Source organism: Cupriavidus sp. FW305-F7, from assembly GCF_058782875.1.
The window spans coordinates 1-45,579 of the sequence record NZ_JBYSYC010000056.1 but is presented as its reverse complement, the minus strand read 5'-3'; the positions used below and the strand labels follow the sequence as shown (position 1 = coordinate 45,579).

Genomic DNA, 45,579 nt, shown 5'->3' with positions numbered 1-45,579 from the left:
TGAGCAACAACAGACGCCGCATTAGCCGCCGAAAGGACGCCGACGGCGTCCGCGCTATCCTTCCCCGGCCTAAAGGCTGCCTAAAGGCCGAGGCTTGCCGCGCACCTGGTCAATGTGTCGCGCGGCAGCGTGATCGACGAGGCGGCAATGGTCGCGGCGCTGGTTGACGGGCGCCTGGGCGGCGCCGGCCTGGATGCGTTCCTGGCTGACGGCAGGGTACTGACGCCAGTGCTGTAGAAGGCTACCCGCGTGCCTATACTGGATGCACCGGCCCCAGCCCACTCTGCGGGCCGGCGTCAGGAGGCATCATGGCACGCAAGTTTATCGATTGCCGCGAGTTCCCGAGCGACACCCACTGCACGGTGGCAATGAGCGCCGACAGCGAAGACGAACTGCTCGAAGCCGCGGTCCAGCACGCGGTAGCGGTGCACCAGCATCAGGACACCCCTGAGTTGCGCACCCAGTTGAAGTCATTGTTCAAGGAAGGCATGCCGCCGGCGTGAAACGGCACGGCTGGCGCCCGGGGGCGCCGGCCCCCACCCCTGGGGCTCATTCGCAGTCCCTGATACAGCACTTATACCACTTCGAATACCCATGACGGCCGTCATGGCACATCATTGACGCAGCGCTATATACAGACGTATATTGCGCCTGACAGCCCACCCGCACAGGCCTTGCCGCACACGCCGGCTGGCCGAATCCCGAGGATTCCGATGTCTGCCCTCCGTTCCTGCCGCCGCGGGTTCCTGCTGGCCGCCTCCGTCGCCACGCTGGCGCTGGCCGCGCCGCCCGCCTTTGCCGCCGACCTGGTGGTGTCCGCGGCATCCAGCCTGACCAACGCCTTCAAGTCGCTGGCCGAGTCGTTCGAGCGCGCCCATCCTGGCACGCACGTGGTGCTGAACTTCGGCGCGTCCGACGTGCTGACGCAGCAGATCATCAAGGGCGCGCCGGCCGACGTGTTCGCCTCGGCCGACCAGGAAGCGATGAACAAGGCCGAGGCCGAGAAGGTGATCGCGCCGGCCTCGCGCCGCAACTTCGCCGCCAACCAGGTGGTGCTGATCGTACCCGCGGACAGCAAGCTGGCCATCGCCTCGCTGCAGGACCTGACGCGCCCGGAAGTGAAGCGCATCGCCTACGGCAACCCGGCCTCGGTGCCGGTGGGCCGCTACACCCGCGGCGCGCTGGAAGCGGCCGGGCTGTGGGACGCCGTCGCCGCCAAGGGCGTGCCGGCGCAGAACGTGCGCCAGAGCCTGGACTACGTCGCGCGCGGCGAGGTCGAGGCCGGCTTCGTCTTTGCCACCGATGCCGCGGTGATGCCGGATAAGGTCAAGGTGGCCGTGCGCGTGCCAAGCCGCACGCCGGTGACCTACCCCATCGCCATCACCAGCCTGACGCGCCAGCAGAAGGAAGCGGCGCAGTTCGTCGACTACGTCGCCTCGCCGGAAGGCCAGGCGGTCCTGTCGCGATTCGGCTTCCAGAAGCCCTGACGGAGCGTTGCGCGCACCATGGACGCCGTCTGGGTACCGCTGCTGCTGTCGCTGAAGGTGGCCGGCTGGGCCACCGCGCTGAATGCCGTGCTCGGCGTCGGCGCGGCCTGGGCGCTGGCGCGCTGGCGCTCGCCCCTGCGCGACGTGGTCGATGCGGTGCTGACGCTGCCGCTGGTGCTGCCGCCCACGGTGCTGGGCTACTACCTGCTGGTGCTGGTCGGGCGCCGTGGCGTATTCGGCGAGTGGCTGGCGCGCCTGGGCATCGAACTGGTCTTTACCTGGCAGGGCGCAGTGCTGGCCTCCACCATCGTCGCCTTCCCGCTGGTGCTCAAGTCCGCGCGCGCCGCCTTTGAAGGCGTGGATCATCAGCTGGAAAACGCCGCCCGCGTGCTGGGCGTGCCAGAAGCCGGCATCTTCTTCCGCGTCACGCTGCCGCTGGCCGCGCGCGGCATCATCGCCGGCGTGCTGTTGGCCTTTGCCCGCGCACTGGGCGAGTTCGGCGCCACGCTGATGATCGCCGGCAACCTGCCCGGACGCACGCAGACGCTGTCAGTCGCCATCTATGAGGCGGTACAGGCCGGCGACGACAACACCGCCAACCTGCTGGTATTGGTGACCTCCGTCACCTGCGTGCTGCTGCTGGTGGTCGCCGGGCGCCTTGTGCCGGCCGCCACGCGCAACCCCGCTGAACTCTATGAACGCCGGCGCCTGCGCCCGCGCATCCGCTAAGCCGAGTCGCCATGAGCATGCACGTCAGCATCCGCAAGCAGATGGTCTCGGCCGACCGCCACTTTGCACTGGATATCGATTTCGATTCGGCCAGCCGGCGCATTGCGTTGTTCGGGCCCTCGGGCGCCGGCAAGAGCCTGACGCTGCGCGCCATCGCCGGCCTGCTCGCGCCAGACAGCGGCCGCATCGTGCTGAACGGCCGCACGCTGTTCGATGCCGACGCCGGTATCGACGTGCGCCCGCAAGAGCGCCGTGTGGCCTACCTGTTCCAGGAATACGCGCTGTTCCCGCACCTGAACGTGGGCCAGAACATCGGCTTCGGCCTGTCGCGCGGCTGGCGCAACCCGCGCCGCGGCGCCGTGCATCCGGAAGCGCAGCGCTGGATCGACGCCTTCGGCCTGGCCGACATCGTCGGCAACTACCCGGCCGAGATCTCCGGTGGCCAGAAGCAGCGCGTGGCACTGGCGCGCGCGCTGGTGGCGCAGCCCGACATCGTCTTGCTGGACGAACCCTTCTCCGCGCTGGACCCCGCGCTGCGCGCGCGCATGCGCGCGGAGTTGCGCACGCTGCAGGCCAGCCTGGATGTGCCGATGCTGGTGATCTCACACGATCCCGCCGATGTCGAGGCGCTGGGCGACCACGTGCTGGAAATCCGCGAGGGCCGCATCTTCGGCAGCGGCACCAGCCGCCACCATCCGCCGGTCTACGCGCCGGTGTCGGCGCGGGTGGCCTGAGCCGAGCGCAGCAGGTCGACGTAGGCGCCTTCAATCAGGTTCGACGCGGGAATGCCCAGCCGCGCCAGCAATGCGTGGGCTTCGGCCACGCCGTCCTCCAGGCGCTCGCCGTCGGCCAGCACCACTTCCAGTTCCAGGAAATCGCCCAGCGCCTCGACCCGGTCCAGGTGCACGCGCGTGCGGCCAGCCAGGTACAGCGTGCGCAGCTTGCGCACCCGCCCGCCCTCGCCATGCGCCGCGGCCAGCGCCGCGCGCAAGGTATCCGGCGATTGCGTCGGCGACAGGATGTAGAAGCTCTCCTTCGGCCCCGCCTCGTCGGCACGCGCATAGAAGATCAGCTCGCCGCGGTCGGGGGCGAACTCGCGCAGCTTGAGCCGGCCGTTGGCGCAGGGGAAGAAGGTATCGTCCTGGCGGATGTATTCGGGACCGCTGTCGGCCAGTGCTGCCGCATGCGGCAGCAAGGCTTCTATACTGTCAATGCGAGCCTTGATCTCGATGTTTCTTGGCATGCGTCTCTCTCCTGCGCTCAGCCCAGCAGCAGCCGCGCGGCAATCACCCACATGGTGATGCCGATCACCACTTCCAGCACCTGCCACGCGCGCGGCCGCGCAAACACCGGCCGCAGCAGCGCCGCGCCATAGCCCAGCGAAAAGAAGAACAGGAACGACGCGGTCATGGCACCCGCGGCGAACTCGCGCGCGTTCCCTGCGAACTGCGTCGACACCGAACCGATCAGCATCACCGTATCGAGATACACATGCGGATTGAGCCAGGTGAACGCCAGGCACACCGCCAGCGTGGCTCCAAGCGGCCGCGGCGCGGCGTCGCTGGGATCCAGCACCGCGTTCGAGCGCCACGCGGCCAGGAAGCTGCGTGCGCCATACCAGATCAGGAAAGCCGCGCCGCCATAGCGCATCGCCGCACCCAGCCAGGGCAGCTCGCGGATCATCACGGCAAAGCCGGAAACACCCAGCAGGATCAGCAGCGCATCGGAAAGCGCGCACACCAGGCAGACCCAGAACACATGCTCGCGCCGCAACCCTTGTCGCAGCACGAAAGCATTCTGGGAACCGATGGCAAGAATCAGGGAAAGACCGAGGGAGAAGCCGGCGAGAGCGGCGTGCATTTGTTGTGGAACGGCTGTTTTTTTGGGTGGCTATTATTGCACGCCGGGGGCAGCCGATGCCCGCCCATCTTCCCATTCCTGCCGCAGGACTACCTCACGCCACTACACCCAGGATTACACTTGACGCCTTGAACACCGCCACCGCAGCCACCCCCACTTCCAGCCCCAGCGCTTCCACACTCCCATTGGTCACGATCGCCGCAACCGTACCGCCGCCGTCGAGTTCGATCACCACTTCGGCGTTCACCGCGCCAGGCATCACGCGCGACACCACCCCCGGCAACTGGTTGCGCGCCGACAGCCGCATCCCCGGATCGGGCAGCCCCACCAGCACCGACGATGCCTTGATCAGCGCAAACGCCTCGGTGCCCTCGGCCAACGCCAGCGTTTCGACGCTTTCATGCGTGATGGTGGCCACGATCTGCTGCCCGCCGGGCAGTGCCAGCACGACCTCGTCATTGACCGCGCCGCCGCGCACACTGGCCACGCGCCCGAACAGCTTGTTGCGTGCACTGGTCTTGATCATCATTCGCCTCATCAGGTGGATATCGTCGGCCGCCCCCTCGCCCAGGCGCGACAGCTGCGCGACAAAGCGCTGGTGTTCGTCTTCCAGCGCACGATAGGTGCGGATCAGTTGCTCGCCGCGCGCGGTCAGGTGCGTGCCGCCGCCGCCCTTGCCGCCGGCGGCGCGCACCACCAGCGGCTCGCCCGCGCTGTTGTTCATGGCATCGATGGCGTCCCACGCGGCCTTGTAGCTGATGCCGACCGCGCGCGCGGCCGCGGTGATCGAGCCGTGTTCGCCGATGGCGGCGAGCAGCGCGATGCGGTCCTTGCCGCCCCAGTCTTGTGAGCCGGAGCGGAACCAGATGGCTCCCTGGAGTTCAAGCATGGATGTCGGGTGCCGGTGGCCGGCACCGCAATGGAGTTCGAGACGCGGCTATGGTAATCCGAATTGCGGATCGGTCCAGCGCAGGACACTAGGCCATGATGTGCACGCCACCATCCACATAGACTGTGTTGCCCGAGATGCGCCGCGCATACGGCGTGGCCAGGTAGGCAGTGGCAAAGCCCACGTCCATGATGTCGACCACCTCGCCCAGCGGCGCGCGCCCGGCGGCGTCGGCCAGCAGCAGGTCGAAGTCCTTCAGGCCCGAGGCCGCGCGCGTCTTCAGCGGCCCGGGCGAGATCGCGTGGACGCGGATACCCAGCGGCCCCAGCTCGTGCGCCAAGTAGCGGCAGCTGGCTTCCAGCGCCGCCTTGACCGGGCCCATCAGGTCATAGTTGGGCACGACGCGGTTGGCGCCCTCATAGCTCATCGCGAACAGCGTGCCGCCCTGCGGCATCAGCGGCACGGCCAGGCGCGCCATGCGCACGAAGGAGTGGCATGAGATGTCCATGGCGCGCCCAAACCCCTCTGCCGACGAATTGAGCAGGCCGCCCTGCAGGTCGGCCTTGGGCGCGAACGCAATCGAATGGACTATCGAATCGAGACCGCCCCACACGCTCTCGATACGCGCAAAGAGCGCCGTCATCTGCTGCGCGTCTTCCACGTCCAGCGGCATCAGGATGGGCGCCTGAATGGCTTCGGCCAGCGGCGCCACGTGCGGGTAAGCCTTGTCGTTCAGGTAGGTCATGGCGACCTGTGCGCCCAGTTCATGGAACGCCCTGGCACAGCCCCACGCAATCGAATCGGCATTGGCCACGCCGGCCACCAGCACACGGGCGCCGGCAAGCGGCGGATTGGATACGTTGACCATGGCGGCTCCTGTTGGACCAAACCCGATGCGGTGCGCAAGCCTCAGCTGCGCGGCCGCGTGGCGCGCGGCGCGGCCTTGCGCTTGCCGGTGGTGCGCGCGGCCTGCGGCTTGCCGTTCCCGGCATGGCTGAGGGCAGACGCGGTATCGGCCGCGTCCACCGGCGCAACTGCGTCGGCAGCCTCGGGCGGATGACCCGTGCCCATTACTTCGGCGACTTCGCGATAGCGCCCCAGCCGCTCGCCTGACAGCGGGCCGCCGACCGTCATCACGCGATGCGCCGCCACCATCAGCTTGCGGCGGGTCTCGCGGTCCGGCACCAGGGCCGGCAGCGCCCGGATCGCGCGCTGCGGATCCAGCCTGACGATAAAGCTCTGCTGGCGCACTGCGGTCTTGAAGGCGGCCAGGTCGGCCTGGCCGCCGGATTGCTCGGTGGCTTGCTGCTGTTCGCGCGCAATGCGGCGCAGCAGGTTGAACGGCCGCTCCTCGATGGCGCTGGGGCGATCGGCCACGTAGGCCAGCACGCGCACAAAGGCCTCCAGTGTGCCGCCCTGCCCGATCGCCGCCTCGGCATCGTGCAGGCGCCGCTGCGCCAGTTCCTTGCGCAACGCCACGGTGACGGGCGACTCCACGTTGGCCGGTGGCAACTGCCCGCTCATGCCCACCAGCGCCGCCATCGCCGGCGAACCGTAGATTGCCTCGAAGGTCCGCTCGTACCACGCGTCGCGTACATCACGATACTGGTCGAGCGCGCTGACGATCTGCGCCGACGCGGCCTTCTCCATGGTCAGGAACGGATTGTCCGGCGCCACCGGCGCGCGATGCGCGCGCACCATCGGCGCCATCGCGCCGATCCACGCCATCCACGGATTCATGTCGGTCGCCAGCGAGCGCTCCAGCCGCGCCGGGTGCAGCGTGCGCATCCACTGCGCGCCCAGTTCATTGGACATCGCGCGCACCCATGGCGAGACGAAGGTGTCGTACATGTGCTGGTTGATCTCGGCCACGCGCCGCACCACCTCGAACGGGCGTTCGTCCTCGCGGCCGTCGTCCAGCGCCAGGATGTCGTTGACGCTGCGGCGCTCGAAGCGCACCAGGTAGCGCCCTTCGATCAGGTCCCGGTGTGGCAGGTCAGGCGCCACGTCCTCGATCTTGGCCTCGTACAGGCCCGGCGGCAGCACATCGATCAGGTCCAGCGCGCAGAACAGTTCGCTGTGTTCGCGGTTGGCGACGCCGGCGGAAACAAAGATGCCCAGGTGCCCCACGGTCTCGTGCAGGCAGTAGACGATCACTTGGTCGTTGGCGACCAGTTCCTCATCGGTGGGGTACAGGTCCGGGATCCAGTTCAGCGCCTGCTGCGGCGGCGTGATGTTGTCCCCCCAGGACGCGAAGACGACCACCGGCGAACGGATGTTGCGCAGGTCCACCACGGTCTTGCCGTCGCTGCTGCGCACCTCGCCCGCGGTCAGCCGGTTGCCGACGAACAGGTTCTGCACAATCCAGTCGATCTCCGCGCGGTTCATCAGGAAGTGGCCGCCCCACCAGCGCTCGAACTCCAGGAAGCGCGGGCCTTCCGTGTCCGCCTTGGCGTAGACGTCGTAGAGCTTCTTCCACAGCGTGTTGGCCGGATTGAGCTGCTCGAAGTTCTGCACGAGCCAGGCACCGTCGAAGCGGCCATTGCCCATGTCGGCGGTCAGCGAGGCCAGAAACGAGCCGCCCAGCAGCCCGCCGCTGTAGCGCATCGGGTTGCGCCCGCGCACGCCCGACCAGTACGCCAGCGGTGCGCCGGCCACCAGCAGCGGCCCGGTGCGCTCGGGCGCGACCGCGGCCAGGATCATCAGTGCCCAGCCGGCCTGGCAGTTGCCGATGACGAAGGGCTTGCCGGGTGCGTCCGGGTGCCGCTCGCCGACGATCTTGAGGAAGTCGGCCTCGGCGCGCGCCACCGATTCGATCGTCTGCCCCGGGCAGGGCTCCTGGAAGAAGGTGACGAAATAGCACGGATGCCCGGTGCGCAGCGCGATACCGATCTCGCTGTCGGCCTTGAAGCCACCGATGCCGGGGCCGTGGCCCGCGCGCGGGTCAATCACCACGAAGGGGCGCTTGGCAGGGTCGGTCGGGCTGTTGGCCGGCGGCACGATGCGCAGCAGCGCGTAGTTGACGGGCTCGGGCAGTTCGCGGCCGTCGGCCAGCAGTTCCTGCTCGAACACGAGCACAGGCGGCATGCCCTCGCGCTCATGCTCGGCGGTCTCGTTGCCGCGCTCGCGCAGGATGTCGAACAGCAGCACGGTGCGCTGCCAGGCGTCGGTGAAGTATTCCAACGCCGGCTGGCCGAGCGCCGCGAACGGATTGGCTGCTTCTGGGACCTGCGTGGTGGAGGGTGATGGGCCGGAACTGCCTTGCGGCGGCCTGGCGGGTATGCGTGCGGTCATTCCACTTTCCCCTGATTGGCGCCGCTGCCGGGCGCTGGCGCACTGTCAGCGCCACTGGAGTGACGCTTGTTGCATTGCAGCAAAAACAAGCCTAGCAGCCGCGGCGATGCCGTGCAACCCGCTGACCGGCACCCCCCAAAGCCTCGCCGCGCGCAGCATCCATCGGTCATCAACCCGACAAATTCGTCGCCTATACTGGCGCAGTGCGCTTGCGCACTGCAGCAAGGCGGTGCGCGGAGCACCCGGTGCGAGACCGACGGCCATCCCTCGACGCCACCGCGCCGGACCAGTATCCTTGCCCAGCATCCGCTCTCGGAACATCGCCATGACCGCTGCCTCGACTGCCACGTCTGCCATGTCCGGACTTGCCGCGCCCGCCGCCGAGGCGCCGGACAAGTACACCGCGCTGCGCTGGGCTGCCGCCCATCCCCACCGCGGTGGCGCACCCGTGCGATGTCTCATCGCTGAGCGGCGCGCTCGAGGCCGCGAAGCTGGGCCTGATCGTACCGATCCTGGTCGGGCCCGCCGCGCGCATCCGGCAGGTCGCCGCCGAGCATGGACTTGCGCTGGGCGACACCCGGATCATCGACACCGCGCACAGCCATGCCTCGGCCGAGCGCGCGGTCGAAGCCGTGCGGGCCGGCGAGGCCGAGCTGCTGATGAAGGGCAGCCTGCACACCGACGAGTTGCTGCATGCGGTCACCGCCTCGGCCAGTGGCCTGCGCACCGGGCGGCGCCTGTCGCATGTATTCGCCATGAGCGTGCCGCGCTACCACAAGCCGCTGTTCATCACCGATGCAGCGGTCAACATCTTCCCCACGCTCAACGAGAAGGCAGATATCTGCCGCAATGCCATCGACCTGGTGCGCATGCTGGGCATCGAGCAGCCCAAGGTGGCGATCCTGTCGGCAGTGGAAACCGTCACCGACAAGATCCCCTCCACCATCGACGCCGCGGCGCTGTGCACCATGGCACGGCGCGGCCAGATCACCGGCGGCATGCTGGACGGCCCGCTCGCCTTCGACAACGCCATCAGCCGCGAAGCCGCCATCACCAAGGGCATCGACTCGGACGTGGCCGGCGACCCCGACATCCTGCTGGTGCCGGACTTGGAAGCCGGCAATATGCTGGCCAAGCAGCTGACCTTCCTGGCGGGCGCCGAAGCCGCCGGCATCGTGCTGGGCGCGCGCGTGCCCATCATCCTCACCAGCCGGGCCGACAGCGTGCGCGCGCGCATCGGCAGCTGCGCCATTGCCGTGCTGCTGGCGCACGCACGCCGCAACGCCGCAGCCGCGGCGCAGGTCTGAGCCGTGCCCGTGCGGCCCTTGCGCAACCACTTGGGAGTCCATCCAGCGTGACCGCCATCCATCCTGCCGTGCATCCCATCATCCTAGTTGTCAACGCCGGCTCGTCCAGCGTCAAGGTATCGGTCTACGCCGTGCCCGACGCCGCGCATGGCAATGCCGACATCAACCCGGTGTTGAGCGCGCACGGCCAGATCGAGGGCATCGGCGTGGCGCCGCGCCTGACCGCGCGCATGGCCGACGGGCGCGTGGTCGCCGAAGAGACCTTCCCGCAGGCCCAGGTGGCCGACCACGACGCCGCCTTCCGCCTGGTGCGCCTGGTGCTGAGCGTGGGCCTGCGCGACAACCCGCCGGTGGCGATCGGCCATCGCGTGGTGCATGGCGGCGCCGACTATGCGCAGGCCGTGCGCATCGACGACGAGGTGATCGCAAAGCTGGAGGCGCTGGTGCCGCTGGCGCCGCTGCACCAGCCGCACAACCTGACTGCCATCCGCGCGGTGCGCGAGGCCGTGCCGGACCTGCTGCAGGTGGCCTGCTTCGACACCGCCTTCCATGCTGGCCACGACGTGCTGGCGCAGCTGATGGCGCTGCCCTACGCGTACTACGAGCGCGGCATCCGGCGCTATGGCTTCCACGGGTTGTCGTACGAGTACATCGCGCGCCGGCTGCGCCAGGTCGCGCCCGACCTGGCCGAGGGCCGCGTGATCGTGGCGCACCTGGGCAACGGCGCCAGCCTGTGCGCCATGCGCGACGGCCGCAGCGTGGAAAGCACCATGGGCCTGACTGCGCTCGACGGCCTGCCCATGGGCACGCGCTGCGGCTCGGTCGATCCCGGCGCGCTGCTGTGGCTGGCGCAGCAGGGCATGAAGCCGGCCGAGATCCAGGCGATGCTGTACCAGGAATCCGGGCTGAAGGGACTGTCAGGCGTGAGCAGCGACATGCGCGCGCTGCTGGCCAGCGATGCACCGCGCGCGCGGCTGGCGGTGGACTTCTACACCTACCGCGCCGCGCAGGAGATCGGCAAGCTCGCCCCCACGCTGGGCGGCCTTGACGCGCTGGTGTTCACCGCGGGCATCGGCACCAACTCGCCGCCGGTGCGCGCACGCATCTGCGAACACCTGGCGGGCCTGTTCGGCATCGCGCTCGACGGTGGCGCCAACGGCGAGAACAGCCAGCGCATCAGCCGGGACGACAGCCGCGTGCCGGTGCTGGTGCTGCCGACCGATGAAGAAGGAATGATTGCGCTGAACACCGCCCGCATCCTGCGCGAATGCGGGCAGCTTTGAGTCAGCCTGCCAGGTAGTGCCCGCGCAGCTGCGCGACGTCCACTTCGAGCGCGTCGCGCAGGTAGTTGTCGACACTGCCCCAGCCTGCATCGATGGCCTGCATCGACGCATCGAGGTAGCTGGCGCGGACTTCCAGCAGCGGCGTCATCACCGCGGGAGCCACGCCAAGCTCGGCCATGCGCGCCAGCGCAGTCTGGTTGAACTGCGCATTGCGCTGGTTCGACTCCAGGTAGTTAGCCAGGATATCGTCCTGCGCCACGCCCAGCGCCGCCAGCAACAGCAGGGCGGCAAAGCCCGTGCGGTCCTTGCCGGCGGTGCAGTGGAACAGCAGCGTCTTGCCGTCCTGCGCGGTGCGCATGAAGCCGGCGAAGGCCTCGCGGTAGCGCACCGGGAAGTCGCCATAGACCTCCAGCATGAAGGCATCCATCTGTGCCGGCGTGCTGGCGCGCAGGCGCGGCATCAGCACGTCCATCGCCATGCTGCCCTCCAGCACCGGCGCCGCCACCCAGTGGAAGCGCTGGCCGAAGGCTGCCTCTTCGGGCGACTTCTCGCCGGGCGAACGGAAATCCACCACCATGTCGAGCCCGAGCGTCTGCAGCCGCTCCAGGTCCGCCGCGCTGGCCAGCGCGGGGTTGCCGCTGCGGTACAGGCGCCCCTGGCGCACGCGGCGTCCGCCCGCGCCGGCCAGGCCGCCAAGGTCGCGCGCATTGCTGATGGTGTCGAAGGCCAGGTCATGCCGGCCCTGGTCGCTGGCCGCGGCCGGAGCCTGCGGCACGACGGCATGCGCTGGCAGGCAGCCTGCGCGTTGAAGCCACTTGATCATTGTTCTTTCCTGATTGTCCTTGCGATACTGGCCGATGCCGTGCCGGCGCTTCAGCGCTCGCGGTACGCCGGCACATGCCAGCGCAGGTGGCAGCCGGCGATATAGCGCCGGTCCAGCCGCGCCACCAGCTTCCACACCGTCAGCGCACTGGCATCGATATCGACCCACGCCCACGGGTGCTTCGGGTCGCCCGCTTCCACCAGTTCCACCGAACGGATCTTCGCATACCGCGCCAGCGCCTCGCGCAGCGCCGCAGCGTCCAGTCCTGCTTTCAGTCCACGTACCAAAACCTTCATGGTCGGCTCCAATTATTTCAGATCACTTCCGCTCATGCATCACCCGGCCGGGGCCATGGTGGCGCGCTTGCGCACACACACCGCCGCCAGACCTTATGTGGCGAGCTTCTCACTGGTATGACGCCTGTGGCGGCCCGAGTATCCATTGATCACGCGTGGACTTGATCTTGCTCATGGCGGGCGGAAATAGCACGGAGTTGCCCTCGACAGGGCCGGCTGCCAGTCGGAAAATTCCTATCATGTCGAACGCGGCGGCCACGCCAGCAGCGAAGCCGCTCCGGGCACACCGCACACGGATGCCGTCTCGCGACCGACACTTGCCTGTCCTGCCGGCCGTGCTGTCCCAGCGCCGGCGCGCCGCACTGTCCGCCGAGAGCCGTCCGAGCCAGGTGTCCCCGGGTACCGACCAGGATCACCAACCAAAAGGATGCCGGCGATGACAGACACTTCCGCCTCCCCCCCTTCCGCCCCCTCCGCCGCGGCTGCACAGGCTGTCGTGCCGACACCGAAACTCACGCTGCACTGGGGCCTGTTCGCCGCCGTCGGAGCGCTGCTCGTGGTGCTGGCGATCCCGCAGCCCGAGGGGCTGACCGTCGCCGGCCAGCGCATGCTGGCGATCCTCGCCTTCGCCATCGTGGTGTGGATCACCGAGGCGGTGTCATATGAGACCAGTGCCATCATGATCACCTCACTGATGGCGGGGCTGATCGGCTTTGCGCCGACCGTCAACGACCCCTCGGTGCAGTACGGCACCTCGAAAGCGCTCGGCATGGCACTGGCGGGGTTCTCCAACACCGCGCTGGCACTGGTCGCCGCGGCGCTGTTTATCTCCGCAGCGATGACCGTGACCGGGCTAGACCGGCGCATCGCGCTGGTGACGCTGTCTGCCATCGGCACCAGCACGCGCCGCATCCTGATTGGCACGATCGCCGTCACCATCGCGCTGAGCCTGGTGGTGCCCAGCGCCACCGCGCGCAGCGCCTGCGTGGTGCCGATCATGATGGGCGTGATCGCCGCCTTCGGCGTCGACAAAAAGTCCAATATCGCCGCCGGCATCATGATCACGGTGGCGCAGGCCACCAGCATCTGGAACGTCGGCATCCAGACCGCCGCGGCGCAGAACCTGCTGACGGTGGGCTTCATGGACAAGCTGCTGGGCGAGCGCATCACCTGGCTGCAATGGCTGATCGCCGGCGCGCCGTGGGCCATCGCGATGTCGGTGGTGCTGTATTTCCTGGTGCGCTTCCTGCTGCCCGCCGAGACCGACGCCATCCCCGGCGGCAAGGAAGCCGTGCAGCGCGAGCTGTCGGCCCTCGGCCCGATGAGCGCGCCGCAGAAGCGGCTGGCCGCGGTATCGCTGGGACTGCTGCTGTTCTGGGCCACCGAAGGCAAGCTGCACAGCTTCGATACCGCCACCGTGACCTTCGTCGGCCTGGTGATCCTGATGATGCCGCGCATCGGCGTGATGGACTGGAAGACCATGCAGCAACGCACGCCCTGGGGCACGCTGATCGTGTTCGGCGTCGGCATCAGCCTGGGCACGGCGCTGCTGTCCACCAACGCCGGCCAGTGGCTGGGGCAGTTCGTGGTCACGCATTCCGGGCTGGCGACGCACGGCGCGCTGCTGGTGTTTGCGATCCTGTCGGCCTTCCTGATCCTGATCCACCTGGGCTTTGCCAGCGCCACCGCGCTGACCGCGGCGCTGCTGCCGATCCTGATCGCGGTGCTGCAGACGCTGCCCGGCGACATCAACCGCGTGGGCATGACCATGCTGCTGGGCTTTACCGTCAGCTTCGGCTTTATCTTGCCGATCAACGCGCCGCAGAACATGGTGTGCCTGGGCACGGAAACCTTCAACGGCCGCCAGTTCGCGTGCATCGGCATCCCCGTGACGATCATCGGCTACGCCATGATGCTGCTGTTCGCGGCCACCTACTGGCGCTGGCTCGGCTGGGTCTGAGGAGATGGCTGCCATGAAGGTCTCCCTCACCAGCGCCCGCCAGCTTGCTCGCGACATCCTCGCCGCGCAGCAGGTACCCGCCGACATCGCCGACGACGTGGCCGAGCACCTGGTCGAATCCGACCGCTGCGGCTATATCAGCCACGGCCTGTCGATCCTGCCCAACTACCGCACGGCCCTCGACAGCCACAGCGTCAACCCGCAAGGCCGCGCCAAATGCGTGCTGGACCAGGGCACGCTGATGGTGTTCGACGGCGACGGCGGCTTCGGCCAGCACGTGGGCAAGTCCGTGATGCAGGCAGCGATCGAGCGCGTGCGCCAGCATGGCCACTGCATCGTCACGCTGCGCCGCTCGCACCATCTCGGCCGCATGGGCCACTACGGCGAGATGGTGGCAGCCGCCGGCTGTGTGCTGCTGAGCTTCACCAACGTGATCAACCGCGCGCCTGTGGTGGCCCCGTTCGGCGGCCGCGTGGCGCGGCTCACCACCAACCCGCTGTGCTTTGCCGGGCCGATGCCCAACGGGCGGCCGCCGCTGGTGATGGACATCGCCACCAGCGCGATTGCGATCAACAAGGCCCGTGTGCTGGCCGAGAAAGGCGAGGCGGCGCCAGAGCGCAGCATCATCGACGCCGACGGCAACCCCACCACCGACGCCTCCACCATGTTCGGCGAACACCCCGGCGCGCTGCTGCCCTTCGGCGGCCACAAGGGCTATGCGCTGGGCGTGGTGGCCGAGTTGCTGGCGGGCGTGCTGTCCGGCGGCGGCACCATCCAGCCGGACAACCCGCGCGGCGGCGTGGCCACCAACAACCTGTTCGCGGTGCTGCTCAATCCTGCGCTGGACCTGGGCCTGGACTGGCAGAGCGCCGAGGTCGAGGCGTTCATCCGCTACCTGCACGACACGCCGCCAGCGCCGGGCGTCGACCGCGTGCAGTACCCCGGCGAGTACGAGGCCGCCAACCGGGCGCAGGCCGGCGACACGCTGGACATCAACCCGGCCATCTGGCGCAACCTTGAGCGCCTGGCACAGTCGCTCAACGTAGCCGTCCCCACGGCCTGAAGGCGCCGCCCGCGGCGGGGCTCGCGTCCTGCCGCGCGCGGCTGGCACAATACGTGCCATGAAAAGCCTCTGGTCCGCCTTCATCAAGCTGCTGGTGCTCGCCGTGATCGGCGGCGCGCTGCTGGCCGCCATCGCCATCCTGGCCGCCAACCGGCAGCTGCCGTCGCTCGACGCGCTTACCGCCTTCCGCCATACGCCCGACTATGTGCCCATCGGCAAGATCCCGCGCGAGCTGACCGACGCCGTGGTGGCGATCGAGGATGAGCGCTTCTACGTGCATGACGGCATTGACTACATCGGCGTCGTCCGTGCCGGCGTTGCCAACTTGTCGGACGAGCTGTCGCAGGGGGCATCGACCATCACCATGCAGGTGGCACGCAATTTCTACCTGTCGCGGGACAAGACCTATACCCGCAAGCTGTACGAGGTGCTGCTGTCCTACCGGATTGAAAAGGCGCTGACCAAGGACGAGATCCTGGAGCTGTATATGAACAAGATCTACCTGGGACAGGGGGCGTACGGCTTTGCCGATGCGGCGCGGGCTTACTTTGGCAAGCGGCTGGATCAGTTGACGCTGGCTGAGTGTGCGATGCTGGCCGGGTTGCCCAAGGCGCCTTCGGCTAACAATCCGGTGGCGAATCCCAGGCGGGCGCGGCAGCGGCAGATTTATATCCTGCAGCGAATGCTGGAGCTTGGGCGGATCTCGCGGGGGGAGTATGACGGGGCGTTGCTGGAGCCGTTGAGGTTGAGGTGAGGTGGTGTTTCTGCTTGGCGCCGGAGGTGCCTGGCACCAAGCCCAACGCCTCCCTTACTCCAGCATCGCCCGATGCCGCCCCAGCGCCTCGCGCACGATATCCAACAGCCCGTTCCCTGCTTCGGCATCCACATGCCCCAGCAGCGCCTTGCGCATCCGCGGCTCCCAGAACCGCTTGATATGCCCCGCAATATCCGAGACAGCCTCTTCCCGATCCGGCATGGCCTCGAAGAAGCTGCCGATCTGGTTGGCCATGGTGATGAGGTTGTCGATCTTCATGCCAGACTCGCTTCGTGCTGCAAACGTTGGGGATGGGCATAGACCACGTGCGCGCCGGCGCGCACGAAGCCGGCCAGGGTGATGTTGGCCTGCTCGGCGAGGCGCACGGCCAGCGCCGTCGGTGCGGACACTGCGGCCAGCACGCCGGCACCGATGGCGGCGGTCTTCAGTACCATTTCATAGCTCGCGCGACTGGTCACCAGCACCGCGCCACTGGAGATGTCCTCGCCGCTGCGGGCAAGCGCGCCCGCCAGCTTGTCCAGCGCGTTGTGGCGGCCCACGTCTTCGCGCACCAGGGATACATGGCCATCTGCACGCAGCCATGCGGCAGCGTGCGTCGCACCCGTGTGTTGCTGCAGCTCCTGTCGCAGTTGCAGTTGCACGAAGGCGGCCTGAATCACGTCGGTATGGAAGCTGGCTTCGCTGCGCACAGGTGCCGGCAGGCGCATCACCTGCTCCAGCGATTCAGTGCCGCACAGCCCGCAGCCGGTGCGTCCGGCCAGCGAGCGGCGGCGATCCTTGAGCCGCATGAAGGCTTCGGAGGCGATCTCCAGCTGCACGGCGATGCCGTGCTCGCGCGTATCGATCTCGATGTCATAGACGTCGCTGGCACGGGTAACGATGCCCTCGCTCAGGCTGAACCCGATCGCAAAGTCCTCCAGGTCGGCCGGCGTCGCCAGCATCACCGCGTGCGAGATGCCGTTGTACACCAGCGCGACCGGCACTTCCTCGGCCACTTCATCGGGGCTCAGCATCAGCTCGCCGCGGCGCCAGCGGCTGACGGCGAAGGTGCTGTGGGTGGCGGGCACGGCGTCTTCCGCCGCTTCCGGATCAATTTCCGGTGACTGCATGCAGCGCATCATGGCGTGACCCTCCGCTCACCCTGCGGCCTGCGCCGGATCGGCGCTCGCGGCTTCCAGCAGTTGCAGCTGCTGGGTGTTGAACTCCTGGTACTCCCGCTGCCACGCCGAAGGCTGCGCCACCGGCAGCACCTGCACCGCGGTCACCTTGTATTCCGGGCAGTTGGTGGCCCAGTCGGAGTTGTCGGTGGTGATCACGTTGGCGCCGGATTCCGGGAAGTGGAAGGTGGTGTAGACCACGCCCGGCTGCATGCGCTCGCTGACAATCGCGCGCAGCACGGTGTCCCCTGCCCGGCTCTGCACCCCGACCCAGTCCCCGTCCTTGATGCCGCGCTCCTCGGCATCGTGCGGATGGATCTCGAGCCGGTCCTCGGCATGCCAGTAGACGTTGTCGGTGCGGCGCGTCTGCGCGCCGACGTTGTATTGCGACAGGATGCGGCCAGTGGTCAGGATCAGCGGGAAGGCGCGCGTGATCTTCTCGGTGGTGGGCACGTACTTGGTGATGATGAATTTGCCCTTGCCACGCACGAAGGCGTCGATATGCATGGTCGGCGTGCCTTCCGGCGCGTCGGCGTTGCACGGCCACTGGATGCTGCCCAGCTGGTCCAGGCGCTTGTAGCTGACGCCCGCGAAGGTCGGCGTCAGGCGCGCGATCTCGTCCATGATCTCCGACGGATGCTTGTACTCCATCGGATAGCCGAGCGCATTGGCCAGCAGGATGGTCGCTTCCCAGTCGGCATAGCGCGCCTTGGGCGGCATCACCTTGCGCACGCGCGAGATGCGGCGCTCGGCGTTGGTGAAGGTGCCGTCCTTTTCCAGGAAGGACGAGCCCGGCAGGAACACGTGCGCGTACTTGGCGGTCTCGTTGAGGAAGATGTCCTGCACCACAATGCATTCCATCGACGACAGCGCCTCGGACACGTGCTGCGTATTCGGGTCGGACTGGACGATGTCCTCGCCCTGGCAGTACAGGCCCTTGAAGCTGCCAGCCAGCGCGGCTTCGAACATATTGGGAATGCGCAGGCCCGGCTCGGGGCTGATCTCGACGTTCCACGCAGCTTCGAACAGGCCACGCGTGGTCGAGTCCGACACGTGGCGGTAGCCCGGCAGCTCATGCGGGAACGAGCCGATATCGCACGAGCCCTGCACGTTGTTCTGCCCACGCAGCGGGTTCACGCCCACGCCTTCGCGGCCGATATTGCCGGTGGCCATGGCCAGGTTGGCAATGCCCATCACGGTGGTGGAGCCTTGCGCATGCTCGGTCACGCCCAGGCCGTAGTAGATCGCTGCATTGCCGCCGGTAGCGTACAGGCGCGCGGCGCCGCGCAGCTGTTCCGCCGGAATGCCGGTGACGCTTTCCATGGCCTCGGGCGAGTTCTCCGCCAACGAGACGAAATCGCGCCATTGCTGGAAGGCGCGGTCCTCGCAGCGCTCAGCGATGAAGGCTTCGTTGAGCAGGCCTTCGGTGACGATCACGTGGGCCAGCGAGGTCACCAGTGCCACGTTGGTGCCCGGGCGCAGCTGCAGGTGATAGTCGGCACGGATATGCGGCGAATCCACCAGGTCGATGCGGCGCGGATCGACCACGATCAGCTTCGCTCCAGCGCGCAGGCGCTTCTTCATGCGCGAGGCAAAGACCGGGTGTCCGTCGGTCGGGTTGGCGCCAATCACCATGATCACGTCGGCCTTCTCGACCGACTTGAAGGTCTGCGTGCCGGCCGATTCACCCAGGGTCTGCTTCAGGCCATAGCCGGTCGGCGAATGGCACACGCGCGCGCAGGTGTCGACGTTGTTGTTGCCGAAGGCGGCACGCACCAGTTTCTGGACCAGGTAGCCCTCTTCATTGGTGCAGCGCGACGACACGATGCCGCCGATCGAATCCTTGCCGTGCTCGGCCTGGATACGTTTGAACTGCGACGCGGCGTAGTCGATCGCCTCTTCCCACGACACCTCGCGCCACGGATCGGTGATCTTGGCGCGGATCATCGGCTTGAGAATGCGGTCCTTGTGCGTGGCGTAGCCCCAGGCAAAGCGGCCCTTGACGCAGGCGTGACCTTCATTGGCCTTGCCGTCCTTGTACGGCACCATGCGCACCACTTCATTGCCCTTCATCTCGGCCTTGAACGAACAGCCCACGCCGCAATAGGCACAGGTAGTCACGGTGCTGTGCGAGGGCTGGCCGAACTTGATCACCGAGGTCTCGGTCAGCGTCGCGGTCGGGCACGCCTGCACGCAGGCGCCGCACGAGACGCAGTCCGATTCCATGAACGACTGGCTGGTGCCGGGCGAGACGCGGGAATCGAAGCCGCGGCCGCTGATGGTCAGGGCGAAGGTACCCTGCGTTTCCTCGCAGGCACGCACGCAGCGGTTGCAGACGATGCACTTGGAGGGGTCATAGGTGAAGTAAGGATTGGATTCGTCCTTCTTCATCTGCGTGTGCGTCGCGATCGGCGCAGCTTCCGGGCCGCCGTCGTTGTAGCGCACTTCACGCAGGCCGACCACGCCGGCCATGTCCTGCAGTTCACAATTGCCGTTGGTCGGGCAGGTCAGGCAATCGAGCGGGTGGTCGGAGATATATAGCTCCATCACGCCGCGACGCAGGTCGGCCAGCTTGTCGCTCTGGGTCTTGACCTTCATGCCGGCTTCGACCGGCGTGGTGCACGATGCCGGATAGCCGCGGCGCCCTTCGATCTCGACCAGGCACAGCCGGCACGAGCCGAAGGCTTCGAGGCTGTCGGTGGCGCACAGCTTGGGGACGGCGATCTGCGCTTCCATCGCGGCGCGCATCACTGAGGTGCCGGCGGGCACGGTGACGCTGACGCCATCGACCTCCAGGGTGACCAGTTCAGTGGATGGGCTGGCAGGCGTGCCGAAATCGATCTCGTTGCGGGCGTTCATGGCGGTTTGTCTCCCGTGTCTCTGCTGGACCTGGCTCAGGCGGCCTTGGCTGGGTTGGAGGCGAGGCCGAAGTCCTCGGGGAATTCATTCAGCGCGGACAGCACCGGGTACGGTGTCATGCCGCCCATCGCGCACAGCGAGCCGTTAAGCATGGTGTCGCACAGGTCGCGCACCAGTGCGACATGCTTGACCGGCTGCTCGCCGGCAATGATGCGGTCCATCACTTCGACCCCGCGGGTCGAGCCGATCCGGCACGGGGTGCACTTGCCGCACGATTCGATCGCACAGAACTCCATCGCGTAGCGGGCCTGCTTTGCCATGTCGACGGTTTCATCGAACACCACGATGCCGCCGTGGCCGACCACGCCGCCGAACGCGGCATAGGCTTCATAGTCCAGCGGCACGTCGAAGCGCGACTCGGGCAGGTAGGCGCCCAGCGGCCCGCCCACCTGCACCGCGCGGATGGCGCGGCCGCTGCGCGTGCCGCCGCCGTAGTCGACCAGCAGCTCGCGCAGCGTGACGCCGAACGCTTTCTCCACCAGTCCGCCCCGCTTGATGTTTCCGGCCAGCTGGAACGGCAGCGTGCCGCGCGAACGGCCCATGCCGTAGTCGCGGTAGTACTGCGCGCCGCGCGCCAGGATCACCGGCACGGTGGCCAGCGAGATCACGTTGTTGATCACCGTGGGCTTGCCGAACAGCCCCTGCAGCGCCGGCAGCGGCGGCTTGGCGCGCACCACGCCGCGCCGTCCTTCCAGGCTTTCCAGCAGCGCGGTTTCCTCGCCGCAGACATAGGCGCCGGCGCCCTTGCGCACTTCCAGGTGGAAGCGCTTGCCGCTGCCGCGGATGTCGTCGCCGAGCCAGCCGGCGGCGTTGGCGATGCCGATCGCGCTTTCCAGCACGGCAATCGCGTGCGGGTATTCGGAACGGCAGTAGATGTAGCCCTGCTCAGCACCCACCGCCAGGGCGGCAATGGTCATGCCTTCGATCAGCATGAACGGGTCGTCTTCCATCACCATGCGGTCAGAGAACGTGCCCGAGTCGCCTTCGTCGGCATTGCAGACGATGTACTTGACCGCGGACTGCGCGCCCAGCACGGTCTTCCACTTGATGCCGGTCGGGAATGCCGCGCCGCCGCGGCCGCGCAGGCCGGAGTCGGTGACCTCCTGCACGATCTCGGCGGGCTGCATCGCCAGCGCGCGCTCCAGGCCGGCAAAGCCCTCATGCGCGCGGCAGTCGTCCAGCGACAGCGGATCGGTGATGCCGACGCGGGCGAAGGTCAGGCGCTCCTGCTGCTTCAGGAAGGGGATCTCTTCGGTCACGCCCTGCGACAGCGCGTGCTCGCCGCCTTGCAGCAGGCCAGCGTCGAACAATTCCGGCACGTCTGCGGCGCTGACCGGGCCATAGGCCACGCGGCCGGCTCCGGTCTGCACCTCGACCAGCGGCTCCAGCCAGAACATGCCGCGCGAGCCGTTGCGGACAATGCGCACGTGCTGGTTGCGCGCGGCGGCTTCGCGCGCAATGGCGCGCGCCACATCGTCGGCGCCCAGCGCCAGCGCGGTGGAGTCGCGCGGCACGAAGATGGTGGTGACCGTGATCATGCCTGTGCCTCCGCCGCTTCCGGGGTTTCTTTCGAAGACTCGCGCAGCGAGCGCACTAGCGCGTCGAAGCGTTTCGCGTCGACATAGCCGTGCAGTTGCTCGCCGACCATCACCGCCGGGCCGCAGGCGCACTGGCCCAGGCAATAAACCGGCTCCAGCGTCACCTGCCCGTCCGCGCTGGTTTCATGGAAGCCACAGCCAAGTGCGCGCTGCGCATGCTCGGCCAGCGCTTCGGCACCGACCGACTGGCAGGCTTCGGCGCGGCAGACCTGTACCACGTGGCGCCCGGCCGGCTGCTGGCGGAAGTGGTGGTAGAAGGTGATCACGCCATGCACCTCGGCGCGCGACAGGTTCAGCGCGCGGGCAATCACGGGCACGGCGGCGTCGGGAATATAGCCCTGTGTGTCCTGGATCTCATGCAGGATCGGCAGCAAGGCGCCCGGCATTTCCTGGCGTGCCGCCACGATGGCGGCGATGCGCGTGGCATCGGCGGATGCCGCTGCGTGGGGGGCAATTTCTGGCATAGCGTCTCCTGTGAGGCGTCGCCCAGATCGGCAGCGCGGCCTCTTATATGCTATTTTTTTCCTATTTACGGGCTGTGGCGTCGCCGTTTTTCCCGTTGGAAGGACTATATGGGAGTGACAGCGCCCCTTCAATAAGCTATTTTCTACATATGATCCGCATCTCGATTCACCCGCACCTGCAGATCCGGGACGAAGCCAGCCCCGGTGGCGAGGCCCTGGACGTGTCCCGGCTTGTCGCCCTGCTCGGTCATATCGAGGAATCCGGCAGCATCAGCCACTCGGCACAGGCGGTATCGCTGTCCTACCGCTACGCCTGGGGCATCCTGCGCGATGCCGAGGCGCTGTTCGGCGGCCCGCTGATCGACAAGACTCGCGGGCGCGGCAGCGCGCTGACGCCGCTGGCGCAGCAGCTGGTGTGGGCCAGCAAGCGGATCGGGGCGCGGCTGTCACCGACGCTGGACAGCCTGGCGTCCGAGCTGGAGATCGAGTTGAAGAAGCTGATGGACCAGCCCGAAGCCACGGCGCGGCTGCATGCCAGCCACGGCTTCGCGGTGGCGGCGCTGCGTGACTTCCTCGACGAGCAGCAGGTGCGGCACGACCTGAAGTACTGCGGCAGCGTCGAGGCCGTGGCGGCCCTGGCCGAAGGCGCCTGCGATATCGCCGGCTTCCATGTGCCGGTGGGCGAGTTCGAGCACGGCATGTGGCGGCATTTCACCACCTGGCTCAAACCGGACACCCACTGCCTGGTGCACCTGGCGGTGCGCAGCCAGGGGCTGTTCGTGCGGCCGGGCAACCCGCTTGGCATCCACACGCTGGAAGACCTGACCCGGCGCGAGGTGCGCTTCGTCAACCGCCAAGTGGGCTCGGGCACGCGCCTGCTGCTGGACCTGATGCTGGCCGCGCGCGGCATCGACACAGCCCGCATCGAGGGCTACAGCAATGGCGAGTTCACCCACGCCGCGGTAGCCGCGTATATCGGCAGCGGCATGGCCGACGTGGGCTTTGGCGTGGAAACCGCGGCGCGGCGCTTCGGGCTGGCGTTCGTGCCAGTGATCAAGGAGCGCTACTTCTTTGCGATCGAGCGTGCCAAGCTGCGCAGCGCGGCACTGGCCGGCGCGGTGGACGCGCTCACCAGCGAAGCCTTCCGCCAGCGCGTCAATGCACTGCCCGGCTACGACGGCACGCTGACCGGCACCGTGCTGACGCTGGAAGAAGCGTTCCCGGACTACACCGCGGGGCGCTAGCGCTCCAGCAACGACAGGCGGTCAGGATGACCGACCCATTGCTCATGGCCGGGGATCGGCCCCTTGGCCTTGAGCAACGGCAGCCAGTCCGCGCGCCGCGACAGTTCGGCATTGAGGGCAATGAAGTGGCGCTGGTCCTCGGGCAGGTCATGCTCCGAGTAGATCGCGCCAACCGGGCACAGCGGCACGCACATCGAGCAATCGATGCACTGGTCGGGGTCGATGGCGAGGAAGTTGGGCCCTTCGTGGAAGCACGACATCGGGCAGACTTCGACGCAATCGGTATGGCGGCACTGGATGCAGGCATCCGTCACGACAAAGGTCATGGGCAGTTGCGGTACGGCAGGTGATGACCCCATCATCGTAGCGTCCCGCCCGCGGGCGCGGGACGCGTCCCATTGTGCGACTCCTTCAAATCCGCTGAAGAGCCGCACCCGGCCTGGCCCGGGCGCAGGCGCAGGCGCGTCAGGCGGTCTCGCGCATCAGTTCTTCCTTGCGCGCCGCCATGGCCTGCGCCACGTCGCGCACCTGGTCAAGGCGGGGAAACTGCGCGGCCTCGCTGTCACCAGCCCCGCGCGATGGGGCGAGATCCCGGAGGTCCCGACCACGGCGCAAGCCGGCGTTGCGGGCTACCAGGTCTCGTCGTGGATCGGAGCCCTGGCACCGGTGGCGACGCCGGCAGCGGTTGTGGAGCGCCTGTCCGACGAACTGATCCGCATCGCCCAATCGCCCGCGTTCAAGGCGTTCTGCGCGCAGCAGTCGATGTACGTCGACATCGCGGATCGCCGCCAGTTTCTTGCCGAGCTGCCGAAGGAGGATGCGCGCTGGAAGCGGATCTCGCAGCTGGCGAAAGAATCCTGACTTCGCTCTCTGACTTCGCTCCCGATCGGAACGTAGCCAATTCCACGCCATCGATCTTCCATCGTGGATGGCATGCGAGGGTGGCTTTCCGAGGGATACTGCTCCACCCGACTGACGCCATCCGCACTGGTTCGTCCTCCAGTCGGTGGGTGCCTTGCAACCGGAAAATCAAGGACAATCTCGAAACGCGCCTTCTGCTGCTGCGGCGGCGCCTGGATGAACGAAATCTGCCGGTCAGGCGGATCCATGCGGGCCGTGGCCAGGTCAGTCGAACTCCCGAAAAGGAAAATGATGCAAGCGATCGATCCAGCCGCTGAACCGGTGAAGATCCGTGCCGTCGAGCCGGACGACTTCCCTGCGTGGAAAGTCCTCTGGGGCGGCTATAACGCATTCTACGGTCGGCACGGTGCCACTGCCTTGCCGGCGGAAATCACGCTCACGACCTGGTCACGCTTTTTCGACGCCTACGAGCCGATGTACGCGTTAGTTGCAGAGCAAGCGGGCGAGTTGATCGGGCTGGCGCATTTTCTGCTGCATCGAAGCACCATTCAACTCAGTCCGAACTGCTATTTGCAGGACCTCTTCACTGCCGAGGAAGCAAGGGGAAAAGGCGTCGCGCGTCGACTCATAGATCAGGTCTATGCACGTGCCAAAGCACTGGGCGTGGCAAGGGTGTACTGGCAGACCCACGAAACGAACACCACCGCCATGCGCCTTTACGACACCGTCGCTGAGAAGTCCGGATTCGTGGTGTACCGCAAGCAGCTTTGAACCGCGGCTGATGGAAATCAGGGATTGCGGTGCATGCATTCATGCGCCGCATGGCGCCCGCCGCATCAGAACGTATAGCCGAGTGCCAGGTAGAGAAAGCGCGTGTTGTGTCCGCCAACGGCCTTCAGCGTGCGGCTCTCGTCCACGTACACGGCGCCGCCATTGACCAGCACATGCCGGCTCGCCTGCCACGCAACGTCCACGGAGAGCTGGCTGCTGCTGTACTGGCCGGAGCGGCCCGCGGTGCCGGGAACCGGGATGCCCGCCGAGGTGTAGACCGCGTCGTGCGTGGTTGCCCGCCAGATGAAGTCACAAGCGAAGGTCAGCTTGATGCCGGCCGCGGGAATCAGCGTCAGCGACGGCTGGATATCCAGCACGTTGGAAGCGCCGATCAGGCCGGCCTGGTTGAAGTAGGCCAGCTTCGGAAACAAGCCGTTGTAGGTGCCGATGGTGCCGTCGTGCGGATTGCGGTCACCGCTGCCCATGGTCGCCTTGATGCCTGCGCGCGGGTGCCAGGCCGACGCCGCAAAGGTGTACCCGGTATCGGTCGAAAAGCCCCATGCGCGGATCTGTTGCGAGGCCAGGCTGCCGAACTGGAACAGCGCCTCCCAGTCCCAGTCCCAGCGGCCGTGACGGCCGAACAGACGGCCCCCGAGCGAATGCCGCCGCTCCGCGCCGCTGCCATCGCTGAACAGCGCGCGGTCATTCTCGAAACCGAGGTAGTAGAGATCGGCGGAGGTTGCCGGCAGGAAAGCCGCCGGCATCGTCGCATAGACGCCCCAGAAGCCCTGCGCCTGATTGGGCCGGTCGTCGAAGCTGCCGTCCTTGAGCAGCACCGGACGCGTGGCGAAGGCATCCACCCGTGCGCCGCCCAGGCTTGAGCCAAGCCTCAGTCCGTCGAAGGCGCGCCGCACATTGGGGGCATCGCGGATCGAAACCAGGCGCTGCGCGCCGAACGCCATCTCCTGCCGGCCCACGCGCACCAGCAGCGGGTCCTGCGCGGGCGCCGGGAGCGGCACGCGCAGGTCGACGAATGCCTGCTGCACATCGAGCTGGTCGACATAGGGCGGCGTGGTGACGTCCTTGCCCATGGCCAGCTGGTTGCCCAGCTGCACGAACGCGCGCAGGGATTCGCCGGCATGCAGGTCGGCGTGCAGCAGCGCCCGGTGCATCAGGTAGCCATCGCCACGCGGACCCGGCACGGCGAAATTGCTGGCCGAGTAGTCCTCAAAGCGCTCGCGGATCTCTCCGCCGAGGCTCAGGAACCAGCCAGGACTGCCGAGCGGCACATACTTGACCGGGCCCCAGAAATCCGTGCGCATGGCCGGATCGCGCAGGTAGCGATAGTCCTCGTCATAGCGCAACAGCTTGAACGGGGGCGGCACGCTCGGCGGGGACGGCAGCGGCTGCGCGCTCGCGCCGCCGACGGCGGTGACTAGCAAGAGCGCGACAGCCAGAGCAGCCCATGGACGGGGCGCGCGACAGGCACCGACGTGGCTGCAAGGGGAACATGCCTTCCATCGGGCCATCGGGCACCTGGCTGTGGGAAACGGCCGGCCTGCGAAGTGCACGATGACACGGAGCGCGCGCGGGCGCACCGGAAGCTGGTGGCCGGATACGGACAAATATGGACGATCCCGCAGGCAGATTCAAACCCAATCCCGCCCCGTGCGCGCCCAAAACAAAAAAGGGCCACATGGCCCTTTCTTGCTGCAAGGATGATCCGCGGATCAGCCAGCGAAGTTCTTGCCGGCGAAGTCCCAGTTCACGACATTCCAGAATGCCTCGACGTACTTCGGGCGGGCATTGCGGTAGTCGATGTAGTAGGCGTGTTCCCACACGTCGCAGGTCAGCAGCGCCTTGGCGTCGGTGGTCAGCGGGGTGGCGGCGTTGGAGGTCGAGACCAGGTCCAGCGAGCCGTCGGTCTTCTTGACCAGCCAGGCCCAGCCCGAACCGAAGGTGCCCACGGCGGTCTTGGTGAACTCTTCCTTGAACTTGTCGAACGAGCCCCACTTGGCGTTGATGGCATCAGCCAGCGCGCCGGTCGGCTGGCCGCCGCCGTTGGGCTTCATCGAGTCCCAGTAGAAGGTGTGGTTCCACACCTGGGCAGCGTTGTTGAAGATGCCGCCCGACGACTTCTTGACGATCTCTTCCAGGGTCGAGTTCTCGAACTCGGTGCCCTTGATGAGGTTGTTCAGGTTGGTGACGTAGGTCTGGTGGTGCTTGTCATGATGGAACTCCAGCGTCTCCTTGGAGATGTGCGGAGCCAGGGCATCATGCGCGTACGGGAGCGGGGGGAGCTTGTGTTCCATTGTTCTGTCTCTGTGGGTTGGGGTTGTGGGTCCGGAATTGCCGATTGTAGGGGACTTGCAAGACCCGCGCAAACCGCGGGACAAAGCCCCCTGCTCCGATGTTAGTTTGTCCGGGCAAGGGTTTCCGGGGGGATTTCCGCCCGGCTTCCCGGAACGCTTCGGGCCCGCCGCGGCATCGCGAATGGGAGGCGTTCCCGGGCCGCGCAGGCGCTCAGAAATCCGGCAGCTTGGCCTGCACGCCGGCAATCGCCAGGTCGGCCACGCCCTCGGCCAGGTGCGCTTCGAGCACGCTGCCGGCGCGGATCTCGGCGGGCGAGCGCAGCGCGCGTCCGCGCTGGTCCAGCAGCACCGCATAGCCGCGTTCCAGCGTACGCTGCGGCGCCAGCAGCTCCAGCGCGCCGGCGCTGCGCGCCAGGCGCTGGCCGGCGCGCTCGTGCTGGCGTGCGGCGGCGGCCTGCAGGCGTTGCCACAGGCGGGCCACGTCGGCATGAGCGGCGCTGGCATCGGGGCGGCACGCGCTCCAGCGCATCGCCAGCAATTGGTGGCGGTGGCGCTGCGACACCACCGTGTCGCGCAATGCCGACCGCAAATGTCGGGCCAGATTGTCGACGCGCGCGCGCCGCTCCTGCAGTTGCGCCTGCGGGCTGCGCACGCGCCGCGCCAGCCAGTCCAGGTGCTGCGCGCGCAGGTCCAGCCCGCGCCGCATGCACTGCGTGAGCGCGTCGCGCGCACGCATCGCCTGCGCCAGCAGGTGCGCGCGATCCGGGCTGACCAGCTCGGCCGCGCCGGTCGGCGTGGGCGCACGCACGTCGGCGACAAAGTCGGCGATGGTGAAGTCGGTTTCGTGGCCCACGCCGGAGATGACCGGCAGCACGCAGCGCGCAATCGCCTGCGCCACCACCTCTTCGTTGAACGACCACAGGTCTTCGATGCTGCCCCCGCCGCGGCAAAGGATCAGCACGTCGCACTCGCGCCGCGCGCTGGCCGCATCGAGCATGTCGGCGATCTTCTGCGCCGCGCCAGCGCCCTGCACCGGTACCGGATAGACCACCACCGGCACATGCGGCGCACGCCGGCGCAAGGTGGTCAGCACATCGCGCAGCGCCGCCGCCTGCAGCGAGGTGACCACGCCGATGGTGCGCGGATGCGCCGGCACCGGGCGCTTGCGCTCTGGCGCGAACAGCCCCGCCTGCGCCAGCTTTTCCTTCAGGCGCAGGAAGGCTTCGTACAGGTTGCCCAGCCCCGCCCGGCGCATGGCCTCTACGCCCAGCTGCACCTCGCCGCGCGCCTCATACATGGTGACCACGGCGCGCACTTCCACCGCCTCGCCCTCGCGCGGCTGGAAGTCGACATGCTGGTTGCGCCCGCGGAACATCACGCAGCGGATCTGCGCGCGTGCATCCTTGAGCGAGAAATACCAGTGCCCGCTGGCGGCGCGCGTGAAATTGGAAATCTCGCCGCGCACCCAGGCCAGCGGAAAACTGCGTTCCAGCAGCCTGGCGATGGTGTGGTTCAGCTCACCGACAGGAATGACGTCGCGGCCGCTGCGCGGCGCGGTGGAGGAAGGGTCACGCGAAAAGTTCGGCAAGTCTGGCATGGCGCACGGATGGCAAGCGGCGTGAATGGGACATGTCCACAGCATAACCGCTATGTCAAGGGGGTAGCATTGATGCCGGCGCCCTGCCCCGAAAGGCGCATGGGTTCGTCCAACCCTTTGATTCTTATGAGTTTTACGAGCAAAACAAAAATTAGGCAATATAACCAATTCTCTTTTGCATCAATCACTTACATAGCGCCTGGCAGGCTTGTTCACAAAGTTATCCACAGCTTCTCTGGATAAAAGGCGCCGTAAACCACACTTTTCCGGCGCAAGTGGCCCCAAAACCGCTTGCTGCCCGATGGAAAGCGGCCGACCCGGCGCGTGGCGTATCAGAGCGCCGCTGGCCGTCCGGGGCGCAGCGTCCATGCTGCATTTGCACAATTTCTGGGCAGGGCGATGGGAGGTCATAAAAATCAATGGGTTAACCTGCTTCTCCCGGATTTGTCCACAGGCCGTCCACAATGCTCTCCCTGCGGAATGTGGAAAAACCCGGTTTCTGCCCTGCCTGACGCCACATCGGCCGCGGGCCGCACGGATACACCCGTTTGCCTGTTTTTTGAGCAACCGATGGTGCCACCTTATAAATCAAAGACTTAGGTGACCTCTCAGGCAGCTTTCCACAAGCGCTCCACAATCCTGTCCCGGCGCTGTGTGGAAAGCCGCACAGGAATGCGTGCCAGCACACCGACGCGCCCGGCCAGGTTGTGGAAAGCGGTGCCTGGCGGCGTGCACCATGCGCCGCAGGGTCTGCGTCAGGCTTTTGCACAAAATTTAAGCAGTGATGTTTTTGCCCTTAAAGATCAATGTGTTAGCACGCTTGTCAGGTAGCTTTCCACAATCGATCCACAACACTGTCCCGCTTTGCTGTGGAAATGGGCGATGCGTGGCCGAGACAGCGTCGGGTGCCGTCTTGCCGTGCGACAGGGCGCAGGTTAGAGTGGCGCCTGATTTTTCAGAGCAATGCCGGAGCGCGCGCCGCCAGCGGCCAGACGCGCATCAAGGCATGCCGTCCAGGTGGTTTGGGGTTTTGTTATTCGGTTGTCGATCCCGGGGGTCCAATTGTTTTCCATCATTCAAGCGGCCGGCTGGCCGATCTGGCCGCTGTTGCTCGCCTCGGTCATCGCGCTGGCGCTGATCGTCGAACGTTTTCTCACTCTCAAGCGCAGCAAGGTCCTGCCCGCCAGGCTCTATGAAGAGGCGCTGGCGGCCGCGCAGCAACGCCGCGCGACGCCGGAAGTGGTCAACACGATTGAGCAGAACTCGCCGCTGGGCCGGGTGCTGGCCGCCGGGCTGCGCCACGTGGTGCTGCAACCGCATACCTCGCGCGATGCCGCCAAAGACGTGGTCGAGGAAGCCGGCCGCGTGGTCGCGCATGAGCTGGAGCGCTACCTGAACGCGCTCGGCACGATCGCCTCGGTGGCGCCGCTGATGGGCCTGCTGGGCACGGTGATCGGCATGATCGAGATCTTCGGCAGCCAGGGCGGCACCGGCGCCAGCCCTGAACAGCTGGCGCACGGCATCTCGGTGGCGCTGTACAACACCGCCTTCGGCCTGATCGTGGCAATCCCGGCGCTGATCTTCTGGCGCTACTTCCGCCGCCGCGTGGATGACTACGTGGCCGAGCTGGAATTCCGCGCCACGTCGTTCCTCGACGCGATCCTGCCGCAACGCCGCGCCTGATCGCCGAACAGAACGAACGCCATGCAATTCCGTTCCCGACAGCGGCGCGAAGAGCCGGAGATCAACCTGATCCCGCTGATCGACGTGCTGCTCGTGATCCTGATCTTCCTGATGATCACGACCACCTACTCGCGCTTTACCGAGCTGCAGATCCAGTTGCCCACCGCCGACGCCGAGCGCGCCCAGCAGCGGCCGCGGGAGATCGTGGTGTCGGTGTCATCGCGCGGGGTCTACTCCGTCAACAAGCAGGTGATGGAGCAGAAGGACGTCACCAGCCTGGCCGACCAGCTGCGCGCCGCCTCGGGCACCGGTGCCGGCGGCCAGCCGCCGGTGGTGATCGTCAATGCCGACGCGCAGGCCAGCCACCAGGCCGTGATCAACGTGATGGAGGCCGCGCGGCTGGCCGGGCTGTCGCGCCTGACCTTCGCCACGCAGAGCGCACAGCCGCGCTGACTCCGGGCGCCCTGGCGCATGCGGCCGACGGGCTTGCCGCATGCGTTGTGCAATGCCCATAATGGTTGAGCCACCCGCGCCCCCAGGGGGCGAAGCCGCGGGCGCACTACAATCCCATCCCAACCACCGACTCCACCGCCCGCCGCGCCCATGCCCGTTCCCCGACATGCCCTTGCCGACTTCGTGACCGCCCAGTGGCAACGCCGCGGCTGGTTCGCGTGGGTGATGCTGCCGTTCTCGCTGCTGTTCGGGCTGATCGCGCGGGTGCGCCGCTATGGCTACCAGCGTGGCTGGTTCAAGTCGACGCGCCTGCCGATGCCGGTGGTGGTGGTCGGCAACGTGACCGTGGGCGGCACCGGCAAGACGCCGGCGGTGATCGCGCTGGCACAAGCGCTGACCGAGGCGGGGCTGCGCCCCGGCGTGGTGTCGCGCGGCTACGGCGTGGAACTCAAGCACCCGCGCCGCGTGAAGCCGACCTCGAAGGCGTCCGACGTAGGCGATGAGCCGCTCCTGATCGCGCGCGCCACCGACGTGCCGGTCTGGGTCTTCCCAGACCGGGCGCTGTGCGCGCAGACCATGCTGGTATCGCACCCGGGCGTCAATGTGCTGCTGCTCGACGACGGCCTGCAGCACTACAAGCTGCAGCGCGACTTCGAGATCGTGATGTTCGACTCACGCATGGGCGGCAACGGCCTGCTGCTGCCGGCCGGCCCGCTGCGCGAGCCGCTTTCGCGCCCGCGCGACGCCACGCTGATCAACGACCCCACCTTCCGCGCCACGCCCGACCGCCCCGGCGTGTACGGCATGCGGCTGGAGCTGGACGACGCCTGGCAGCTGGCAGATCCCACCATGGCGCGGCCGGTCAGCGCCTTCACCGGCCGGCGCGTGCTGGCCGCCGCCGGCATCGGCAACCCCGAACGCTTCTTCGCCAGCCTGCGTGGCGCAGGGCTGTCGCCGAAGACACTGCCGCTGCCCGACCACTATGACTTTGTCGCCGACCCGTTCGTCGACAATCCCGATGCGCTCGACGCCGACGTGATCCTGATCACTGAGAAGGATGCCGTAAAATGCGAGCGCTTCGACGACCCGCGCATCTGGGTCGTCCCCACCAGGCCCGTGATCGATACCGGCCTGATCGAAAAAATCCGCCGCGCCGTGCTGGCGCAAGTCAAACCCGCGCCGACCGCGCCGGCAACCACGCCGGGCGCCGCAGGGCGCAACGAGGAACACCGAGATGGACAACCGGCTGCTTGAAATCCTGGTCTGCCCGCTGTGCAAGGGCAAGCTGGAATACGACCGCGCCGCGCAGGAGCTGATCTGCCACGCCGACAAGCTGGCGTACCCGATCCGCGACGGCATCCCCGTGATGCTGGCCGACGAGGCCCGCCAGTCGGTGCCGGGCCGCGTGGTCAACCCGGACGCCCCTGCCGCCGGCAACTGAGCGCGCGCCATGACCGTCCCCGCATTCACCGTCGTCATTCCCGCGCGGCTCGCCTCGACGCGCCTGCCTGACAAGCCCCTGGCCGATATCGGCGGGCGCCCGATGATCGTGCGCGTGGCCGAACGCGCGCATGCGTCGTCGGCGCGGCGCACCGTGGTCGCCACCGATGCGCCCGCGGTGGCGCAGGCCTGCGCCGCGCACGGCATCGAAGCCGTACTGACCCGCGCCGACCACCCTTCCGGCACCGACCGCCTGTCCGAAGTGGCCGCCCAGCTGGGCCTGGCCGACGACGCCATCGTGGTCAATGTGCAGGGCGACGAGCCGCTGATCGAACCGTCACTGATCGACGAGGTGGCACTGCATCTGGCGCACCACGCCGACTGTGCCATCGCCACCGCGGCGCATCCGCTGCAGGACATCGCCGAAGTCTTCAACCCCAATGTGGTCAAGGTGGTTTGCGACGCCGCCGGCCGCGCACTGTATTTCTCGCGCGCGCCGATCCCGTGGGCGCGCGATGCCTGGTCGGGCGTGCCGGCCGTGCCCGCGGCGCTGGCCCAGGTGCCGCTGCCCGGCATGCCGGTGCTGCGCCATATCGGGCTGTACGCCTATCGGGCGGGCTTTTTGCGCCGCTTCCCGACGCTGGCGGCGGCGCCGCTGGAGCAGACCGAGGCGCTGGAGCAACTGCGCGCCATGTGGCATGGCGAGCGCATTGCGGTGCTGCAGACCAGCGCCGCGCCGGCCCCCGGCGTCGACACCCCGGCCGACCTGGAACGGGTGCGCGCACTGTGGGCGCAGTCGATGGCCCAGGAAGGGCCCTGACAAAACGACCCGCGCGGGCGCCTGCCCGTCCAGGTTCATACTGCTGCAACCTGAACCGGGGGGCGGATTTCGGGCCGATTTTGCGCCGCCTCATGGCATAATGCTTGCCGATACAGAGCCGCCCGGCCGGCATGCGCAAGCGTGCCGCCGGCCAAGGCTCGGTGGGGAGATAAAGATAGAGCCCGTCCGGTGTGCCGCGCCGCCATCCCCCTGGCAGCCGCCGCCGGCCGTACGCGTGGGTACGCCTGAGCAGTGCCCGCGCTGAACGCAGTCAGAACGCATCAGGACCGCAGTAAGTCCTGCGTCAAGTTACGGCGTTACCCTCCTTCTGATCTCCCGCCATACAGATTAAATACTCTGAGGACCCGTAAATGCGTTTGATCCTGTTGGGCGCGCCTGGCGCCGGCAAAGGCACGCAAGCCAAGTTCATCTGCGAGAAGTTCGGCATTCCGCAAATCTCCACGGGCGACATGCTGCGCGCCGCGGTGAAGGCCGGCACCCCCTTGGGGGTGGAAGCCAAGAAGGTCATGGACGCGGGCGGACTGGTGTCGGACGACATCATCATCGGCCTAGTGAAGGACCGTCTGAAGGAAGACGACTGCAAGAACGGATACCTGTTCGACGGCTTCCCGCGCACCATTCCGCAGGCCGAGGCGATGAAGGAAGCGGGCGTGGCAATCGACTACGTGCTGGAAATCGACGTGCCGTTCGACGCCATCATTGAGCGCATGAGCGGCCGCCGCGTGCACGTGGCCTCGGGCCGCACCTACCACGTCAAGTACAACCCGCCCAAGACCGAGGGCGTGGACGACGAGACCGGCGAGGCGCTGATCCAGCGTGACGATGACAAGGAAGAGACGGTCAAGAAGCGTCTTGATGTCTATTCGCAGCAGACGCGTCCGCTGGTGGATTACTACTCGGACTGGGCTGCCAAGGGGGATGCTTCCGCCAAGGTGGCGCCGCCGAAGTACCGCAAGATCCTGGGCGTGGGCAATGTCGATGACATTACTGCGCGGGTGTTTGAGGCGTTGAAGTAATTCTTTCGCCTGCTCTGCCTGGTGTTGTGAAAGCGGCCTTTGGGCCGCTTTTGTTTTATGGGCGAGTAGGTGGGGTGTGGCCCCCTTGCACATCCCCCACCACCCCGTAAAATACCGTCAATGAATTGACGTTTACGTAAACGGCAACAAAAAACCCCAATCCCAAGGAGACAACCCCAAATGCAAATCCAAGGCAACGTATTCATCGTCACCGGCGGCGCCTCAGGCCTGGGTGCAGGCACCGCCCGCATGCTGTCCGAAGCCGGCGCCAAGGTCGTGATCGCCGACCTGAACGAGGCCACCGGCCAGGCCCTGGCAACAGAACTGGGCGGCCAGTTTGTCCGCTGCGACGTCACCTCCGAAGCCGACGGCCAGACGGTGGTGGCCGCCGCCCAGGCACTGGGCCGGCTCTCGGGTATCGTCAACTGCGCCGGCATCGCCACCGCCAACAAGACCGTCGGCAAGAACGGCCCCCATCCGCTCGACGCCTTCGACAAGACCATCCGCATCAACCTGGTCGGCACCTTCAACATGATCCGCCTGGCCGCCGCGGCCATGGTGCAAAACACCCCCGACAGCGAAGGCGAGCGCGGCGTGATCATCAATACTGCGTCGGTGGCGGCCTTTGACGGCCAGATCGGGCAGGCCGCCTATGCCGCGTCCAAGGGCGGCGTGGTGGCAATGACGCTGGCGATCGCGCGCGACCTGTCGCGCGACGGCGTGCGCTGCATGACCATCGCCCCGGGCATCTTCGAAACGCCGATGCTGCTGGGCATGCCGCAGGAGGTGCAGGACGCGCTCGGCAAGATGGTGCCGTTCCCGCCGCGCCTTGGCCGCCCGGCGGAGTACGCCAAGCTGGCGCGCTCGATCATCGAGAACACCATGCTCAACGGCGAAGTGATCCGCCTGGACGGCGCGATCCGGATGCAGCCCAAGTAATGCCCAGGCACTGCCCGCTCAGCCGGGCAGCAGCATCACAAGCATCAAACCCGGCGCCGCCGCCGGCACCAGCGTCAGCTGCTCGAACTGCAGCGCGCCCAGCATCGGGTGGCGAAAGCCGCGGCGGCCGCCCTCGCGGTCTTCCACGTCCTGCGACAGCCAGGCATCGCGGAAGGCCGCGCTCTCTGCCATCAGCCCCTCGATCAACGCACGCGTGGGCACCTCGTCCGCATGGCGGATGCTGTGCGCACGGAATTCCGCCACCAGCCGTGCCGCGCGGTGCGGCCAGTCTTCCACCAGCGCCATCAGCCCCGGCGACAGGAACATCGCGCGCAGCAGGTTGCGCTCGGCGCTGGCGGCATCGAGCCAGCCGATAAACAGGTCCGCGGCGGCATCGTTCCAGGCCAGCGCGGTCCATTGCCGGTCGAGCAGGTAGGCCGGCCCGCCGATGGCATGCACGCTGGCCAGCACCACCGGCGGCACGGTTTCGTCCGGGGCCTGCTGCGGGTCGCGGCGGCCCGCCAGTTCGAACAGGTAGGCGCGCTCGGCGCGCGACAGCCGCAGCGCGGCAGCCAGGCTGGCGAGCGCACGTGCCGACAGCGATACCGGCCGCCCCTGCTCCAGCCACGTCACCCAGGTCGCGCTTAAGCCCGCCAGTTGCGCAACTTCCTCGCGGCGCAGCCCTGGGGTGCGGCGGCGCCGGCCCGGTGCGAGCCCGACATCGGCCGGCGCCAGCCGTTCGCGGTGCGCGCGCAGGAAAGCGCCCAGCACGGATTCACGCGACGATGGCGATGCAGACTGGGCAACAGGGGGATCGGCAGATAAAGGCATGACAGGCTGGTGTCGCTTATACCAGGATAAATCGGTAACTTGTACCGGGAAAACTGCCCGCCTACAGTATGCCGAACCCGCCTCGCGGGCAAGTCCCCTCCCCCACAAGAAGGCCGCCCACGACCTGGGCGTGGCCCAAGGAGCCCAGCACCATGCAACAGCAGGAACTCGTCGCCGCCCAGTTCGGCGCCACCGCCAGCGCCTACCTCACCAGCACCGTCCACGCCAGCGGCGCGGACCTGCAGCAACTGAAAGACGAACTGGCCGCGCTGATCCCCGCGGCCAACCGCCCGCGCAGCCGCGTGCTGGACCTGGGCTGCGGCGCCGGCCATGCCAGCTTTGCCGCGGCAGCGGTTGCGGGCGAAGTGACGGCTTACGACCTGTCGGCGGACATGCTGGCCGTGGTCGAAGCCGCAGCGCGCGAGCGCGGGCTGGCCAATATCCGCACGCGCCAGGGCGCGGCAGAGCAGCTGCCGTTCGACGATGCAAGCTTCTGCGCGGTGGTCTCGCGCATGAGTGCGCACCACTGGCGCGACGTGCCGGCGGCGCTGGCGGAGATCCGCCGGGTGCTCAGGCCCGGCGGCAAAGTGGTGCTGATCGATATTGCCGGTGCGCCGGACCCGCTGCGCGATACCTGGCTGCAATCGGTGGAACTGCTGCGCGATCCCTCGCATGTGCGCGATTACACGCCGGCGGGCTGGCGGGCGATGTTCGAGGCGGCGGGCTTTGGCGCCGATGGCATCGCCGTATCGGACATCTGGCGCATCGGCATCGAGTTCGACAGCTGGGTCAGGCGCATGCGCACGGCACCGGTGGCCGTGGAGGCCATCCGCCACCTGTGGCAGATGGCGCCCGCGGAAGTTCGCGAGCACTATCGCGTGCAGGCCGACGGCAGCTTTGAACTGGAAGCGGTGATGGTCACCGCGCGTTGACCAGGTGCGCGGCACCTTTAGGCGGGGAAGGATAGCGCGGACGCCGCAGGCGTCCTTTCCGTTGGGTTTTCGGTGTGGCGTCTGTTGCTGCTCGATGTACTGGCGGATGATCGCCATGGGTGCGTGGCTGCGGCTACCGGCATCAGAAGGACGCAATGCCTACCGTGCCGAATATCGTTTTCGCTGCTCATAGACCAAGGGTAAGATGGGCTCATGCAGCGACTTCAAGCCTTCAAATACGCATTGATGCCGACCGGCGAACAGCAGCGCAACATGCGCCGCTTCGCCGGGTCGTGCCGGTTCGTGTTCAACAAGGCGCTGGCGTTGCAGAAGGAGCGCTACGAGCAAGGCGAGAGGAAGCTCGGCTATGCCGGTCTGTGCAAGCTGCTCACCGTTTGGCGCAACGGTCCAGAGACGCCGTGGCTGAAGGAAGCGCCGACGCACCCGCTGCAACAGGCACTCAAGGACCTGGAGCGCGCCTAGGCCGCGGCGCTCATCGCGGGCGCCTCGGCACGCACGGTCAGGCGGCGCACCAGGTCCCATACCGCCGCCGCGGCCGGCGACAGTGAACGGTCCTCGCGCCGGACCATGACGATACTGCGCTCCTCGCGCGGCACCAGCGGCCGCCACACCAGCGGCGACGCCGCCGGCAGCGGCAGCGAGAACGACGGCAGCACCGAGGCGCCGATGCCGGCCTCGACCATGCCGAACACGCTGGCCGAGTGGCCCAGTTCCTGCACCACCAGGGGCACCACGCCATGCCGGCCGAACACGCGGTCGATCAGCGGCCGGCTGCCGGAGGCAAAGTCCAGCAGCACCAGCTGCATCCCATGCAGCGCCGACCACGGCACCGAGGCCGACTGCGCCAGCGGATGGTCGCGCCGGCAGACAAAGCAGAACGGGTCGGTCGCCACCGGCTCTACCACCAGCCCGTCGCGCACCAGCGGATCGATCAGCACGCCAAAGTCCACGGCGCCGGCGCGCACCTGCTCCAGGCCGTCGGCCTGCACGTTGTCACGCACGATCAGGCGGATCTCAGGGTATTGGGCGGCGCAGGCGGCCACGTACAGCGGCATCAGTCGGGCCGAGATCGTCGGCGCACCGGCTATCACTACACGTCCGCGATAGCGTTCGCCGAGCTGGCGCGTCTCTTCCAGGGTGTCGTCGAGCTGCCCGAGCAGCCGCTCCAACGCCGGCGCCAGCGCGTGGCCGGCCTCGGTCAGCACCACCTCGCGCGTGGTGCGGTCGAGCAGGCGCACGCCAAGTGCCTCTTCCAGCTCAGCCACGCCGCGGCTGACCGCAGGCTGGGTCAGGCCGACCACATCGGCGGCCCGGCTGAAGCCGCCGGTATTGGCCACGGCCAGGAAGACGCGCAACTGGCGCAGTGTGTAATTCATGCAACGGCCGGATAAATAGATTCTATAAATGAATTTGCATTCTAGACTTGGCTGGCGTCCAATACTAGGCAAAACCCTAACATTGCAGGATCCACCCGCAGTCATGTCTCGTATTGTCCGCAAGCTCAAGAAACTTTATGACCTGATCGACGGCTTCGTTCTCGTCATGTTGACGGCCATCGCCATTGCGCTGGTCGCCCCTGAAATCGGCACCGGCAACGGCCCGCTGCACCTGGGCGTGGTGACCAGCCTGGGCGTGGCGCTGGTGTTCTTTCTGCACGGCGCGGCGCTCTCGCGCGACAAGCTGGTGTCGGGCGCCAAGCACTGGCGCCTGCATGTCTTCGTGCAGACCTTCACCTACGTGGTGTTCCCGCTGGTGGGCGCGCTGCTGATGCTGTCGCTGCGCAATACGCTGCCGCCGGACCTGCTGCTGGGCGTGTTCTTCCTGTGCGCGCTGCCGTCGACGGTATCGTCGTCGGTGGCCATGACCTCGATGGCGCGCGGCAATGTGTCCGGCGCGATCTTCAACGCCACCATCTCGGGCCTGATCGGCATGCTGGTCACGCCGCTGCTGATGGGGCTGGTGATCAGCGCCAGCGGCGCCTCGATGCCGCTGGGCAAGGCGCTCACCGGCGTGGCGCTGCAACTGCTGCTGCCGTTCGCGCTGGGCCAGTTGCTGCGCCCGCTGATCGGCAACTGGCTGACAAAGAAGAAGAACATCACCAACAAGATCGACCGTGGCGTGATCGTGCTGATCGTCTATTCCTCATTCTGCGACGCCACCGCAAAGGGCCTGTGGCACCAGTACCAGTGGCAGACCATCGGCGCAGTGATGCTGATCGCCGCGGTGCTGCTGTTCGTGGTGCTGGGCTTTACCACGCTGACCGCGCGCCGCCTTGGCTTCTCTGTCGAGGACGAGATCACGGCAGTGTTCTGCGGCTCCAAGAAGAGCCTGGCCAACGGCATCCCGATGGCCAAGATCCTGTTTGCCGGCCATCCGGCGCTGGGCCTACTGGTGCTGCCACTGATGGTCTATCACCAGCTGCAGCTGATCGTGTGCTCGGTGATTGCATCGCGCTATGCCGACCGCGATGCCTTGCTGGAAGACCAGGCCGCCGCGCGCGCCTGAGGCAGGCAGCCATGAAAAAAACCGGGGCATGCCCCGGTTTCTTTGTGCCCGCCAGATTCACACGGACGGATTTTTCGATAACGGCGGATTGCGCGCGAAGTACGACCGGATCCCCTTCAGGATCGCATTGGCCAACTGCTCCTGATGCGCGTTGTCGTTGAGCTTGCGCTCTTCTTCCGGATTGCTGATGAAAGCCGTCTCGATCAGGATCGACGGAATATCCGGGGCCTTCAGTACCGCAAACCCGGCCTGCTCCACGCTGCCCTTGTGCAGCTTGTTGATGCCGCCGATCTCGCCCAGCACGGCCTTGCCGACCTGCAGGCTGTCGTTGATCTGCGCGGTGGTGGACAGGTCCAGCAGCACGCGCGCGACCTGCGCATCCTTGTTGCCCATATTGGCGCCGCCGATCAGGTCGGCTGCGTTTTCCTTGTTGGCCAGCCAGCGTGCCGCGGTACTGGAAGCACCGCGCTCGGACAGCGCGAACACTGACGCGCCGCGCGCCTCTGGCGACAGGAAGGCATCGGCGTGGATCGACACGAACAGGTCGGCCTGCACCCGGCGCGCCTTCTGCACGCGCACGTTCAGCGGCACGAAGAAGTCGGCGTCGCGCGTCATCATCGCGCGCATATTGGGCTGGGCATCGATCTTGGCGCGCAGGCGGTGCGCGATCTGCAGCACCACGTCTTTCTCACGCGAGCCGGCGGCGCCGATCGCGCCCGGGTCTTCGCCGCCGTGGCCGGGATCGATCGCCACGGTCAGCAGGCGGCGCATCTTGAAGGGCCGTTCGGCAGTGGGATTGTCGCGTGCGACCGGCGGCACCACCGGGGCATTGGGGGTCGGCACCGGCGGTGCGGACGGTCTGGGCCGGGCCGAGGCCACCGGCGGCGGCAGCGGCGCGGTGGTGGGCGGCACCTCGCCCTTCTCGTCAAAGCGGCGCACCAGCGCGCCGATCGCGTCTTCCTCGGCACCAGCCGGCGCGCCGGCGATGCCATCGTTGCCCGGCGCCGGATCCGAGGTGGCGAAGCGGCGCTGCTTTTCCTCGGTGTCGCGCACCAGCTTCCACAGCGGATCGGGCGGATTGACCGGGTACAGGTCAAACACCAGCCGGTTGCGGTAGGTGCCGATCGGCGCCAGCGTGAACACCTGCGGCGCCACGTTTTCCTTCAGGTCGAACACCATGCGGACCACGCGCGGGCGGTTCTGGCCGACGCGCACGGTCTGGATATAGGGGTCGTTCGGGGTGATCTTGGCCACCAGCTCGCGCAGCGTGGGCGACAGGTCCAGGCCGTCGATGTCCACCACCAGCCGGTCGGGATCGCGGATCATCTGGTGCACGGCGGCCAGCGGGGTATCGGATTCGATGGTGACGCGGGTGTAGTCCTCGGCCGGCCACACGCGCACCGCGACGATGCCGGCGCCAAACGCGATCTGCGGGCCGACCAGGGTCAGCACGGCCGTGCCCGCGCCCAGCTTCAGTGCCTGCGCCATCCATTTGCGGCGCGCCTGCAGCAGGCCGTCGGGTCCATCGGGGCGGTCAGTGGCAAGTCGCTTGATCAGCATGCGTTCAGCAGGGTAAGTCCAGTGTGAGTATAGGCGCGCATCGTCGCGATCCGCCGCTCGCCGGCGTCATCCGCCCCGGCCATGTCCGATTGGAGCAACATATGGAGATCCGGTTCCCCGAGCAGGCGGCCGGCCTTCTCCGGCCACTCGACCAGGTTGAAAGCCGGTTCGGCGAAGCAGTCGCGAAAACCCGCGTCGATCCACTCTTCGGGGTCGGCAAAGCGGTACAGGTCGAAGTGGTAGACGGTCAGCGGCGAGCCGTCGGCGCGGGCCACCTCGTAGGGCTCGCACAGCGTGTAGGTGGGGCTGCGGACCTTGCCCGCATGGCCGAGTGCGCGCAGGATCGCGCGCGTCAGCGTGGTCTTGCCGGCGCCCAGGTCGCCGGACAGCTGCACATGCACCGTGTGCGGCGGCATGGCCTGCACGGTGGCGGCCAGCGCGGCGCCCAGGCGCGCGGTGGCGGCTTCGTCGGGCAGCGTCAGGGTGCGTTCTTCGAGCAAGGGCATTGCGTACAATTCAGGGATGATCGACCGAGTCGCCCCAGGGCAGGCAGATGCGCCACCTACCCCCGTTTCCGGCACCCCCGGCCACCTGGCCGCGGGACCCGGGGAACTTGCGGCACTGGCCGCGTCGATCCGCACATGGGGCGCGGAACTGGGCTTTGCCTCCGTGCGCATCGCCGATGTCGACCTCAGTCATGCCGAGCCGGGGCTGATGGCGTGGCTGGCGCAGGGCTACCACGGCGACATGGATTATATGGCGAACCACGGCCTGCGGCGCGCCCGGCCGGCCGAACTGGTGCCCGGCACCGTGCGCGCGATCGTGGCGCGGATGCCTTACATTCCGGCCGCCGGCGCCCAGGCCGGCGCCACAGACTGGCGCCGCCACGAGCTGGCGCGGCTGGACGATCCGGCCACCGCGGTGGTGTCGCTGTATGCGCGCGGACGCGATTATCACAAGGTGCTGCGCAGCCGCCTGCAGCAACTGGCCAGCCGGATCGAAGCCGAAATCGGAAAATTCGGCTACCGCGTCTTTACCGATTCCGCACCCGTCATGGAAGTGGCGCTGGCCAGCCAGGGCGGGCTCGGCTGGCGCGGCAAGCATACGCTGCTGCTGGACCGCGACGGCGGCTCGATGTTCTTCCTGGGCGAGATCCTGGTCGACATCCCGCTGCCGGCGGACGCGCCCGAGTCCGGCCACTGCGGCAACTGCCACCGCTGCCTGGACATCTGCCCCACGCGTGCCATCCTGGCGCCGTACCGGCTGGATGCGCGCCGCTGCATCTCCTACCTGACCATCGAGCACAAGGGCCCGATCCCGGTGGAGTTCCGCGCGCCCATGGGCAACCGCGTCTATGGCTGCGACGACTGCCAGCTCGCCTGCCCGTGGAACAAGTTCGCGCATGTGGCCATGGTGCCGGACTTCGACGTGCGCAACGGGCTGGACGCGCCAGACATGGTGGCGCTGTTCCAGTGGACCGAAGCGGAATTCAACCAGCGGCTCGAAGGCAGCCCGATCCGCCGCATCGGCCATGAGCGCTGGCTGCGCAACCTGGCGGTGGGGCTGGGCAACAGCCTGCGCGCGGCGCGGTCGGGCACGCGCGCCGAAGATGCTGCCCTGGCCGCGCGCATCCGCGCAGCGCTGCTGGAGCGGCGCGAGAGCGCCACGCCGCTGGTGCGCGAGCATATCGACTGGGCCCTTGCCCAGGACGGCCCGCCGCCAGGCGCTAGCTGACCAGCGCCAGCCACAGCGGCGTGGTCACGATCGCCGCCACCGTCATCAGCGAAATCGTCGCTGCCACCATCGGCCCGTTACCGCCCATGCGCACCGCCAGGATATAGGCGCTGGAGGCCGTGGGCAGCGAGGCATACAGCACCACGATCTGGTACTGCAGCGCGGTCAGCGGCAGGTGACGCCCCACCAGCCAGGCCACGCACGGCATCGCCAGCAGCTTGACCCCGGTCCACCAGGCCACCGGCCCCGCAGTGCCGGTGGCGCCGCTCATCTGCAGCCCGGCGCCCACCGTCATCAGCCCCAGCGCGGTCGAGGCCGAGCCCAGCCGGTTCAGTGTCATGCCCAGCACCTCGGGCGCATGCAGCCCCATCAGGTTGGTGAGCAGGCCGCCGGCAGTGGCCAGGATCAGCGGGTTGCGCGCCAGCTCCTTCCACAGCGCGGTCTGGCCGTGCCGCGCCAGCGCCCACACCGCCGCCACGTTGCACAGCGGCACCGTGCAGCCGACGATCACCGCCATCAGCGCCAGCCCCTCGGAGCCGCCCAGGCGCGATGCCAGCGCCAGCCCGATATAGGAATTGAAGCGGAACGCGGTCTGCAGGCCCGAGGCAAAGCTCAGCGCGTCCGGGCGCAACACCCATTTAACGGCGTAGCCGCCGGCCATGCCGGTGGCCATCACCAGCAGCGCCAGCCCCAGCATGGCCGAGGTCGAGGAGAAATCCAGCACCGCGGTATTGGTCGACTGCAGCAGCAGCGCCGGGAACAGCACGAAGTAGACCAAGCGCTCCACGCCGCCCCAGAAGGCACGGTCGAACGGGGTATAGCGCACCAGCAGCCAGCCGATGAGGATCAGGCTGAAGTCCGGGACCAGCAGGAGAGCAGAAGACATTTATCGTTGTTGTAGTGGCGGTGGCATGACGCGGCAGCTGCCCTGCGGGCCGTCGCGCGGGATTGCAGCGGCGGCGGCGGGGGTGGATAACGGCAAAAAACCGGAATGTGCAGACTAGGGCAGATACGGATAGGTATTTTTCCAGATTTAGGCCAGCATGGCATGCCAAGTTGTACGCCTGCCGCCATGTTGTCCCGCACCCGGTCCGCGCCGCCGCGCCCGGACACCCACCTCCGAGCCCCCTTCCGCCCTGGTCTGCACCCGGGCCGCTGCCTGCGCCTGGCCGCCGTGCTGGTGGCGCTGTGCGCCGCCACGGCCGCGGGCGCCGTGCCCATGCCGGCGCGCTCGGTGGAGATCGAAGGGATACGTTTTGACGATGCGGCACGCGTGGGCGGCAAGGAACTGCAGCTCAACGGCACCGCCCTGCGCGCGGGCTTCCTGGCCAAGGGCTACGTGGCCGCCCTGTACCTGCAGGAGAGGGCCCGCAACGCGGCCCTGGTGCTGGGCACGCCCGGCACCAAGCGGCTGCAGTTGCGCATGCTGCGCGAGGCCGAACCGCCGGCCCTCATGCGCGCCATCCGCCAGGGCATCCGCAACAACCACAGCGAGCAGCAGATGCAGGAACTGGCCACGCGGCTGGTACAGTTCGAGCGCACCCTGGGCGAGGTCGGCACCGCGCACAAGGGCGACGTGATCAACCTGGATTTTTCCCCGCAGACGGGGACCGTCGTCGCCATCAACGGCACACCTCGCGGCCGGCCGATCCCTGGCGAAGACTTCTACCAGGCCGTGCTGCGGGTCTTCCTGGGCGAGCGCCCGGTCGACGCCGAGGTCAAGCGCGGGCTGCTGGGCGGCTGACACAATTACGCTGCCGGCGCACGGCCCCACCTGTGGCACTGCGACGGTTTTTTTGCTTCCGGGCGGCATCCTGCCCGGATTTCCTGACGGGAGACATGATCTCATGCAAGCTGGCAAACTCGCACTGACCCTGGCCCTGGCCGCCGCCGCCACCGCGGCGCAGGCGCAGAGCTACCCCACCAAGCCGATCCGACTGATCATTCCGTTCGCACCCGGCGGCACCACCGACATCGTCGGCCGCGGCGCCGCGGACCAGATGAGCCGCATCCTGGGCCAGCCCGTAGTGGTGGAGAACCGCGCCGGCGGGGGTGGTTCGATCGGTGCCGACGCGATCGCCAAGGCCGCGCCGGACGGCTACACCATCGGCATCTCCACGGTCTCGACCATGGCCGTGAACCCGGCCTGCAACCCCAAGCTGTCGTACGACCCGATCAAGGACTTCAAGCCCATCACCAACCTGGCCAACGTGGCCAACGTGATCGCCGTGAACCCGAACTTCCCGGCCAAGGACTACAAGGAGTTCCTGGCCGTGCTGAAGGCCAACCCGGGCAAGTATTCGTACGCCTCGTCGGGCACCTGCGGCTTCGGCCACATGCTGGGCGAGCAGTTCAAGGTCTCGACCAAGACCTTCATGGTCCATATCCCGTACCGCGGCGCGGGCCCAGCGCTGAACGACGTGCTGGCCGGCCAGGTGCCGATCATGGTCGACAACCTGCCCTCTTCGATCCCCTACATCAAGGCCGGCAAGCTGCGCCCGATCGTGGTGGCCTGGAACAAGCGCCTGGAATCCATGCCCAACGTGCCGACCTTCGGCGAAATGGGCCTGAAGGAGCCGAACGACCCGGCCTGGTACGGCCTGGTGGCACCGGCCGGCACGCCTGACGACGTCATCAAGAAGCTCAACGAAGCCGCCGTCAAGGCCCTGCAGGACAAGGACTTCCAGCAGCGCCTGCGCACTGCCGGCGCCGAGCCGTCGGGCAACACGCCGGCGCAGCATGCGGCCGAGATCAAGAAGGAATTCGACAAGATGAAGAATCTTGTGAAGGTGCAGAACATCAAGCTGGAGCAATGATCCGGCTGGTGTGACGCCACCCGCAAAGGGCCGCCGCGAGGCGTAATGCCGTTCAGTTAAGTCTGAACGGCATTTTTCTTTGCAGGGGTTGTAAACAAGGTGTCGAGCTGTTAACTTGC

Annotated in this window: 45 protein-coding genes and 2 pseudogenes; 26 read left to right on the top strand and 21 right to left on the bottom strand. The window is 67.5% G+C overall.

Going from position 1 to position 45,579, the window contains the following annotated elements; genetic code table 11:
• Window positions 1–105: 105 nt before the first annotated feature.
• From AC3WL8_RS34590 to AC3WL8_RS34570, 5 genes and pseudogenes are all read left to right on the top strand, one after another.
• Window positions 106–237 (top strand): annotated as a pseudogene (locus AC3WL8_RS34590) (NAD(P)-dependent oxidoreductase); the annotation flags it as partial.
• A gap of 71 nt (window positions 238–308) precedes the next feature.
• Entirely contained in the window at window positions 309–503 is a 195-nt protein-coding gene (locus AC3WL8_RS34585) for a DUF1059 domain-containing protein (protein ID WP_013955718.1), read from the top strand.
• Between the two features lie 210 nt (window positions 504–713).
• Window positions 714–1,487 (top strand): molybdate ABC transporter substrate-binding protein, encoded by a 774-nt coding sequence (gene modA / locus AC3WL8_RS34580; RefSeq protein WP_211980766.1) that lies wholly within the window; start codon window positions 714–716, stop codon window positions 1,485–1,487.
• An 18-nt stretch (window positions 1,488–1,505) separates the two neighbouring features.
• Complete coding sequence (modB, locus tag AC3WL8_RS34575) at window positions 1,506–2,216, top strand: molybdate ABC transporter permease subunit (protein WP_013955716.1); 711 nt, start codon at window positions 1,506–1,508, stop codon at window positions 2,214–2,216.
• An 11-nt stretch (window positions 2,217–2,227) separates the two neighbouring features.
• Window positions 2,228–2,950 carry an ATP-binding cassette domain-containing protein gene (locus AC3WL8_RS34570; RefSeq protein ID WP_035821992.1) on the top strand — a complete coding sequence of 241 codons (723 nt, stop codon included), beginning with the start codon at window positions 2,228–2,230 and terminating at the stop codon, window positions 2,948–2,950.
• On the opposite strand, the gene AC3WL8_RS34565 is transcribed toward AC3WL8_RS34570, so the two are convergent.
• From AC3WL8_RS34565 to AC3WL8_RS34545, 5 genes are all read right to left on the bottom strand, one after another.
• Complete coding sequence (locus AC3WL8_RS34565; RefSeq protein WP_013955714.1) at window positions 2,920–3,459, bottom strand: class IV adenylate cyclase; 540 nt, start codon at window positions 3,457–3,459, stop codon at window positions 2,920–2,922. The genes AC3WL8_RS34570 and AC3WL8_RS34565 overlap by 31 nt on opposite strands.
• A gap of 17 nt (window positions 3,460–3,476) precedes the next feature.
• Window positions 3,477–4,076 (bottom strand): LysE/ArgO family amino acid transporter, encoded by a 600-nt coding sequence (locus tag AC3WL8_RS34560; RefSeq protein ID WP_013955713.1) that lies wholly within the window; start codon window positions 4,074–4,076, stop codon window positions 3,477–3,479.
• Window positions 4,077–4,170: 94 nt separating this feature from the next.
• A complete protein-coding gene (locus AC3WL8_RS34555) occupies window positions 4,171–4,965 on the bottom strand; it encodes a TOBE domain-containing protein (RefSeq protein WP_013955712.1) in 795 nt (264 codons plus the stop codon).
• Window positions 4,966–5,053: 88 nt separating this feature from the next.
• The gene (gene fabI, locus AC3WL8_RS34550; protein WP_013955711.1) at window positions 5,054–5,833 is read right to left on the bottom strand and encodes an enoyl-ACP reductase FabI; all 780 of its coding nucleotides are present in this window, start codon (window positions 5,831–5,833) and stop codon (window positions 5,054–5,056) included.
• A gap of 41 nt (window positions 5,834–5,874) precedes the next feature.
• A complete protein-coding gene (locus AC3WL8_RS34545; protein WP_211980765.1) occupies window positions 5,875–8,259 on the bottom strand; it encodes a DUF3141 domain-containing protein in 2,385 nt (794 codons plus the stop codon).
• A 437-nt stretch (window positions 8,260–8,696) separates the two neighbouring features.
• Between AC3WL8_RS34545 and AC3WL8_RS34540 the strand changes: the two genes are divergently transcribed.
• Window positions 8,697–9,566 carry a phosphate acetyltransferase gene (locus AC3WL8_RS34540; RefSeq protein WP_249221247.1) on the top strand — a complete coding sequence of 290 codons (870 nt, stop codon included), beginning with the start codon at window positions 8,697–8,699 and terminating at the stop codon, window positions 9,564–9,566.
• 47 nt (window positions 9,567–9,613) lie between these two features.
• Window positions 9,614–10,849 (top strand): acetate/propionate family kinase, encoded by a 1,236-nt coding sequence (locus AC3WL8_RS34535; protein WP_211980763.1) that lies wholly within the window; start codon window positions 9,614–9,616, stop codon window positions 10,847–10,849.
• A gap of 1 nt (window position 10,850) precedes the next feature.
• On the opposite strand, the gene AC3WL8_RS34530 is transcribed toward AC3WL8_RS34535, so the two are convergent.
• Both AC3WL8_RS34530 and AC3WL8_RS34525 read right to left on the bottom strand, forming a co-directional pair.
• Window positions 10,851–11,672 carry a tyrosine-protein phosphatase gene (locus tag AC3WL8_RS34530; RefSeq protein ID WP_492379755.1) on the bottom strand — a complete coding sequence of 274 codons (822 nt, stop codon included), beginning with the start codon at window positions 11,670–11,672 and terminating at the stop codon, window positions 10,851–10,853.
• Window positions 11,673–11,722: 50 nt separating this feature from the next.
• Complete coding sequence (locus tag AC3WL8_RS34525; protein ID WP_013955706.1) at window positions 11,723–11,968, bottom strand: hypothetical protein; 246 nt, start codon at window positions 11,966–11,968, stop codon at window positions 11,723–11,725.
• Between the two features lie 436 nt (window positions 11,969–12,404).
• Between AC3WL8_RS34525 and AC3WL8_RS34520 the strand changes: the two genes are divergently transcribed.
• Genes AC3WL8_RS34520 through AC3WL8_RS34510 form a run of 3 tightly spaced genes read left to right on the top strand, consistent with a single transcriptional unit; the run spans window position 12,405 to window position 15,745 of the window.
• On the top strand, window positions 12,405–13,928 hold the full coding sequence (locus AC3WL8_RS34520; RefSeq protein WP_492379754.1) for an anion permease: 1,524 nt from the start codon (window positions 12,405–12,407) through the stop codon (window positions 13,926–13,928).
• 13 nt (window positions 13,929–13,941) lie between these two features.
• Window positions 13,942–14,991: an Ldh family oxidoreductase gene (locus AC3WL8_RS34515; RefSeq protein ID WP_492379753.1), complete on the top strand. Its 1,050-nt coding sequence runs from the start codon at window positions 13,942–13,944 to the stop codon at window positions 14,989–14,991.
• Between the two features lie 58 nt (window positions 14,992–15,049).
• A complete protein-coding gene (locus AC3WL8_RS34510; protein ID WP_492379752.1) occupies window positions 15,050–15,745 on the top strand; it encodes a transglycosylase domain-containing protein in 696 nt (231 codons plus the stop codon).
• Between the two features lie 54 nt (window positions 15,746–15,799).
• Here the strand turns inward: AC3WL8_RS34510 and AC3WL8_RS34505 are convergent, their stop codons facing one another.
• From AC3WL8_RS34505 to AC3WL8_RS34485, 5 genes are read right to left on the bottom strand one after another with little or no spacing between them, the layout of a single operon-like run.
• Window positions 15,800–16,024, bottom strand: a complete 225-nt coding sequence (locus AC3WL8_RS34505) for a formate dehydrogenase subunit delta (RefSeq protein WP_013955702.1) — start codon at window positions 16,022–16,024, stop codon at window positions 15,800–15,802.
• On the bottom strand, window positions 16,021–16,887 hold the full coding sequence (gene fdhD, locus AC3WL8_RS34500; protein ID WP_492379751.1) for a formate dehydrogenase accessory sulfurtransferase FdhD: 867 nt from the start codon (window positions 16,885–16,887) through the stop codon (window positions 16,021–16,023). The genes AC3WL8_RS34505 and fdhD overlap by 4 nt, the downstream gene beginning before the upstream one ends.
• 15 nt (window positions 16,888–16,902) lie before the next feature.
• On the bottom strand, window positions 16,903–19,782 hold the full coding sequence (gene fdhF, locus AC3WL8_RS34495; protein ID WP_013955700.1) for a formate dehydrogenase subunit alpha: 2,880 nt from the start codon (window positions 19,780–19,782) through the stop codon (window positions 16,903–16,905).
• Window positions 19,783–19,817: 35 nt separating this feature from the next.
• Window positions 19,818–21,380: a formate dehydrogenase beta subunit gene (locus AC3WL8_RS34490; protein ID WP_492379750.1), complete on the bottom strand. Its 1,563-nt coding sequence runs from the start codon at window positions 21,378–21,380 to the stop codon at window positions 19,818–19,820.
• Window positions 21,377–21,904: a formate dehydrogenase subunit gamma gene (locus AC3WL8_RS34485; protein WP_013955698.1), complete on the bottom strand. Its 528-nt coding sequence runs from the start codon at window positions 21,902–21,904 to the stop codon at window positions 21,377–21,379. Before AC3WL8_RS34485 ends, AC3WL8_RS34490 begins: the two co-directional genes overlap by 4 nt.
• A gap of 149 nt (window positions 21,905–22,053) precedes the next feature.
• On the opposite strand from AC3WL8_RS34485, the gene AC3WL8_RS34480 reads away from it, so the two are divergent.
• Window positions 22,054–23,148, top strand: a complete 1,095-nt coding sequence (locus AC3WL8_RS34480) for a substrate-binding domain-containing protein (RefSeq protein ID WP_013955697.1) — start codon at window positions 22,054–22,056, stop codon at window positions 23,146–23,148.
• Here the strand turns inward: AC3WL8_RS34480 and fdxA are convergent.
• Window positions 23,145–23,474 (bottom strand): ferredoxin FdxA, encoded by a 330-nt coding sequence (gene fdxA / locus AC3WL8_RS34475; protein WP_211980758.1) that lies wholly within the window; start codon window positions 23,472–23,474, stop codon window positions 23,145–23,147. The genes AC3WL8_RS34480 and fdxA overlap by 4 nt on opposite strands.
• Between fdxA and AC3WL8_RS34470 the strand changes: the two genes are divergently transcribed.
• Both AC3WL8_RS34470 and AC3WL8_RS34465 read left to right on the top strand, forming a co-directional pair.
• Window positions 23,446–24,009, top strand: a complete 564-nt coding sequence (locus tag AC3WL8_RS34470; protein ID WP_228772609.1) for a tripartite tricarboxylate transporter substrate-binding protein — start codon at window positions 23,446–23,448, stop codon at window positions 24,007–24,009. The genes fdxA and AC3WL8_RS34470 overlap by 29 nt on opposite strands.
• Window positions 24,010–24,300: 291 nt before the next feature.
• Window positions 24,301–24,780 carry a GNAT family N-acetyltransferase gene (locus tag AC3WL8_RS34465; protein WP_153955678.1) on the top strand — a complete coding sequence of 160 codons (480 nt, stop codon included), beginning with the start codon at window positions 24,301–24,303 and terminating at the stop codon, window positions 24,778–24,780.
• 65 nt (window positions 24,781–24,845) lie between these two features.
• Here AC3WL8_RS34465 and AC3WL8_RS34460 read toward each other — a convergent pair whose 3' ends face one another.
• The 3 genes from AC3WL8_RS34460 to xseA form a co-directional block, all read right to left on the bottom strand.
• The gene (locus AC3WL8_RS34460; protein WP_228772608.1) at window positions 24,846–26,222 is read right to left on the bottom strand and encodes an alginate export family protein; all 1,377 of its coding nucleotides are present in this window, start codon (window positions 26,220–26,222) and stop codon (window positions 24,846–24,848) included.
• A gap of 288 nt (window positions 26,223–26,510) precedes the next feature.
• Window positions 26,511–27,092: a superoxide dismutase [Fe] gene (sodB, locus tag AC3WL8_RS34455; RefSeq protein WP_013955690.1), complete on the bottom strand. Its 582-nt coding sequence runs from the start codon at window positions 27,090–27,092 to the stop codon at window positions 26,511–26,513.
• 211 nt (window positions 27,093–27,303) lie between these two features.
• Window positions 27,304–28,689: an exodeoxyribonuclease VII large subunit gene (xseA, locus tag AC3WL8_RS34450; RefSeq protein WP_194946888.1), complete on the bottom strand. Its 1,386-nt coding sequence runs from the start codon at window positions 28,687–28,689 to the stop codon at window positions 27,304–27,306.
• 1,062 nt (window positions 28,690–29,751) lie between these two features.
• Between xseA and AC3WL8_RS34445 the strand changes: the two genes are divergently transcribed.
• The 7 genes from AC3WL8_RS34445 to AC3WL8_RS34415 all read left to right on the top strand — a co-directional run bounded on the left by AC3WL8_RS34445 (window position 29,752) and on the right by AC3WL8_RS34415 (window position 35,061).
• A complete protein-coding gene (locus AC3WL8_RS34445) occupies window positions 29,752–30,372 on the top strand; it encodes a MotA/TolQ/ExbB proton channel family protein (protein ID WP_041228296.1) in 621 nt (206 codons plus the stop codon).
• A 21-nt stretch (window positions 30,373–30,393) separates the two neighbouring features.
• Window positions 30,394–30,825 carry an ExbD/TolR family protein gene (locus tag AC3WL8_RS34440; protein WP_013955686.1) on the top strand — a complete coding sequence of 144 codons (432 nt, stop codon included), beginning with the start codon at window positions 30,394–30,396 and terminating at the stop codon, window positions 30,823–30,825.
• 150 nt (window positions 30,826–30,975) lie between these two features.
• Window positions 30,976–32,079 carry a tetraacyldisaccharide 4'-kinase gene (lpxK, locus tag AC3WL8_RS34435; RefSeq protein ID WP_492379749.1) on the top strand — a complete coding sequence of 368 codons (1,104 nt, stop codon included), beginning with the start codon at window positions 30,976–30,978 and terminating at the stop codon, window positions 32,077–32,079.
• The gene (locus tag AC3WL8_RS34430; protein WP_013955684.1) at window positions 32,060–32,266 is read left to right on the top strand and encodes a Trm112 family protein; all 207 of its coding nucleotides are present in this window, start codon (window positions 32,060–32,062) and stop codon (window positions 32,264–32,266) included. The genes lpxK and AC3WL8_RS34430 overlap by 20 nt, the downstream gene beginning before the upstream one ends.
• A 9-nt stretch (window positions 32,267–32,275) precedes the next feature.
• Window positions 32,276–33,085 (top strand): 3-deoxy-manno-octulosonate cytidylyltransferase, encoded by an 810-nt coding sequence (gene kdsB, locus AC3WL8_RS34425; protein ID WP_153955662.1) that lies wholly within the window; start codon window positions 32,276–32,278, stop codon window positions 33,083–33,085.
• Window positions 33,086–33,456: 371 nt separating this feature from the next.
• A complete protein-coding gene (gene adk / locus AC3WL8_RS34420; RefSeq protein ID WP_211980755.1) occupies window positions 33,457–34,122 on the top strand; it encodes an adenylate kinase in 666 nt (221 codons plus the stop codon).
• A 180-nt stretch (window positions 34,123–34,302) separates the two neighbouring features.
• Window positions 34,303–35,061 (top strand): 3-hydroxyacyl-CoA dehydrogenase, encoded by a 759-nt coding sequence (locus AC3WL8_RS34415; protein WP_492379748.1) that lies wholly within the window; start codon window positions 34,303–34,305, stop codon window positions 35,059–35,061.
• A gap of 18 nt (window positions 35,062–35,079) precedes the next feature.
• On the opposite strand, the gene AC3WL8_RS34410 is transcribed toward AC3WL8_RS34415, so the two are convergent.
• Entirely contained in the window at window positions 35,080–35,892 is an 813-nt protein-coding gene (locus tag AC3WL8_RS34410) for an MmyB family transcriptional regulator (RefSeq protein WP_153955661.1), read from the bottom strand.
• A 152-nt stretch (window positions 35,893–36,044) separates the two neighbouring features.
• On the opposite strand from AC3WL8_RS34410, the gene AC3WL8_RS34405 reads away from it, so the two are divergent.
• The gene (locus AC3WL8_RS34405; protein WP_153955660.1) at window positions 36,045–36,824 is read left to right on the top strand and encodes a class I SAM-dependent methyltransferase; all 780 of its coding nucleotides are present in this window, start codon (window positions 36,045–36,047) and stop codon (window positions 36,822–36,824) included.
• Between the two features lie 213 nt (window positions 36,825–37,037).
• Window positions 37,038–37,304 (top strand): annotated as a pseudogene (locus tag AC3WL8_RS34400) (helix-turn-helix domain-containing protein); the annotation flags it as partial.
• Here AC3WL8_RS34400 and AC3WL8_RS34395 read toward each other — a convergent pair.
• Entirely contained in the window at window positions 37,304–38,221 is a 918-nt protein-coding gene (locus tag AC3WL8_RS34395) for a LysR family transcriptional regulator (RefSeq protein WP_013955677.1), read from the bottom strand. The pseudogene AC3WL8_RS34400 and the gene AC3WL8_RS34395 overlap by 1 nt on opposite strands.
• A gap of 103 nt (window positions 38,222–38,324) precedes the next feature.
• Here AC3WL8_RS34395 and AC3WL8_RS34390 point away from each other — a divergent pair, with 103 nt between their 5' ends.
• Entirely contained in the window at window positions 38,325–39,350 is a 1,026-nt protein-coding gene (locus AC3WL8_RS34390; RefSeq protein ID WP_492379747.1) for a bile acid:sodium symporter family protein, read from the top strand.
• Between the two features lie 57 nt (window positions 39,351–39,407).
• Here AC3WL8_RS34390 and AC3WL8_RS34385 read toward each other — a convergent pair whose 3' ends face one another.
• Both AC3WL8_RS34385 and tsaE read right to left on the bottom strand, forming a co-directional pair.
• Complete coding sequence (locus AC3WL8_RS34385; RefSeq protein WP_492379746.1) at window positions 39,408–40,910, bottom strand: N-acetylmuramoyl-L-alanine amidase; 1,503 nt, start codon at window positions 40,908–40,910, stop codon at window positions 39,408–39,410.
• A complete protein-coding gene (gene tsaE, locus AC3WL8_RS34380; RefSeq protein WP_013955673.1) occupies window positions 40,904–41,416 on the bottom strand; it encodes a tRNA (adenosine(37)-N6)-threonylcarbamoyltransferase complex ATPase subunit type 1 TsaE in 513 nt (170 codons plus the stop codon). Before tsaE ends, AC3WL8_RS34385 begins: the two co-directional genes overlap by 7 nt.
• Window positions 41,417–41,432: 16 nt before the next feature.
• Here tsaE and queG point away from each other — a divergent pair, with 16 nt between their 5' ends.
• Window positions 41,433–42,644 carry a tRNA epoxyqueuosine(34) reductase QueG gene (gene queG / locus AC3WL8_RS34375; protein ID WP_041227760.1) on the top strand — a complete coding sequence of 404 codons (1,212 nt, stop codon included), beginning with the start codon at window positions 41,433–41,435 and terminating at the stop codon, window positions 42,642–42,644.
• On the opposite strand, the gene AC3WL8_RS34370 is transcribed toward queG, so the two are convergent.
• A complete protein-coding gene (locus AC3WL8_RS34370) occupies window positions 42,637–43,530 on the bottom strand; it encodes an AEC family transporter (RefSeq protein ID WP_010812244.1) in 894 nt (297 codons plus the stop codon). The two genes, queG and AC3WL8_RS34370, sit on opposite strands and share 8 nt — an antisense overlap.
• A gap of 186 nt (window positions 43,531–43,716) precedes the next feature.
• Here AC3WL8_RS34370 and AC3WL8_RS34365 point away from each other — a divergent pair, with 186 nt between their 5' ends.
• The gene (locus AC3WL8_RS34365; RefSeq protein ID WP_228772607.1) at window positions 43,717–44,388 is read left to right on the top strand and encodes a chalcone isomerase family protein; all 672 of its coding nucleotides are present in this window, start codon (window positions 43,717–43,719) and stop codon (window positions 44,386–44,388) included.
• Window positions 44,389–44,491: 103 nt separating this feature from the next.
• Window positions 44,492–45,460, top strand: coding sequence for a tripartite tricarboxylate transporter substrate binding protein BugE (locus AC3WL8_RS34360; protein WP_013955671.1), 969 nt, complete (start codon window positions 44,492–44,494; stop codon window positions 45,458–45,460).
• Window positions 45,461–45,579 lie beyond the last annotated feature (119 nt).

Bases quoted from the DNA above. Each gene is read 5' to 3' on its own strand.
- modB (WP_013955716.1), top strand. From the start codon at position 1,506: ATGGACGCCGTCTGGGTACCGCTGCTGCTGTCGCTGAAGGTGGCCGGC.
- AC3WL8_RS34385 (WP_492379746.1), bottom strand. From the start codon at position 40,910: ATGCTGATCAAGCGACTTGCCACTGACCGCCCCGATGGACCCGACGGC.
- AC3WL8_RS34480 (WP_013955697.1), top strand. From the start codon at position 22,054: ATGATCCGCATCTCGATTCACCCGCACCTGCAGATCCGGGACGAAGCC.
- AC3WL8_RS34520 (WP_492379754.1), top strand. From the start codon at position 12,405: ATGACAGACACTTCCGCCTCCCCCCCTTCCGCCCCCTCCGCCGCGGCT.
- AC3WL8_RS34505 (WP_013955702.1), bottom strand. From the start codon at position 16,024: ATGAAGATCGACAACCTCATCACCATGGCCAACCAGATCGGCAGCTTC.
- fdxA (WP_211980758.1), bottom strand. From the start codon at position 23,474: ATGACCTTTGTCGTGACGGATGCCTGCATCCAGTGCCGCCATACCGAT.
- AC3WL8_RS34515 (WP_492379753.1), top strand. From the start codon at position 13,942: ATGAAGGTCTCCCTCACCAGCGCCCGCCAGCTTGCTCGCGACATCCTC.
- modA (WP_211980766.1), top strand. From the start codon at position 714: ATGTCTGCCCTCCGTTCCTGCCGCCGCGGGTTCCTGCTGGCCGCCTCC.
- AC3WL8_RS34585 (WP_013955718.1), top strand. From the start codon at position 309: ATGGCACGCAAGTTTATCGATTGCCGCGAGTTCCCGAGCGACACCCAC.
- AC3WL8_RS34570 (WP_035821992.1), top strand. From the start codon at position 2,228: ATGAGCATGCACGTCAGCATCCGCAAGCAGATGGTCTCGGCCGACCGC.
- AC3WL8_RS34545 (WP_211980765.1), bottom strand. From the start codon at position 8,259: ATGACCGCACGCATACCCGCCAGGCCGCCGCAAGGCAGTTCCGGCCCA.
- fabI (WP_013955711.1), bottom strand. From the start codon at position 5,833: ATGGTCAACGTATCCAATCCGCCGCTTGCCGGCGCCCGTGTGCTGGTG.
- AC3WL8_RS34470 (WP_228772609.1), top strand. From the start codon at position 23,446: ATGCAGGCATCCGTCACGACAAAGGTCATGGGCAGTTGCGGTACGGCA.
- AC3WL8_RS34560 (WP_013955713.1), bottom strand. From the start codon at position 4,076: ATGCACGCCGCTCTCGCCGGCTTCTCCCTCGGTCTTTCCCTGATTCTT.
- AC3WL8_RS34395 (WP_013955677.1), bottom strand. From the start codon at position 38,221: ATGAATTACACACTGCGCCAGTTGCGCGTCTTCCTGGCCGTGGCCAAT.
- AC3WL8_RS34410 (WP_153955661.1), bottom strand. From the start codon at position 35,892: ATGCCTTTATCTGCCGATCCCCCTGTTGCCCAGTCTGCATCGCCATCG.
- AC3WL8_RS34360 (WP_013955671.1), top strand. From the start codon at position 44,492: ATGCAAGCTGGCAAACTCGCACTGACCCTGGCCCTGGCCGCCGCCGCC.
- AC3WL8_RS34555 (WP_013955712.1), bottom strand. From the start codon at position 4,965: ATGCTTGAACTCCAGGGAGCCATCTGGTTCCGCTCCGGCTCACAAGAC.
- lpxK (WP_492379749.1), top strand. From the start codon at position 30,976: ATGCCCGTTCCCCGACATGCCCTTGCCGACTTCGTGACCGCCCAGTGG.
- AC3WL8_RS34440 (WP_013955686.1), top strand. From the start codon at position 30,394: ATGCAATTCCGTTCCCGACAGCGGCGCGAAGAGCCGGAGATCAACCTG.
- AC3WL8_RS34510 (WP_492379752.1), top strand. From the start codon at position 15,050: ATGAAAAGCCTCTGGTCCGCCTTCATCAAGCTGCTGGTGCTCGCCGTG.
- AC3WL8_RS34405 (WP_153955660.1), top strand. From the start codon at position 36,045: ATGCAACAGCAGGAACTCGTCGCCGCCCAGTTCGGCGCCACCGCCAGC.
- AC3WL8_RS34370 (WP_010812244.1), bottom strand. From the start codon at position 43,530: ATGTCTTCTGCTCTCCTGCTGGTCCCGGACTTCAGCCTGATCCTCATC.
- AC3WL8_RS34390 (WP_492379747.1), top strand. From the start codon at position 38,325: ATGTCTCGTATTGTCCGCAAGCTCAAGAAACTTTATGACCTGATCGAC.
- sodB (WP_013955690.1), bottom strand. From the start codon at position 27,092: ATGGAACACAAGCTCCCCCCGCTCCCGTACGCGCATGATGCCCTGGCT.
- fdhD (WP_492379751.1), bottom strand. From the start codon at position 16,887: ATGATGCGCTGCATGCAGTCACCGGAAATTGATCCGGAAGCGGCGGAA.
- fdhF (WP_013955700.1), bottom strand. From the start codon at position 19,782: ATGAACGCCCGCAACGAGATCGATTTCGGCACGCCTGCCAGCCCATCC.
- AC3WL8_RS34525 (WP_013955706.1), bottom strand. From the start codon at position 11,968: ATGAAGGTTTTGGTACGTGGACTGAAAGCAGGACTGGACGCTGCGGCG.
- AC3WL8_RS34490 (WP_492379750.1), bottom strand. From the start codon at position 21,380: ATGATCACGGTCACCACCATCTTCGTGCCGCGCGACTCCACCGCGCTG.
- tsaE (WP_013955673.1), bottom strand. From the start codon at position 41,416: ATGCCCTTGCTCGAAGAACGCACCCTGACGCTGCCCGACGAAGCCGCC.
- AC3WL8_RS34430 (WP_013955684.1), top strand. From the start codon at position 32,060: ATGGACAACCGGCTGCTTGAAATCCTGGTCTGCCCGCTGTGCAAGGGC.
- AC3WL8_RS34530 (WP_492379755.1), bottom strand. From the start codon at position 11,672: ATGATCAAGTGGCTTCAACGCGCAGGCTGCCTGCCAGCGCATGCCGTC.
- AC3WL8_RS34415 (WP_492379748.1), top strand. From the start codon at position 34,303: ATGCAAATCCAAGGCAACGTATTCATCGTCACCGGCGGCGCCTCAGGC.
- kdsB (WP_153955662.1), top strand. From the start codon at position 32,276: ATGACCGTCCCCGCATTCACCGTCGTCATTCCCGCGCGGCTCGCCTCG.
- adk (WP_211980755.1), top strand. From the start codon at position 33,457: ATGCGTTTGATCCTGTTGGGCGCGCCTGGCGCCGGCAAAGGCACGCAA.
- AC3WL8_RS34365 (WP_228772607.1), top strand. From the start codon at position 43,717: ATGTTGTCCCGCACCCGGTCCGCGCCGCCGCGCCCGGACACCCACCTC.
- AC3WL8_RS34465 (WP_153955678.1), top strand. From the start codon at position 24,301: ATGCAAGCGATCGATCCAGCCGCTGAACCGGTGAAGATCCGTGCCGTC.
- queG (WP_041227760.1), top strand. From the start codon at position 41,433: ATGATCGACCGAGTCGCCCCAGGGCAGGCAGATGCGCCACCTACCCCC.
- xseA (WP_194946888.1), bottom strand. From the start codon at position 28,689: ATGCCAGACTTGCCGAACTTTTCGCGTGACCCTTCCTCCACCGCGCCG.
- AC3WL8_RS34485 (WP_013955698.1), bottom strand. From the start codon at position 21,904: ATGCCAGAAATTGCCCCCCACGCAGCGGCATCCGCCGATGCCACGCGC.
- AC3WL8_RS34565 (WP_013955714.1), bottom strand. From the start codon at position 3,459: ATGCCAAGAAACATCGAGATCAAGGCTCGCATTGACAGTATAGAAGCC.